Source organism: Nocardia neocaledoniensis, from assembly GCF_003182135.1.
GTDB lineage: Bacteria > Actinomycetota > Actinomycetes > Mycobacteriales > Mycobacteriaceae > Nocardia > Nocardia neocaledoniensis.
The window spans coordinates 168,373-223,734 of the sequence record NZ_QGTL01000011.1; the positions used below are offsets into that span (position 1 = coordinate 168,373).

The 55,362-nt window shown below is 70.4% G+C and carries 54 protein-coding genes and 1 other RNA gene (2 of these 55 cut by a window edge); 28 read left to right on the forward strand and 27 right to left on the reverse strand.

Features of this window, described 5'->3' with window-relative positions; translation table 11 throughout:
- A protein-coding gene (ald, locus tag DFR69_RS26005) for an alanine dehydrogenase (RefSeq protein ID WP_110040256.1) crosses the window boundary here: on the forward strand, positions 1-802 show its 3' portion. 302 nt of this gene lie to the left of the window's left edge; the window shows 802 of its 1,104 coding nt (coding positions 303-1,104); the start codon falls outside the window, past its left edge; it ends in the stop codon at positions 800-802.
- Positions 803-806: 4 nt separating this feature from the next.
- On the opposite strand, the gene sigJ is transcribed toward ald, so the two are convergent.
- Complete coding sequence (sigJ, locus tag DFR69_RS26010; protein ID WP_110040257.1) at positions 807-1,745, reverse strand: RNA polymerase sigma factor SigJ; 939 nt, start codon at positions 1,743-1,745, stop codon at positions 807-809.
- Between the two features lie 207 nt (positions 1,746-1,952).
- On the opposite strand from sigJ, the gene DFR69_RS26015 reads away from it, so the two are divergent.
- On the forward strand, positions 1,953-2,876 hold the full coding sequence (locus tag DFR69_RS26015) for a cobalamin biosynthesis protein (RefSeq protein WP_110040331.1): 924 nt from the start codon (positions 1,953-1,955) through the stop codon (positions 2,874-2,876).
- Between the two features lie 28 nt (positions 2,877-2,904).
- Here the strand turns inward: DFR69_RS26015 and DFR69_RS26020 are convergent, their stop codons facing one another.
- Positions 2,905-3,771, reverse strand: a complete 867-nt coding sequence (locus DFR69_RS26020; protein WP_110040332.1) for an SURF1 family cytochrome oxidase biogenesis protein — start codon at positions 3,769-3,771, stop codon at positions 2,905-2,907.
- A complete protein-coding gene (locus DFR69_RS26025) occupies positions 3,771-4,274 on the reverse strand; it encodes a low molecular weight protein-tyrosine-phosphatase (protein ID WP_110040258.1) in 504 nt (167 codons plus the stop codon). Before DFR69_RS26025 ends, DFR69_RS26020 begins: the two co-directional genes overlap by 1 nt.
- Positions 4,275-4,345: 71 nt before the next feature.
- Here DFR69_RS26025 and DFR69_RS26030 point away from each other — a divergent pair, with 71 nt between their 5' ends.
- The 5 genes from DFR69_RS26030 to DFR69_RS26050 all read left to right on the forward strand — a co-directional run bounded on the left by DFR69_RS26030 (position 4,346) and on the right by DFR69_RS26050 (position 9,582).
- Positions 4,346-5,506 carry an aminotransferase class I/II-fold pyridoxal phosphate-dependent enzyme gene (locus tag DFR69_RS26030; protein WP_482805364.1) on the forward strand — a complete coding sequence of 387 codons (1,161 nt, stop codon included), beginning with the start codon at positions 4,346-4,348 and terminating at the stop codon, positions 5,504-5,506.
- Positions 5,507-5,537: 31 nt separating this feature from the next.
- The gene (locus tag DFR69_RS26035) at positions 5,538-6,653 is read left to right on the forward strand and encodes a Nif3-like dinuclear metal center hexameric protein (RefSeq protein WP_110040260.1); all 1,116 of its coding nucleotides are present in this window, start codon (positions 5,538-5,540) and stop codon (positions 6,651-6,653) included.
- A gap of 143 nt (positions 6,654-6,796) precedes the next feature.
- The gene (locus DFR69_RS26040) at positions 6,797-7,534 is read left to right on the forward strand and encodes a zinc ribbon domain-containing protein (protein WP_110040261.1); all 738 of its coding nucleotides are present in this window, start codon (positions 6,797-6,799) and stop codon (positions 7,532-7,534) included.
- A gap of 16 nt (positions 7,535-7,550) precedes the next feature.
- Positions 7,551-8,756, forward strand: a complete 1,206-nt coding sequence (locus DFR69_RS26045) for a bifunctional RNase H/acid phosphatase (protein ID WP_110040262.1) — start codon at positions 7,551-7,553, stop codon at positions 8,754-8,756.
- A 136-nt stretch (positions 8,757-8,892) separates the two neighbouring features.
- The gene (locus tag DFR69_RS26050) at positions 8,893-9,582 is read left to right on the forward strand and encodes a S1 family peptidase (RefSeq protein ID WP_110040263.1); all 690 of its coding nucleotides are present in this window, start codon (positions 8,893-8,895) and stop codon (positions 9,580-9,582) included.
- A 68-nt stretch (positions 9,583-9,650) separates the two neighbouring features.
- Here DFR69_RS26050 and DFR69_RS26055 read toward each other — a convergent pair whose 3' ends face one another.
- Together DFR69_RS26055 and DFR69_RS26060 are read right to left on the reverse strand one after the other, a co-directional pair.
- Entirely contained in the window at positions 9,651-10,202 is a 552-nt protein-coding gene (locus DFR69_RS26055) for an NUDIX domain-containing protein (protein WP_110040264.1), read from the reverse strand.
- A gap of 55 nt (positions 10,203-10,257) precedes the next feature.
- Positions 10,258-11,145, reverse strand: a complete 888-nt coding sequence (locus DFR69_RS26060; RefSeq protein WP_110040265.1) for an alpha/beta hydrolase — start codon at positions 11,143-11,145, stop codon at positions 10,258-10,260.
- 36 nt (positions 11,146-11,181) lie between these two features.
- Here DFR69_RS26060 and rnpB point away from each other — a divergent pair.
- Positions 11,182-11,587, forward strand: an RNA gene (rnpB, locus tag DFR69_RS26065) — RNase P RNA component class A.
- A gap of 62 nt (positions 11,588-11,649) precedes the next feature.
- Here rnpB and DFR69_RS26070 read toward each other — a convergent pair.
- Positions 11,650-12,015 carry a hypothetical protein gene (locus DFR69_RS26070; RefSeq protein ID WP_110040266.1) on the reverse strand — a complete coding sequence of 122 codons (366 nt, stop codon included), beginning with the start codon at positions 12,013-12,015 and terminating at the stop codon, positions 11,650-11,652.
- Between the two features lie 404 nt (positions 12,016-12,419).
- Between DFR69_RS26070 and DFR69_RS26075 the strand changes: the two genes are divergently transcribed.
- Both DFR69_RS26075 and DFR69_RS26080 read left to right on the forward strand, forming a co-directional pair.
- Positions 12,420-12,752 (forward strand): hypothetical protein, encoded by a 333-nt coding sequence (locus DFR69_RS26075; RefSeq protein ID WP_110040267.1) that lies wholly within the window; start codon positions 12,420-12,422, stop codon positions 12,750-12,752.
- Positions 12,753-12,772: 20 nt separating this feature from the next.
- Complete coding sequence (locus tag DFR69_RS26080) at positions 12,773-14,203, forward strand: RNB domain-containing ribonuclease (RefSeq protein WP_110040268.1); 1,431 nt, start codon at positions 12,773-12,775, stop codon at positions 14,201-14,203.
- 155 nt (positions 14,204-14,358) lie between these two features.
- Here the strand turns inward: DFR69_RS26080 and DFR69_RS26085 are convergent, their stop codons facing one another.
- The 4 genes from DFR69_RS26085 to panB form a co-directional block, all read right to left on the reverse strand.
- Positions 14,359-15,210 (reverse strand): CHAD domain-containing protein, encoded by an 852-nt coding sequence (locus DFR69_RS26085; protein WP_110040269.1) that lies wholly within the window; start codon positions 15,208-15,210, stop codon positions 14,359-14,361.
- 4 nt (positions 15,211-15,214) lie between these two features.
- Positions 15,215-16,177: a prolyl aminopeptidase gene (gene pip, locus DFR69_RS26090; RefSeq protein WP_110040270.1), complete on the reverse strand. Its 963-nt coding sequence runs from the start codon at positions 16,175-16,177 to the stop codon at positions 15,215-15,217.
- A complete protein-coding gene (locus DFR69_RS26095) occupies positions 16,177-16,608 on the reverse strand; it encodes a hypothetical protein (protein WP_110040271.1) in 432 nt (143 codons plus the stop codon). The genes pip and DFR69_RS26095 overlap by 1 nt, the downstream gene beginning before the upstream one ends.
- A gap of 77 nt (positions 16,609-16,685) precedes the next feature.
- Positions 16,686-17,540 (reverse strand): 3-methyl-2-oxobutanoate hydroxymethyltransferase, encoded by an 855-nt coding sequence (gene panB / locus DFR69_RS26100; protein ID WP_110040333.1) that lies wholly within the window; start codon positions 17,538-17,540, stop codon positions 16,686-16,688.
- Positions 17,541-17,753: 213 nt separating this feature from the next.
- Between panB and DFR69_RS26105 the strand changes: the two genes are divergently transcribed.
- The 3 genes from DFR69_RS26105 to DFR69_RS26115 all read left to right on the forward strand — a co-directional run bounded on the left by DFR69_RS26105 (position 17,754) and on the right by DFR69_RS26115 (position 23,801).
- Entirely contained in the window at positions 17,754-19,286 is a 1,533-nt protein-coding gene (locus DFR69_RS26105; RefSeq protein ID WP_244198466.1) for an alpha/beta hydrolase, read from the forward strand.
- Between the two features lie 122 nt (positions 19,287-19,408).
- Positions 19,409-20,746 carry a glutamine synthetase family protein gene (locus tag DFR69_RS26110; RefSeq protein WP_110040273.1) on the forward strand — a complete coding sequence of 446 codons (1,338 nt, stop codon included), beginning with the start codon at positions 19,409-19,411 and terminating at the stop codon, positions 20,744-20,746.
- Between the two features lie 40 nt (positions 20,747-20,786).
- The gene (locus DFR69_RS26115; RefSeq protein ID WP_110040274.1) at positions 20,787-23,801 is read left to right on the forward strand and encodes a bifunctional [glutamine synthetase] adenylyltransferase/[glutamine synthetase]-adenylyl-L-tyrosine phosphorylase; all 3,015 of its coding nucleotides are present in this window, start codon (positions 20,787-20,789) and stop codon (positions 23,799-23,801) included.
- 72 nt (positions 23,802-23,873) lie between these two features.
- Here DFR69_RS26115 and DFR69_RS26120 read toward each other — a convergent pair whose 3' ends face one another.
- Complete coding sequence (locus tag DFR69_RS26120) at positions 23,874-24,077, reverse strand: cold-shock protein (protein ID WP_110040334.1); 204 nt, start codon at positions 24,075-24,077, stop codon at positions 23,874-23,876.
- A 180-nt stretch (positions 24,078-24,257) separates the two neighbouring features.
- Between DFR69_RS26120 and DFR69_RS26125 the strand changes: the two genes are divergently transcribed.
- The gene (locus tag DFR69_RS26125) at positions 24,258-25,277 is read left to right on the forward strand and encodes a hypothetical protein (RefSeq protein WP_110040275.1); all 1,020 of its coding nucleotides are present in this window, start codon (positions 24,258-24,260) and stop codon (positions 25,275-25,277) included.
- Positions 25,278-25,392: 115 nt separating this feature from the next.
- The gene (locus tag DFR69_RS26130) at positions 25,393-27,906 is read left to right on the forward strand and encodes a GmrSD restriction endonuclease domain-containing protein (protein ID WP_110040276.1); all 2,514 of its coding nucleotides are present in this window, start codon (positions 25,393-25,395) and stop codon (positions 27,904-27,906) included.
- Here DFR69_RS26130 and DFR69_RS26135 read toward each other — a convergent pair.
- Entirely contained in the window at positions 27,903-28,181 is a 279-nt protein-coding gene (locus DFR69_RS26135) for a hypothetical protein (protein ID WP_110040277.1), read from the reverse strand. The genes DFR69_RS26130 and DFR69_RS26135 overlap by 4 nt on opposite strands.
- A 93-nt stretch (positions 28,182-28,274) precedes the next feature.
- On the opposite strand from DFR69_RS26135, the gene DFR69_RS26140 reads away from it, so the two are divergent.
- Entirely contained in the window at positions 28,275-29,225 is a 951-nt protein-coding gene (locus tag DFR69_RS26140; protein ID WP_110040278.1) for an endonuclease/exonuclease/phosphatase family protein, read from the forward strand.
- Between the two features lie 81 nt (positions 29,226-29,306).
- Positions 29,307-30,755 carry a neutral zinc metallopeptidase gene (locus DFR69_RS26145; protein WP_110040279.1) on the forward strand — a complete coding sequence of 483 codons (1,449 nt, stop codon included), beginning with the start codon at positions 29,307-29,309 and terminating at the stop codon, positions 30,753-30,755.
- A 1-nt stretch (position 30,756) separates the two neighbouring features.
- Here the strand turns inward: DFR69_RS26145 and DFR69_RS26150 are convergent, their stop codons facing one another.
- Genes DFR69_RS26150 through DFR69_RS26160 form a run of 3 tightly spaced genes read right to left on the reverse strand, consistent with a single transcriptional unit; the run spans position 30,757 to position 33,494 of the window.
- Positions 30,757-31,215: a 6,7-dimethyl-8-ribityllumazine synthase gene (locus tag DFR69_RS26150; protein ID WP_110040280.1), complete on the reverse strand. Its 459-nt coding sequence runs from the start codon at positions 31,213-31,215 to the stop codon at positions 30,757-30,759.
- 24 nt (positions 31,216-31,239) lie between these two features.
- Positions 31,240-32,076: an alpha/beta hydrolase gene (locus tag DFR69_RS26155; RefSeq protein ID WP_110040281.1), complete on the reverse strand. Its 837-nt coding sequence runs from the start codon at positions 32,074-32,076 to the stop codon at positions 31,240-31,242.
- Positions 32,073-33,494 (reverse strand): M20/M25/M40 family metallo-hydrolase, encoded by a 1,422-nt coding sequence (locus tag DFR69_RS26160; RefSeq protein ID WP_110040282.1) that lies wholly within the window; start codon positions 33,492-33,494, stop codon positions 32,073-32,075. Before DFR69_RS26160 ends, DFR69_RS26155 begins: the two co-directional genes overlap by 4 nt.
- Before the next feature lie 119 nt (positions 33,495-33,613).
- Here DFR69_RS26160 and DFR69_RS26165 point away from each other — a divergent pair, with 119 nt between their 5' ends.
- Positions 33,614-34,360, forward strand: coding sequence for a DUF4191 domain-containing protein (locus DFR69_RS26165; RefSeq protein ID WP_110040283.1), 747 nt, complete (start codon positions 33,614-33,616; stop codon positions 34,358-34,360).
- A gap of 55 nt (positions 34,361-34,415) precedes the next feature.
- On the opposite strand, the gene DFR69_RS26170 is transcribed toward DFR69_RS26165, so the two are convergent.
- The gene (locus DFR69_RS26170; protein ID WP_110040335.1) at positions 34,416-34,799 is read right to left on the reverse strand and encodes a YrdB family protein; all 384 of its coding nucleotides are present in this window, start codon (positions 34,797-34,799) and stop codon (positions 34,416-34,418) included.
- Between the two features lie 39 nt (positions 34,800-34,838).
- The gene (locus DFR69_RS26175; protein WP_110040284.1) at positions 34,839-35,294 is read right to left on the reverse strand and encodes an RDD family protein; all 456 of its coding nucleotides are present in this window, start codon (positions 35,292-35,294) and stop codon (positions 34,839-34,841) included.
- 241 nt (positions 35,295-35,535) lie between these two features.
- Between DFR69_RS26175 and glnA the strand changes: the two genes are divergently transcribed.
- The 3 genes from glnA (at position 35,536) to DFR69_RS26195 (ending at position 38,729) form a co-directional block, all read left to right on the forward strand.
- A complete protein-coding gene (gene glnA, locus DFR69_RS26180; protein ID WP_110040285.1) occupies positions 35,536-36,972 on the forward strand; it encodes a type I glutamate--ammonia ligase in 1,437 nt (478 codons plus the stop codon).
- A gap of 305 nt (positions 36,973-37,277) precedes the next feature.
- Positions 37,278-37,946, forward strand: a complete 669-nt coding sequence (locus DFR69_RS26190; RefSeq protein WP_146229429.1) for a hypothetical protein — start codon at positions 37,278-37,280, stop codon at positions 37,944-37,946.
- A 126-nt stretch (positions 37,947-38,072) separates the two neighbouring features.
- Positions 38,073-38,729, forward strand: a complete 657-nt coding sequence (locus tag DFR69_RS26195; protein ID WP_146229430.1) for a DUF7691 family protein — start codon at positions 38,073-38,075, stop codon at positions 38,727-38,729.
- A 250-nt stretch (positions 38,730-38,979) separates the two neighbouring features.
- Here the strand turns inward: DFR69_RS26195 and DFR69_RS26200 are convergent, their stop codons facing one another.
- The gene (locus tag DFR69_RS26200) at positions 38,980-40,278 is read right to left on the reverse strand and encodes a lipase family protein (RefSeq protein WP_244198467.1); all 1,299 of its coding nucleotides are present in this window, start codon (positions 40,276-40,278) and stop codon (positions 38,980-38,982) included.
- Between the two features lie 313 nt (positions 40,279-40,591).
- Here DFR69_RS26200 and DFR69_RS26205 point away from each other — a divergent pair, with 313 nt between their 5' ends.
- Positions 40,592-41,818 carry a lipase family protein gene (locus DFR69_RS26205; protein ID WP_244198468.1) on the forward strand — a complete coding sequence of 409 codons (1,227 nt, stop codon included), beginning with the start codon at positions 40,592-40,594 and terminating at the stop codon, positions 41,816-41,818.
- A gap of 238 nt (positions 41,819-42,056) precedes the next feature.
- Positions 42,057-42,647, forward strand: coding sequence for a hypothetical protein (locus DFR69_RS26210; RefSeq protein ID WP_110040289.1), 591 nt, complete (start codon positions 42,057-42,059; stop codon positions 42,645-42,647).
- Between the two features lie 30 nt (positions 42,648-42,677).
- On the opposite strand, the gene DFR69_RS26215 is transcribed toward DFR69_RS26210, so the two are convergent.
- Together DFR69_RS26215 and DFR69_RS26220 are read right to left on the reverse strand one after the other, a co-directional pair.
- Positions 42,678-43,148, reverse strand: a complete 471-nt coding sequence (locus DFR69_RS26215; RefSeq protein WP_110040290.1) for a hypothetical protein — start codon at positions 43,146-43,148, stop codon at positions 42,678-42,680.
- 113 nt (positions 43,149-43,261) lie between these two features.
- The gene (locus DFR69_RS26220; RefSeq protein WP_110040291.1) at positions 43,262-43,888 is read right to left on the reverse strand and encodes a TetR/AcrR family transcriptional regulator; all 627 of its coding nucleotides are present in this window, start codon (positions 43,886-43,888) and stop codon (positions 43,262-43,264) included.
- A 148-nt stretch (positions 43,889-44,036) separates the two neighbouring features.
- Between DFR69_RS26220 and DFR69_RS26225 the strand changes: the two genes are divergently transcribed.
- Both DFR69_RS26225 and DFR69_RS26230 read left to right on the forward strand, forming a co-directional pair.
- A complete protein-coding gene (locus DFR69_RS26225; protein ID WP_110040292.1) occupies positions 44,037-44,825 on the forward strand; it encodes a thioesterase family protein in 789 nt (262 codons plus the stop codon).
- Positions 44,826-44,892: 67 nt separating this feature from the next.
- Positions 44,893-46,536: a CocE/NonD family hydrolase gene (locus DFR69_RS26230; protein ID WP_244198469.1), complete on the forward strand. Its 1,644-nt coding sequence runs from the start codon at positions 44,893-44,895 to the stop codon at positions 46,534-46,536.
- A 10-nt stretch (positions 46,537-46,546) separates the two neighbouring features.
- Here the strand turns inward: DFR69_RS26230 and DFR69_RS26235 are convergent, their stop codons facing one another.
- Positions 46,547-47,503 (reverse strand): NAD(P)H-dependent flavin oxidoreductase, encoded by a 957-nt coding sequence (locus DFR69_RS26235; RefSeq protein WP_110040294.1) that lies wholly within the window; start codon positions 47,501-47,503, stop codon positions 46,547-46,549.
- Between the two features lie 80 nt (positions 47,504-47,583).
- On the opposite strand from DFR69_RS26235, the gene DFR69_RS26240 reads away from it, so the two are divergent.
- Positions 47,584-47,880, forward strand: a complete 297-nt coding sequence (locus DFR69_RS26240) for a hypothetical protein (RefSeq protein ID WP_110040295.1) — start codon at positions 47,584-47,586, stop codon at positions 47,878-47,880.
- Here the strand turns inward: DFR69_RS26240 and DFR69_RS26245 are convergent.
- Positions 47,822-48,394 (reverse strand): TetR/AcrR family transcriptional regulator, encoded by a 573-nt coding sequence (locus DFR69_RS26245; RefSeq protein WP_110040296.1) that lies wholly within the window; start codon positions 48,392-48,394, stop codon positions 47,822-47,824. The genes DFR69_RS26240 and DFR69_RS26245 overlap by 59 nt on opposite strands.
- A gap of 99 nt (positions 48,395-48,493) precedes the next feature.
- Between DFR69_RS26245 and DFR69_RS26250 the strand changes: the two genes are divergently transcribed.
- Together DFR69_RS26250 and DFR69_RS26255 are read left to right on the forward strand one after the other, a co-directional pair.
- Positions 48,494-49,153 (forward strand): class I SAM-dependent methyltransferase, encoded by a 660-nt coding sequence (locus DFR69_RS26250; RefSeq protein WP_244198470.1) that lies wholly within the window; start codon positions 48,494-48,496, stop codon positions 49,151-49,153.
- Positions 49,154-49,225: 72 nt separating this feature from the next.
- Positions 49,226-49,867, forward strand: coding sequence for an HD domain-containing protein (locus tag DFR69_RS26255; RefSeq protein ID WP_110040298.1), 642 nt, complete (start codon positions 49,226-49,228; stop codon positions 49,865-49,867).
- Positions 49,868-50,007: 140 nt separating this feature from the next.
- On the opposite strand, the gene DFR69_RS26260 is transcribed toward DFR69_RS26255, so the two are convergent.
- From DFR69_RS26260 to DFR69_RS26280, 5 genes are all read right to left on the reverse strand, one after another.
- Positions 50,008-50,748 carry a copper homeostasis protein CutC gene (locus DFR69_RS26260; protein WP_110040299.1) on the reverse strand — a complete coding sequence of 247 codons (741 nt, stop codon included), beginning with the start codon at positions 50,746-50,748 and terminating at the stop codon, positions 50,008-50,010.
- Between the two features lies 1 nt (position 50,749).
- Entirely contained in the window at positions 50,750-51,529 is a 780-nt protein-coding gene (gene nagB / locus DFR69_RS26265; RefSeq protein WP_110040300.1) for a glucosamine-6-phosphate deaminase, read from the reverse strand.
- Positions 51,529-52,743, reverse strand: a complete 1,215-nt coding sequence (locus DFR69_RS26270; RefSeq protein ID WP_110040301.1) for an N-acetylglucosamine-6-phosphate deacetylase — start codon at positions 52,741-52,743, stop codon at positions 51,529-51,531. The genes nagB and DFR69_RS26270 overlap by 1 nt, the downstream gene beginning before the upstream one ends.
- Positions 52,744-53,125: 382 nt before the next feature.
- Positions 53,126-54,790, reverse strand: a complete 1,665-nt coding sequence (gene ptsP, locus DFR69_RS26275) for a phosphoenolpyruvate--protein phosphotransferase (RefSeq protein WP_110040337.1) — start codon at positions 54,788-54,790, stop codon at positions 53,126-53,128.
- 7 nt (positions 54,791-54,797) lie between these two features.
- Positions 54,798-55,362, reverse strand: the final stretch of a protein-coding gene (locus DFR69_RS26280; RefSeq protein WP_110040302.1) for a PTS transporter subunit EIIC. 782 nt of this gene lie beyond the right edge of the window; only the last 565 of its 1,347 coding nucleotides appear in the window; its start codon lies beyond the right edge, outside the window — the gene reads right to left on this strand; it ends in the stop codon at positions 54,798-54,800.

A 55,362-nucleotide genomic window follows, 5' to 3' on the forward strand; every position in this document is an offset into this window, starting at 1 on the left:
GTCGAAGGAGTGCACCGACGCCATCCTGGACTCCGGCATCACCGCGATCGCCTACGAGACCGTGCGCGCGGCGGACGGTTCGCTGCCGCTGCTCGCGCCGATGAGTGAGGTCGCGGGCAAGCTCGGCACCCAGGTCGGCGCCTATCACCTGATGGCGCCGATGGGCGGGGAGGGCGTGCTGCTCGGCGGCGTGCCCGGGGTGCGCCCGGCCGATGTGGTGGTGCTCGGCGGTGGGGTGGCCGGGACGAACGCGGCGACGGTCGCGGTCGGCATGGGGGCGCGGGTGAGCGTGCTCGACACCAATCTGGCGCGGTTGCGGGAACTCGACGCCCGCTTCGCAGGCCGGGTGGGCACCCTCGCCTCACACGCGCTCGAGATCGAGAAGGCCGTGCTCGCGGCGGATCTGGTGATCGGCTCGGTCCTCGTGCCGGGCGCCAAGGCGCCGAAGCTGGTCTCCGACGAACTCGTCGCCGGGATGCGGCCGGGGTCGGTGCTCGTCGACATCGCCGTCGACCAGGGTGGCTGCTTCGCCTCCACCCGGCCGACGACGCACGCCGATCCGACCTTCCCCGTGGCGAACTCGCTGTTCTACTGCGTGGCGAACATGCCGGGAGCGGTACCGCACACCTCCACCGTGGCCCTCACCAACGCGACCCTGCCCTTCGCGCGGGCCATCGCCGACAAGGGCTGGCGCGGCGCGTGCACCGCCGATCCCGGCCTGGCCGCCGGCCTCACCGCGCACGACGGCAAACTCCTGTCGACCGAAGTCGCCGCCGCGCACGGATATTCGCTCACCGTCTGAGCGGTCAGTCGTTCCCGCCGAGGAACCAGTCCGGCACCCCCTCGGTCGGCAGGTCGCGCAGCTTGTCGGGGTTGCGGACGACGTTGATCGCCACGATGCGGCCCGCGTCGACGACGAACGAGAAGACGCCGACATTGTGGCCGTCGAACACCACGAGCCCCGGCGCCCCGTTGACCAGGACCGCGCGGCCCCAGGCCTCGGCGGCCGACGGGCCGTGGTACCAGCCGAGCAGCGCCTTGGCAATGAGCTCGGCACCGCGCAGCGGCTGCCGGATGGCGGGCACCTTGCCGCCGCCGTCGGCGGTGAGCACGACGTTGGCGTCGAGCACGCCGAGCAGCGAGCTCAGATCACCCGAGCGCCAGGCCAGCGCGAAGGCCGAGACCACCTTCTCCTGCTCGTCGCGGGAGGCGGGGAAACGGGGTGTGCCGGACTCGACGTGCTTGCGGGCGCGCGAGGCCAGCTGCCGCACCGCGGCGGGGGTACGGCCGACCACCTCGGCCACCTCGGGTCCGGACATGCCGAACACGTCCTGCAGCACGAACGCCGTGCGTTCGGCGGGGGACAGCGACTCCAGGACCACCAGCAGCGCGGTGGTGACCCGCTCGTCCTGGGAGACGCGGTCGGCCGGGTCGTCCCAGGCGGTGACCTCCGGCTCCGGCAGCCACTCGCCGACGTACTGTTCGCGGCGGGCGCGGGCCGAGCCGAGGTGATCGAGGGCGAGGCGGCCGGTGACCGTGGACAGCCAGGCGCGCAGATTGTCGATCTCGGCGGCCTTGCCCGCCTCGTGGTGGCGTTGCAGCCGCAGCCACGCGTCCTGCACCACGTCCTCGGCGTCGCTGATGCTGCCCAGCGTCGAGTAGGCGAGCCGGCGCAGGTAGGGGCGATGTTCCTCGAAGCGACGGGCCAGTTCGGCCTGGTCGGAGTGCTGCGGTGCGTCGGTCATCGTGATCGCCGTTCGGTCGTCGGTGGCCCTGCTCGGGGGAGTGTAGAAGCGGGTTCGCAGAGATGACGAACCAGCGGGGCCGGGTGTGACATTCCCGCGCGGGGGCAGGGTTCGGCGGAATTCCGGGCCGTGACGTCTAGGCGTCTGGGGCGGGTCGGATGGCGGGTTCGTGGCGGCGGCCGGTGACTCTAGGGTTTACTCGTGCGGGTGCAGAGGGTGAATTCGACGGCGGTGGGTCTCGTTCTCGGGTTCGCGCTCGACCGGGTGTTCGCCGATCCGCGCCGGTTCCATCCGGTGGCCGGATTCGGCTCGGCGGCACTGGCATTGGAGCGGTCGACCTATGCCGACGACCGGCGTGCCGGGGTGCTGCACGAGGTGGTGGCGGTCGGGTCGGTGCTCGGCCTCGGCGCGCTGGCGGCCAGGGGTGGGGTGCTCGCCACGGCCCTGGCGACCTGGACCGCGCTGGGCGGCCGATCCCTCACCCGCGCGGGGCACGCGATGGCCGACCGGCTCGACGCCGACGACATCGCCGGTGCCCGCGAGCTGCTGCCCTCCCTGTGCGGCCGCGACCCCTCGGTGCTCGACGCCGACGGATTGGCCAGGGCCGCACTGGAATCCCTGGCCGAGAACACCTCCGACGCCACCGTCGCGCCGCTGCTGTGGGGCGCGGTCGCCGGGGTGCCCGGCCTGCTCGGCTACCGCGCCGTGAACACCCTCGACGCGATGATCGGCTACCGCAACGAGCGCTACCTGAACTTCGGCTGGGCCGCCGCCCGCACGGACGACCTCGCCAACCTGGCCCCGGCCCGCCTCACCGGAATCCTCACCGTCGCGCTGGCGCCGCTGGTGGGCGGCACACCGGCCGCGGCATGGCGGGCCTGGCGCCGCGACGCCGCCAAGCACCCCAGCCCCAACGCGGGCGTCGTCGAGGCCGCGATGGCCGGAGCGCTCGGCATCCGCCTCGGCGGCCGCACCCAGTACCGTCACGGCGCCGAACTCCGCCCGACCCTGGGCGACGGGCCCCCACCGACCACCGCCGACCTCCGCCGCGCGGTGCGCATGTCGGACGCGGTACAGGTCGGCGCGCTGGTCGTGTCGGCGGTCGTCGCGGGAGTGCTGCGGCGCGGCTAGCGGGGGAGTGGTCCCGCGACGGAGCGAGTCAGCGGTTGCGGCCGTAGCGGTCGGCCAGGCGTGCTTCCGTGGTGGACGGTGCGGGAATCTCGGGTGACGGGGTCGACTCCGGCGCGGCCGGGTTGGGGGACTCGGCGCGGTCGCGGCGGCGGGCGCGGAGTTCGGCGACGACGAAATAGCCGAGGCCGAGCGGGGCCATGATGCCGAAGGCCAGCCATTGGAGGCCGTAGGACAGGTAGGGGCCGGCGTCCAGCTGGGGGAGCGGGACGGGGGTGAACGCGCCGGGCTGGCCCTCGGCGAGTTGGAGATAGCCGCCCTTGTCGGTGCCGGTGGGGATGGGAGTGAGCGCGGTGCCGAGGACGGTGGACTCCTGGCCGGTGTCGACCGTGTACACCTGCCGGTAGCCGTCCTGGGTGCTCGGCGGCTTGTCGGCCACCACGCCCTCGGACGCGCGGACCCTGGCCTCCAACCGCTGGGCGCCCGCGGGCGGTGCCTCGATGGCCGGGGGGCGGGTGCCGTCGACGGCGGCGACCAGGCCGCGGTCGACCAGCAGCGTGCGTCCGTCGTCGAGCCGGAACGCGGCCAGGACCGCGTAGCCGGGCGCGCCGTCGAGGTGGCGCAGGCGCACGAGCACCGTCGAATCCGGCACGTAGGAGCCCGTGGCGGTGACCTTGCGCCACTCGGTGTGCGTGGCGGGATCGCCGTCGATGATGCCGGTGACGTCCACCGGATCGGCCCGCACCGAGTCGGCGATGAGCTGGTTGCGGTGCTCGGTGCTGGTGTTCTTGCCCAGCTGCCACGGCGCGAGCACAGTGAAGCACAGGTACGCGAACGCCGCGACGATCACCGCGAGGATGAGCCAGCTCGGGCGCAGCAGGAAGGTGAGCTTGCGGATCATCGGCCGGCGTCGGCGGTCGCGCGGGCGTCGAGCGCGGCGCGTACCCAGTCCAGGAGACCGGGGATGGCGGCCTCGATCTGATCGCGGACCAGGTCGAAATCGGCCTGGTCGCCGTAGTAGGGGTCGGGGACGTCGCGGCCGTCGGCGGCGGGATCGAAACTGCGCAGCAGTCTGCGCTGCTCGGTGGACACGCCGCGCTGGGCCAGCTCCCGATCGTGGCCGCTGTCGAGCACGACGATCAGGTCGGCGTCGCGGTGCTCGGGGCCGAAGGTCGCGGCGATGTGCTCGGTGGGGTAGCCCGCCCGGCGCAGCGTCGCCTCGGTCCGCGGATCGGCCGGATCGCCCACATGCCACGAGCCGGTGCCCGCGCTGGTGACCCGCACCCGATTGGCGAGACCGGCGCGGTACAGATGCGCCTCGAACATCTTCGCCGCCATCGGCGAGCGACAGATGTTGCCGGTGCACACGAAGCTCACATGAACTGGACCCACGGCTGCCATTGTCGCCCGTGCCGGCGGATCGCCGCCACGTAGGGTGTTCAGTTGTGTTCCAGGACTCCGTCGACCCCGCGATGCTGCGCCACCACGGCGACGTGGAGGCGCGGCCAGGAATGCTCGACTTCGCGGTGAACGTGCGCGGCGTCGCCCCGCCCGCCTGGTTGCGCGCGCGGCTGGCCGAGCGCCTCGACGATCTCGGCCGGTACCCGAGCGCGGAGGACGAGGCCGCCGCCCGCGCCGCCGTCGCCGCCCGCCACGGTCGCGCGCCCGAGGAAGTGCTGCTGCTGGCGGGCGCCGCCGAGGGCTTCGCGATGCTGCCGCGCCTGGCGCCGCGCCTCGCCGCCGTCGTCCACCCGTCGTTCACCGAGCCCGAGTTGGCTCTGCGTGAGGCGGGCGTGCCGGTGACCCGCGTGATCCTGGAACGGCCCTACACCCTCGACCCGACGTTGGTCCCCGAGGACGCGGACCTAGTCGTCCTCGGCAACCCGACCAACCCCACCTCGGTCCTGCACCCCGCCGCCACGATCGAGGCACTGCGCCGCCCCGGCCGTCTGGTCGTCGTCGACGAAGCGTTCGCCGACGCCGTCGCCGATCCCGGGATGTCGGCCGCGGCGCCCGGTCGTCCGGTCGGGTTCGAGCCGCCGATCGGCCGATCCGGGCTCGCCGATCCCGCCGCTGCGGGCGGCCCGGCAACGCACTCCGGTGCCGCTGGTGCCGTGTCCGCCGGGCCCCTGTTCTCGGCCGAGCCGGAGTCGCTGGCCGGCCTGTCCGCACCCGACGTACTCGTCCTGCGCAGCCTCACCAAGACGTGGGCGCTGGCCGGACTGCGCTGCGGGTACGCGCTCGGCGCGCCGGAGGTGCTGGCCCGGCTGAGCCAGGGCCGCCCGCACTGGCCGCTCGGCACGCTGCAGCTCGAGGCGATCATCGCGACCGCCGCGCCCGCGGCCGTCGTCGAGTCCCGGCGCGAGGCGGACCGGATCGCCGTCGAACGGGCCGCGATGATCGAGCGTCTCACCGCGCTCGGCGTCGACGTGCACACTCCGGCGACGGGTCCGTTCCTGCTGCTCGCCGTGCGCGACGGCGCGCTCGTCCGTAAGCACCTGGCCGACCGCGGCATCGCCGTCCGGCGCGCCGACACCTTCCCCGGCCTGGACCAGGACCATCTGCGGGTGGCGGTGCGCGGGCCCGCCGAGGTCGACAAGCTGATCGAGGGCCTGCGGGCCGCGCTGTGGTGAGACCAACCAACGAACGACGAAGGAGGCGGCGGTGCCTGACCTGGCCGAACTGATCGGGGTGCTCGACGCGGCGTACCCGCCGAAGCTGGCCGAACCGTGGGATTCGGTCGGGTTGGTGTGCGGTGACCCGGCGCAGGAGGTGACCAAGGTGGTCTTCGCCGTCGACGCCACCGCCGCCGTCGTCGACGAGGCGATCGAGTGGGGCGCCCAGGCGCTGGTCGTGCACCACCCGCTGCTGCTGCGCGGCGTCGACACCGTCGCCGCCGACACCCCCAAGGGCGCGCTGCTGCACAAGCTGATCCGGTCCGGCTGCGCGCTGTTCTCCGCGCACACCAACGCCGACTCCGCCGACCCCGGCGTCTCCGACGCGCTCGCCGCCGCCGTCGGCCTCACGGTGACCGGCCCACTGGACCCGAAACCGGTTGCCTCCGTGGATAAGTGGGTGATCCAGGTGCCCCGGACCCACACCGCCGCCCTGATGTCGGCGTTGTTCACCGCGGGCGCGGGCGCGATCGGTGACTACCGGGAAGCGGCCTGGTACACCGCCGGGACCGGGCAGTTCCGGCCGGTGCCCGGCGCGAACCCGGCGATCGGGGTGGTCGGCGAGGTGGAAACCGTCGAGGAGGACGCGGTCGAGGTCGTCGCGCCGCCGAGTTCGCGGCTCGCGGTCCTGGCGGCGCTGCGCGCGGCCCATCCCTACGAGGAACCGGCCTATCACGTCACCGAGCGCGCGTCCCTGCCGTCCTCGCTCGGCCTTGGCCGCGTCGGCGAACTCGCGCGGCCGGAGACCCTGCGCGAATTCACCGCCCGCGTCGGGGTCGGTCTGCCGCGCACCGTCTGGGGCGTGCGCGCCGCGGGCGACCCGGATCGCGTCATCGAGCGGGTGGCCGTCTGTGGCGGTGCGGGCGACTCCTACCTGAACGCGGCCGTCCGCGCCGGCGTCGACGCCTATCTCACCGCCGACCTGCGCCACCACCCCGTCGACGAGCATCTGCGCCGCGGCGGCCCCGCCCTCATCGACGCCGCCCACTGGGCCACCGAGTTCCCCTGGTGCGGCCAGGCCGAGCAGCTCGTGCGCGCCGCACTGCCCCGCCTGACCACGCGGGTGTCCACCCTGCGCACCGATCCGTGGACCGTCACCGGCTGACCGGCCTCCGCGCGAAGACCGTGGGGCCGGGCCGGGCCGCGACCACCCCGGGCCCGGGTCTTCGGGTCATGGCATGCGGGACCCGCGCGGCGCGGTACGGTTGATCAACCCATCCGTCCACAGTGTTCAGGAGTTCGTGCGCGTTGAATGTCGAACCGTCGGTCCAGTCCAAGCTGCTCCAGCTCGCCGCTGTCGATGCCGAGTTGACGCGGATCGCGCACCGCAGGAACGCGCTGCCCGAGCAGCAGGAGGTGACGCGCCTGGCGGCCGAACGCAACGGGTACAAGGACGCCGCCGTCGCCGTGGAGATCGGCATCGACGATCTGGATCGCGACATCCGCAAGCTCGAGGGTGAGGTCGAGGCCGTCCGCAAGCGCGAGGACCGCGACCGCGGCATGCTCACCGCGGGCACCGTCGCCGCCAAGCAGCTCGCCGAACTCCAGCACGAGCTGGGCAGCCTCGAACGGCGCCGCTCGGTGCTCGAGGACGAACTGCTGACCGTGATGGAACAGCGTGAGGCGATGGCCGCCGACCACGACCACGCGGGCGCCCGGCTCAGCAAGGCCGAACAGGACCTGGCCGATGCCGAACGCCTGCGCGACGAGGCGATGGCCGACCTCGATGTCGCCCAGCAGCGCTGCGACACCGATCGGGCGGGCCTGCTCGGCCTGTTCCCCGGCGAGTTGCTCGCGATCTACGACAAGCAGCGCGCCGCGCACGGTGTCGGCGCCGCCCTGCTGCAGGCCCGCCGCTGCGGCGCCTGCCGGATCGAGATCGACCGCGGCGAGATGCAGCGCATCGCCAAGGCCGCGCCCGACGCCGTCCTGCGCTGCCCCGAATGCGGCGCGATCATGGTGCGCACCAAGGAATCCGGGCTGTGATCGACGCGGTGCGCCGATGACCGAGGTGATCGTCGAGGCCGACGGCGGCTCGCGCGGTAACCCCGGCCCGGCCGGCTACGGCGCGGTCGTCTTCGACGCCGACCACGCGCGGGTGCTCGCCGAGCGCAAGGAATACCTGGGCGTCACCACCAACAATGTCGCCGAATACCGCGGCCTCATCGCCGGTTTGGCGGCCTCGGCCGAACTGGGCGCCACGGTCGTCGCGGTCCGGATGGACTCCAAGCTCGTCGTCGAGCAGATGTCGGGACGCTGGAAGGTCAAGCACCCGTCGATGATTCCGCTCGTCGAGCAGGCGCGGGCCCTCGTCGCCGGCTTCGACCGGGTGAGCTTCACCTGGATCCCGCGCGCCGAGAACTCCCATGCCGACCGGCTGGCCAACGAGGCCATGGACGACGGCGATCTCGTCGGCACCGTCCGCGAGGCCGTCGCCGCCGGGCACGCACCGGGCGACCAGGTGGTCGTGGCCGCCAGAGACAAGGCCGAGGTGGGTTCCGTGGCTGCGGAACAGATCGAGGGCGACCCGGCACTGGACGGCGGTGCCGCGCAGCGTGTTCCGTCCAACGCGCCCGGCTGGACCGGCGCGCTCGGCAGGCCGACGCGGCTGTTGCTGCTGCGCCACGGCCAGACCGAACTGTCGATCGAGCGCCGCTACTCGGGACGCGGCAACCCGCCGCTCACCGAGCTCGGCCGCCAGCAGGCCGAGCGGGCCGCGAAAATGCTTGCCGCCAAGGGCGATATCGCCGCGGTCGTCACCTCACCGCTGCAGCGCGCCCGTACCACTGCCGAGGCCGCCGCCGCGGCGCTCGACGTGCCGTTGCGCGTCCTGGACGGCCTCATCGAGACCGATTTCGGCGACTGGGAGGGTCTCACCTTCGCCGAGGCCGCCCAGCGTGATCCGCAGCTGCACACCGACTGGCTCGGCGACCCGTCGATTCCCGCGCCGGGCGGGGAGAGCTTCGATCAGGTGCGCGAGCGGGTGGAGAGCGTGCGGCGGGATCTGGTCGCGCTGTATCCGGGCCAGAACATCGTCGTGGTCAGCCACGTCACCCCCATCAAGACGTTGCTGCAGCTGGCGCTCGGTGTCGGCCCGTCGCTGCTGTACCGGCTGCACCTGGATCTGGCCTCGCTGTGCATCGCCGAGTTCTACCCCGACGGCGGCGCCTCGGTCCGCCTCGTCAACGACGTTTCGTATCTGAGCTAGGCGGGCGTCACCGGGGCGCGGTACGGTCGCCCAGGTTCACGGTTCGGCGTAACGACGACGCCCCGGCGCCCGAAAGGTTCTCGGGCGCGCGGAATGCCGCGGCCATCGAGAAAGGTACTTGATGAGGTTTCTACGGATGGCGGCGTTCGCGGCGGCCATCGCGGGGGCGCTCACCGCGTCCGCTGGGGCGGGCAGCGTGTCGGCCGAGCCGAGCGTGGTGCTCGGCGCGGCCTCGGGCATCGTCTTCGACAACAACTCCGGTTGCTCGCTGACCGCCATCGGCCACGACAGCGCGGGCAGGCTGGTCGGCCTGACCGCGGGCCACTGCGCGCCGACCGGCGCCAGGGTGGGGGCCGAGCAGGCACTGCAGGCGGGGGTGATCGGCACCGTCGCCTTCTCCGACGACGGCGAGTACCTGGACTTCGCGGTGCTGCAGCTGGACGCGGCGAAGGTCGTTCCGGTCCGCACCGTCGGCCAGACCACGGTCGCCGGCATCGGCGAGCCGCCCGCCGCGGGCGCCACGGTGTGCTCGGACGGGCGCACCAGCGGCCGCAGCTGCGGCGTGGTGTGGGGTGAGCTCGAAGGCACCTCGATCAACCAGTACTGCTCGCAGCCGGGCGATTCCGGTGGTCCGGTCGTCGTCGGGGATCGGCTGGTCGGCATGAATCAGGGCAGGCTCACCGGCCTCGGCCCCGTCGACTTCGACTTCCCGTGCACCAACGGCGCCAACCCGCTGCATTCGCCCGCCTACTTCCAGCCCATCGGGGTGATCCTCGAGGTGCTGAACCGCGCCGGCGGCGTCGGCGCCGGGTTCCAGCCCATCTGATCCACCGCTCGACTGCACAGGGGCGCGACACCGGCTCGGTGTCGCGCCCCTGTGCGTGCGCTCGGTGCTCACGACATGCTGAGGCCGCGTTCGTGCATGAGGAGCAGGCCGTAGCCGGCGACGGCGTGGGCGTCGATGATCTCGCCGCGCAGGATCATCGCCTCGAACCGGGCGCGGGAGAACCAGGCGGTGCGCATGTCCTGTTCCTCGGGCTCGCGATCCGGCTCGCCCGGGGTGAGGTCGGTGGCCAGGAAGCAGTGCCCGCGCTGGCTGGTGGCGGCGGGCGCGGTCGCGAGGACGCCCAGCGGGGTCATCCGTCCGGCCCGCAGCCCCGTCTCCTCGCGCAACTCGTTGTGCGCCAGTTCCACCGGCGAGGGCGACGTGCCCTGCGGTGGGGTGCCCGCCGGGAACTCCCAGTAGCGCTCGCCCAGCGGATACCGGAACTGCTCGACGAGGTGGAATCCCTCCCCGTCGAACGGGATCACCATCGCCCAGTCGACCTTGTCGACCACGGCGTAGATGCCGACGGAACCGTCGGTGCGGCGAATCGTGTCCTCCCGCAGCCGCATCCACGGATTGGTGTAGATCGTGCGCGAGCTGAGCTGTTCCATGGCTTCCATGGTGCCCCAATCACCTCCGGCGACAGGCCGGAACGAGCGGTGGGGCATCGGCTCGTCACGGGCGCAGCACGGAGACCAGGAAGTCGGTCTGGTCGCGCACGACCTGCTCGAACACGTCGTCGAAGTACACGTCGAAGTGGCCGACCGGGTACTGCTTGACCACGGCGTGCTTGGTGCGCTCGGCGGCCTTGCGGGTCGGCGCGGCGGGCGCCACCGAATCGTGCTCGGCGATCGCGTAGAACACCGGCACCTTCAGCGCCTTCGCCCGGCGGCCCGGCGAATCGAACAGCGTCGAGAACGCCACCCGCGCACCGACCTTCGGCCGATAGGTGTCGCTCTCCTCGGCGAGCCTGCCGAAACCCTCCGGCACGTCGGGCGCGCTCATCAGCGCCGCGGCCCGCTTGCGCCCGGCCAGCCGGATCCGCACCGGCTTGCGCCGCAGCGGGCCGAACAGCAGGTCGGTCGCGGCGATCGTGCTGACCTTGGTCAGGCTGATCGGCCCCTTCGCCATCGCCGAGGCCCAGCCGCTGGTGAACGGCACCTGCGCGACGACCGCGGCGAGATAGTCGTCGTCGGGCGCCACCGACAACACGTGCCCCCCGCCGAAGGACGTGCCCCACAACGCGATCCGCGTGGCGTCGAACCCGCGGATGCTGCGCGCGTACGCGATCGCCGCCTTCCAGTCCGCGCGCTGGCGAGCGATGTTGAGCACCTGCCGCGGTGCCCCCTCGCTGGCCCCGAAATGCCGGTAGTCGAACGCCAGCACCCCCATTCCCGCCGCGACGAACCGCCGCGCATACCGATCCAACCCCATCTCGCGGGTGGCCCCCAGCCCGTGCCCCATGATCACCAACGGTCGCGGCCGGGGAGCACCGTCGGGCAGATACAGCCACGCAGCGCACTGCTGCTCACCCGAGGGGAAACTGACGTCGACACGTTCCATGAGTGACAAAGGTACCGAGTATCCTGTACGAGCGGACGAGTCGGCCGGGCGACCGCGGTGACGGGAACGGGCACTATGGTGTCGCTGCCCGGTGCCGAGGAAAGTCCGGACTCCACAGAGCAGGGCGGTTGTTAACGGCAACCCGGGGCGACCCGCGGGACAGTGCCACAGAAAACAGACCGCCGCACAGCACGTGCGGTAAGGGTGAAACGGTGCGGTAAGAGCGCACCAGCGCCCCGGGTGACCGGGGCGGCTCGGTAAACCCCGCCCGGAGCAAGGTCGAAGGTCGCACCTCGCGGTGCGGCTGCGCAGGTGTTCGAGGGCTGCTCGCCCGAGCCTGCGGGTGGACCGCTCGAGGCACCCGGCGACGGTGTGTCCAGATGGATGGTCGCCCCCCGGTGCGAACCGGGGACAGGATCCGGCTTACAGGCCGGCTCGTCCGCGCACGAGCGACGAAAGCGGCGGTCCCCCAGGGGAACCGCCGCTTTCGTCGTGCCGCGGGGCTCAGCACATGAGCTTGACCGTCTCGTAGATCGTCTTCGCCTCGTCGTTGGTGGCGGTGGTCGCGCCGTTCTTGGAGTACGTGACGACCGCGGCCACGGTGTCGGCCTCGGACTTGCCGGCCTTGATGTCGCTGCAGGTCAGGTTCAAGACGTTGGCGACCGCCGCGTCGTCACGGCCCTCGGCCAGCTTCGGGAAGGCGTTGCGGTAACTCACCACGAACATGCCCGCCTTGGTGGCGTCCACCTTGGTGGCGGGCGCTGCGGTGGTCGAGGTGGCGGGGGAAGCCGAGGAATCGTCGCCGCAGCCGGCCAGAAGCAGGGCGAGGACGGTGGCGCTGGCCGCGATGGCGGCGGTTGTTCTACTCACGGAGCGGGATGCTAGCGCCCCAGAAAACAAGTCGCCCCCCGTGCGGTGAACGGGAGGCGACAGGTACTCGATCGAACCGGGTGCGTTACTGGGGGTTGATCATGAGCATCTGGGCCCAGTACGAGGCCGCGTCAGGGCCGAGAATCGGCAAGAGGTAATCGAAAATCAGCGACGACATGCGTTCGGAACTCCCATTTATCGACGTCGGTGCCGCACCGCCCGGCGTATGCCGGGAGTGCCGCCGCCACAGTAACAATTGCGGCCCGAGCCGTGTCGAGTCGGTGAATATGCGCGGGAAGTCGCCGGGAACGTGAGCGAGGTCATAGAGTGTTCGCCGTCGGCAGGGCTCGAGGCCACGGTTGCGGGCCCACACACATTCGATCCCGGAAGCAGGTCTTATTTACATGCGGGTAGTTCGTTCCATTGTCGCCGGTGCGCTGATCGCCGGAGCCGCCGCCGTGCTCTCCTCGCTGGGTGCCGGATCGGCGAACGCGGTCGCGGTGACCCCGCTCGCGGGTGGGGTCCAGGTCGACCTCAGCCCGGCCGATACCGCCTGGGTGCACCAGACCCGGTTCGGTCTGACCGTCGCCGGCTTGCCGCACCCGTCGGCTGCCTCGTTCGGTCAGGCGCTCGACGCGGCCGCGACCGTGTCCTCGTCGGTGCCCAACGGTCGGGTCACCTTCACCGTGTACGGCCCGTTCGATCAGCTCAACGGCACCATGCTGGCGCTGCAGTAGGCACTCGCTACCCTGCCAGGATGGAACTCCATCAGCGGATCGTCTCGGCGCCGGTCGACTTCGGCGCCATCCGTTCCGAATTCGGGCTGGCCTCGGACTATCCGGCCGAGGCCGTCTCGAATGCCCGCGACGCGGTCGACGCGTTCGCGGGCACCCGGGTCGACCGGACCGAGATCGAGTTCGTCACCATCGACCCGCCCAGCGCCATGGATCTGGACCAGGCGCTGCATCTCGAACGCACGTCGACCGGATTCACCCTGCACTACGCGATCGCCGATCTCGGCGCCGTGATCGTGCCCGGCAGCGCGCTCGCCCGCGAATCCGAGTCGCGCGGCCAGACCTTCTATCTGCCCGACGGCACCGTCCCACTGCACCCGACGGTGCTGTCCGAGGGCACCGCCAGCCTGCTGCCCGGCGTCGACCGGCCCGCCGCGCTGTGGACCATCGAGCTCGACGACACCGCGACCCCGCTGGCCTTCTCGGTGACGCGCGCGCTCGTGCGCTCCCGCGAACGCTTCGACTACGCCCAGGTGCAGGCCGCCGCCGACGCGGGCGCCCTGCACCCCTCGCTCGCCGCCCTGCCCGAGTTCGGCCGGCTGCGGATCGAGGCGGGTCTCGACCGTGGCGCGATCTCGCTGCGCCTGCCGTCCCAGGACGTGGTGCGCGACGGCGACAAGTGGCGCCTCGAACTCGAACCACGCACCGCCGCCGACGACTGGAACGAGCAGGTCTCGCTGCTCACCGGCATGTGCGCGGCACGGATCATGCTCGAGCACAAGGGAACTCCGCTCGGCCTGCTGCGCACCATGCCCTCGCCGCCGGAGTCCGCGATCGCCTCGATGCGGCGCACGGCCGCGGCGCTCGACGTCGACTGGCCCGCGGACATGCCGGTCGGGCGGATGCTGGCCGGGCTGGATCCCAACACCCCCGCCGCCCTCGTGCTGATGTCGGAGGCGACGAGCCTGCTGCGCGGCGCGAGCTACACGCTGCTCGGTGAGCTCACCGACCCGGCCGAGGACCAGCTGACCCACAGCGCCATCGGCGCCCCGTACGCGCATGTCACCGCGCCGCTGCGGCGCCTCGCCGACCGCTTCACCACCGAGATCTGCCTGGCCTACTGCGCGGGCACGGAGGTCCCCGGGTGGGTCACCGACGGCCTCGCCGCGGCCGCGGACACCTTGCGCCGCACGGACTCGGTGGCCGGCAAGGTCGACCGCGCCTGCGTCGACCTCACCGAGGCCACCGTCTTGACCCCGCGCGTCGGGACCGAGTTCAACGCCCTGGTTCTGCGGGAGGCCAACGGCTCGCGCGAGGCGGAGATCTTCGTCGTCGACCCGCCGATCCTGGCCAGGTGCACCGGCAAACCCCCCGAGGGCGAACACGTCTCCGTCCGCCTCGTCACAGCCGACAGCGCTTCCCGCACCATCGAATTCGCCTACCCGACGGACTGACCGCCCACTCGGCGCCGGACACCTTTCGGCCACGTCGCGCGCACCACGGCGAGGGGCGATGACCTGCTGACCGTTTCGCCGGACGCGAGCGGCTCCGGAGATGCGCCACCGCACGTCGAGGCGCGGCGGACCCGGTGCGCTCGGCCGGACTCCGATCAATCGCCGGTGGAGACCAGGGCGGCGGCCCCGGGATAGCGGGCCAGGGCTCGGCCCGCCGCGGCCTCCTCGGTGTCGGCCAGGAGTTCGTACAGGGTGGCGGTGGACCCGTGGGCGCCGGCGGCGACCGCCATGATGTGCTCGCGGGATTCGACGGCGTCGCGGTGGTCACCGAGGATCGACTGCAGGCGCTTGGCACGGGTGCCGAGCTCGGTGGCGTCGTCGCCGAGGACCTCGCCCGCCGCCTCGCAGGAATACCGTAACCGCTTGGCGCCCTTGCGGATGTCGTGCAGCAGCTCGACCCGGTCCGCCGGTGCGGCGGTGGGTTCGGCGAAGATCATCTTGCGCAGCCGCTTGCGGTCGCGGCGCAGCACGTGCTCGAACACCGGGCGGGCCTTCTCGCGCGCGAGGTCGGGATCGAGCGGGGCGGCGGTCCGCCAGGTCGCGAGCGTCTCGGCGAGGTGGCGGTAGCGCATGCTGTCGAGCTCGGTGAGCACGGCCTCGTGCGCCCGGGAGTAGGCGTTGCGGGACGCGCCGACGAGCGCCGCGGTCACTTCCTCTGGCACTTCCTCGTGCGCGGCGAGCAGGTCGGCGAACCGATCGGCGCGCACCTCCGCGTCGCGCGCCACTCCGAGCAGGTCGGCCAGCCACTTCAGCTCGGTGACGGTCGCCGCCGCCTGATCGGCGTCGAAGGCGTCGCGATAGGACCGCAGCACACTGCGCAGACGGCGCGTGGCCACCCGCATCTGGTGCACCGAGTCGTCGGCGTCGGCGCGTACGTCGGGTTCGGCGGCCAGCAGCCGATCGATGTCCTCGCGCAGTGCCGCGAGGACGGCTTTTCCGGCCTTCATGACCTCAGCCCCGCTTTCCGAACAGATCCGTCGCCTCGACCAGGTGGTGGGTGATGCCCGGTTCGTGGGCGGTGTGGCCCGCGTCCTCCACGATGTGCAGCGTCGAGCCGGGCCACGCGGTGTGCAGGTCCCACGCGCTCACCGCCGGGCAGACGATGTCGTGGCGACCCTGCACGATGACGCCGGGCAGGTGCGCGATCCGATCCATGTCACGCAGCAACTGTCCCTCGTCGAGAAATCCGCCGTGCCGGAAATAGTGGTTTTCGATCCGCGCGAAGGCCAGCGCGAAGCGCGCCTCACCGGTCTCGGCGATCCGGTCCGGCGCGGGCAGCAGGGAACTGGTCGCGCCCTCCCACGTCGACCAGGCCACGGCCGCGTCCAGTGCCACCCGCTCGTCGGGGGAGTGCAGCAACCGGTGATACACCTCGACCAGATCGCTGTCGCGCTCCTCGGCGGGCACCGGCGCCAGGAACTTCGCCCACTCGGCCGGGTACACGTTGCCCGCCGCGCCGTTGTAGTACCAGTCGATCTCCTTGCGGCGCAACAGGAAGATCCCGCGCAGCACCAGTTCGGTGACCCGCTCGGGGTGGGCCTGGGCATAGGCCAGGCCGAGGGTGGAACCCCACGAGCCGCCGAACACCTGCCACCGCTCGATCCCGAGATGTTCGCGCAGCAGTTCCATGTCGGCGATCAGGTGCGGTGTCGTGTTGAACTCGAGGCTCGCGCCGTCGGCGATGTGCGGCACCGACTTTCCGCAGCCGCGCTGATCGAACAGCACGATCCGGTACACGTCGGGGTCGAAGAATCGCCGTTGCAGCGGGCCGGTGCCGCCGCCGGGTCCGCCGTGCACGAAGACCACCGGCTTGCCCTCGGGGTTTCCGCTGCTCTCCCAGTACACCGACTGGCCGTCGCCGACGTCGAGCAGCCCGTGCGCGTACGGCTCGATCTCGGGGTAGAGCTCGCGCATCACAGCACCAGTCCCGAAGCGAGATCGGGCAATTCGAGCGCGGTGAGCGCCTCGGTGCGCACGTCGGCGCACGACTTCGTGGTGACCCGGTCGATCACCGTCTTGTCGGCGAGCACCTGCTGACCGAGCCCGGCGTTGCGCACCGTCCAGTCGAGCACCATCGCGTTGAGCGAGAGCCGGCCCAGCGTCGGCCCCTGCACCCGGAAGTTGGACAGCTCCGGCCGCAGCATGTCGCACAGCTGGGCCGCTGTGGCGTCGCTGATCGCCGCGTCACCGGTCGCGGCGCCGGGCGTGCTGCTCGGCGCCGCGGTGGTGCTGCTCGCCTCATCCGAGGGCGTGACTTCCACACTGCCGCAGGCGGTCAGGCTCGCGACGGCGAGCGCGCCCGCCAGCGCCAGCCCGGTGCGGATCTTCCAACGGCGATGCGGCATCGAAACCTCTACTCGTGTCGACGGATGTCGTCATCGAGTCTGCCACCTGCCGGCGCGGTGAGGCGCCGGCGCTCGCCTCAGAAGCTGTGCTCGGGACCGGGGAAGGTGCCCCGGCGGACCTCGTCGGCGTAGGCCGCGGCGGCCGCGCGCAGTTCGTCGCCGACCTTGCCGAAGCGCTTGACGAACTTGGCGGTCTTGCCGCTGGTGTAGCCCGCCATGTCCTGCCAGACCAGCACCTGCGCGTCGCAGTCGGCGCCCGCGCCGATGCCGACGGTCGGGATCGTGAGCTTGCGGGTGACCTGGCCCGCCAGCTCGGCCGGGACCATCTCCATGACGACGGAGAACGCGCCGGCTTCCTGTACGGCGAGCGCGTCGGCGATGAGCTGCTCGGCGCCGTCGCCACGGCCCTGTACCCGGAACCCGCCCAGGGTGTTCACGCTCTGCGGGGTGAACCCGATGTGCGCCATCACCGGAATGCCGGCGGCGGTGATCAGCGCGATCTGCTCGGCGACGCGTTCGCCGCCCTCGAGCTTCACCGCGTGCGCGCCGCCCTCCTTCATGAACCGGGTGGCGGTCGCCAGCGCCTGCTGCGGCGAGGACTCGTAGGTGCCGAAGGGCAGGTCGGCGACGACGAGCGCGTGCGGCGCGCCGCGGACGACGCCGCGCACCAGCGGGATGAGCTCGTCGACGGTGATCGGCACGGTGGTGTCGTAGCCGTACACCACGTTGGCGGCGGAGTCGCCCACCAGCAGGACCGGAATGCCCGCTTCCTCGAACAGGCGCGCGGAGGAGTAGTCGTAGGCCGTCAGCATCGACCAGCGCTCGCCCTCGGCCTTCATCTGCTGCAGATGCTGGACGCGGGTCTTGCGGCGGGGCTTGGTCTCGGCGGGAGCGGCACCGTAGGCAGGGGTCTGCTCAGCGGAATCGGACATCATCGTCCCTCTTTCGTCTGGTTCCTCGAGGCCCGAATCGGGTCCCCGGGTTTTTCTGACGAAACCAGTGTGCCACCTCGGGCCGAGCCGATTTAAGGGCCGCACCCGGTGTGATCGGTCACAGCGCCGGTTCGGCTACCGTGAAACCAGCCCAGTCGAGCGGATCGGGCGCATCGTGTTGTGCGCCGTGCGGCGCGGAAAGGTGGGCCCACTGTGCAGCGAGGCCGGCTCGTCGTGCTCTTCGGCGCCCTGTGCGCGCTGACCGTTTCCGGGTGCGCGGTCACCGACGACAGCGCCTCCCGCGCGGAGCTGCCGCCGCCGCCCGCCGGCCTGGAGAAGTTCTACGAACAACCCCTCGAATGGGGTTCGTGCGAGGGATTCGGTGGTCCCGAGGACCGGCTGCCGCCCAGAACCGAATGCGCCAGAGTCACCGTGCCGATCGATTACGCGCAGCCGGACGGCGCGACCGCACAGATCGCGCTGTCACGGATCCCGGCCTCCGGCGAGAAGATCGGCTCGCTGCTGCTCAACCCCGGCGGCCCCGGCGTCTCCGGGCTCTCCACGGTCGCCGTCGGCAACCGCACCGCGCTGGCCGAGAAGTTCGACCGCGTCGGTTTCGACCCGCGCGGCGTCGGCTCCTCACTGCCCGCGATCGTCTGCCTGACCCCGGAGCAGGCCGACGCCGAACGCGCCGAACCGCCGATCGACAACACCCCGGAGGGCATCGCCGCCGCCGAGGCCGACAACCGTGAGTACGCCGACCGGTGCGCCCAGCGCAGTGGCCTCGACCTGCTCGGCCACGTCGGTACCAGGGAGGTCGTCCAGGACATGGACGTGCTGCGCGCGGTGCTCGGCGACGCGAAGCTGAGCTACCTCGGCTACTCCTACGGCACCCGGCTCGGCTCGGCCTACGCCGAGAAGTATCCGCAGCACGTGCGCGCCCTCGTCCTCGACGGCGCCGTCGACTCCTCCCAGGACCCGGTGCAGGAGTCGCTGCGCCAGGCGGCCGGGTTCCAGGGCGTGTTCAACGCCTACGCCGCCGACTGCGCGCAGAACCCCGAGTGCCCGCTCGGCACCGATCCGGCCCAGGCGGTGGCCAGGTTCCGCGCGCTGGTGGCGCCGCTGGCCGACACTCCGGCCGCGACCGCCGACCCGCGCGGCCTCAGCTACGGCGACGCGATCACCGGCGTCCAGCAGGCCCTCTACACCGACGACCTGTGGAACGTACTGTCCCAGGGCCTCACCGAACTGCGCGACGGCCACGGCGACACGCTGCTGCAACTGGCCGACCAGTACGACGGGCGCCGCGCCGACGGCAGCTACGCCAACATCCAGGACGCCTTCAACGCCATCCGCTGCGTCGACGACCCGCGCGTCACCGATCGCGCGATCGTCGGCCGCCAGGACACCGAATACCGCAGGGCCGCCCCGTTCCTCGACGACGGCAGAGGCACCGGCGCCGCCCCGCTGGAACTGTGCGCCTCCTGGCCGGTACCCAACACCAGCACGCCGCACCGGGTGTCGGCGCCGGGCCTGCCGACCACCGTCGTCGTCTCGACCACCGAGGACCCGGCCACGCCGTACCAGGCCGGTGTCGACCTGGCCGATCAGCTCGGCGCCGCCCTGATCACCTTCCGCGGCAACCGGCACACCGCGGCCCTGGTCGCGGGCGATCGTTGCCTCGATTCGGCCGTGATCGACTACCTGGTCGAGCTCGCCGCGCCCGAGCCCGGGCTCACCTGCTGAGACCGGCGTACCGATCACTTCGCGCCGTCAGCGCTGGTGAGATGTGCGCGGAAGATGACCTGATCGCAAACCCGAGCAGCGATGTAACACGGATTTAACGCCGGGTGCTTACGCTCGCCCCTATGGATCGCCAGAAGGAATTCGTGCTGCGGACGCTCGAAGAGCGGGACATCCGCTTCGTACGGCTCTGGTTCACCGATGTGCTCGGCTACCTCAAGTCGGTGGCCATCGCACCCGCCGAGCTCGAAGGCGCCTTCGAAGAGGGCATCGGCTTCGACGGCTCGGCCATCGAGGGCTTCGCGCGCGTGTCCGAGGCGGACATGGTCGCCCGGCCCGATCCGTCGACCTTCCAGGTGCTGCCCTGGGCCAGCTCGAAGGGTCACCAGCACTCCGCGCGCATGTTCTGCGACATCACCATGCCCGACGGCTCCCCGTCCTGGGCCGACCCGCGCCACGTGCTGCGCCGTCAGCTGAACAAGGCCGCCGACGTCGGCTTCAGCTGCTACGTGCACCCCGAGATCGAGTTCTTCCTGCTGGAGAACGGCCTCAAGGACGGCAAGCCGGTCCCCGCCGACAACGGCGGCTTCTTCGACCAGGCCGTGCACGACGCCGCCCCGAACTTCCGGCGCCACGCCATCGACGCGCTGGAGTCGATGGGCATCTCGGTCGAGTTCAGCCACCACGAGGGCGCGCCCGGCCAGCAGGAGATCGACCTGCGCTACGCCGACGCCCTGTCGATGGCCGACAACGTGATGACCTTCCGCTACCTCATCAAGGAGGTCGCGATCGACGAGGGCGTGCGCGCGACGTTCATGCCCAAGCCGTTCTCGCAGTACCCGGGCTCGGCCATGCACACCCACATGAGCCTGTTCGAGGGCGAGAACAACGCCTTCGCCGACCTGGACGACCCGGACAACCTGTCGCAGACCGCCCGCTCGTTCATCGCGGGCATCCTCGAGCACGCGCCCGAGATCAGCGCCATCACCAACCAGTGGGTCAACTCCTACAAGCGCCTGATCCACGGCGGCGAGGCGCCGACGGCGGCCTCGTGGGGCCGGTCGAACCGGTCCGCGCTGGTCCGGGTGCCGATGTACACCCCGAACAAGACCTCCTCGCGCCGCGTCGAGATCCGCAGCCCCGATTCGGCCTGCAACCCGTACCTGACCTTCGCGGTGCTGCTCGCGGCCGGGCTGCGCGGCATCGAGAAGGGCTACGAGCTGCCGCCCGAGGCCGAGGACGACGTGTGGTCGCTGACCGACGCCGAGCGCCGCGCCATGGGCTTCCGCTCGCTGCCCGGCACCCTCGACGAGGCGCTGCAGGCGATGGAGCGTTCGGAGCTGGTCGCCGAGACCCTCGGCGAGCACGTCTTCGACTTCTTCCTGCGCAACAAGCGCCGCGAATGGGCCGATTACCGCAGCAAGGTCACCCCGTGGGAGCTCGAGGAATACCTCAGCCTGTGACGGTGACGTGGCGGTGACCCCGACGAGGTATTTTTAGGGCATGGTCCGGCCACCGACTGCCCGTTCCGCTGTTCCCGGCGTCGGCAGGCTCGGCCTGCTGGAGCCCACCGCGGCGGATTCCCTGCGCCAGCTCGGCTGGGACAACGTCGACGGCGTGCCCGTGCTCTGGGCCCTGTCGCGTTCGCCCGACGCCGATCTCGCGTTGGCCACCCTCCTGCGGCTACGGGAATCGCTCGGTGACGGCTGGGCCGAACTGGATTCGGCGATCCGCTCCGAGACGACCCTGCGCGGCAGGCTGTTCGGGCTGCTCGGTTCCTCGACGGCGTTCGGCGATCACCTCGTCGCGACGCCCGAAGCGTGGAAGATCTTGCGCCGCAAGCATCTTCCCGAGCGCGAGGAGGTCGTCGCCGATCTGCTCGACGCGGTCGACGCGCGTCCGGAGACCGGACCCAACGCCGGACCCATGCTGTTCCGGGCCGAGATCGCGGGCCCGGAGGCGATCGCGTTGCTGCGCGGCAGGTATCGCGATCAGCTGATGCTGCTGGCCGCGATCGACCTGGCCGCCACCGTCGAGAACGAGCCGGTGCCGCCCTACCAGGTGGTCGGCAGGCAGCTGTCGGATCTCGCCGACGCCGCGCTCACCGCGGCGCTGTCGGTCGCGGTCGCGCGGGTCTGCAAGAACGGGCCGGTGCCGGTGCGGCTGGCGGTCCTCGCGATGGGCAAATGCGGTGCGCGCGAACTGAACTACGTCAGCGATGTCGACGTGGTGTTCGTCGCCGAACCGGCCGACGCGACCGCCACCCGGCTGGCCGCGGAGATGATGAGCGTGGGCAGCTCGGCCTTCTTCGACGTCGACGCCGCCCTGCGTCCCGAGGGCAAGGCGGGCGCGCTGGTGCGCACCCTCGACTCCCATCTCGCGTACTACAAGCGCTGGGCCCGCACCTGGGAGTTCCAGGCGCTGTTGAAGAACCGGCCGATGACCGGCGATCTGGAGCTGGGACAGCAGTACCGCGACGCGTTGATGCCGATGGTGTGGACCGCCTCCGAGCGCCCCGACTTCGTCGCCGACGTGCAGGCCATGCGCCGCCGGGTGGAGGACCTGGTCCCCGCCGACCTGCGCGAGCGTGAGCTCAAGCTCGGCGCGGGCAGCCTGCGCGATGTCGAATTCGCCGTGCAGCTCCTGCAATTGGTGCACGGCCGGGTCGACGAGGCCCTGCACGTCACCAACACCGTCGAGGCGCTGACCGCGCTCGCGGCGGGCGGCTACGTCGGCCGTGAGGACGCCGCGAACCTCACCGCCTCCTACGAGTTCCTGCGCCTGCTCGAGCACCGGCTGCAGCTGCAGCGCCTCAAGCGCACCCACACCCTGCCCGCCGGTGACGACGAGGAGGGGATGCGCTGGCTGGCGCGCGCCGCGCACATCCGGCCCGACGGTCGCCAGGACGCGGTCGGCGTGCTGGAGACCGAGATCCGCCGTAATTCGATGCGGGTGCGGCGGTTGCACGCGAAGCTGTTCTACCGGCCGCTGCTCGACTCGGTCGCCCGGCTCGACTCCGACGCGCTGCGCCTGAGCCCCGACGCCGCCGTCCGTCAGCTCGCCGCCCTCGGCTACGCCGCCCCCGCGAACGCGCTCGGGCACCTCAAGGCGCTCACCGGCGGTGTCTCCCGCAAGGGCCGCATCCAGGCCCTGCTGTTGCCGACCCTGCTCGAATGGCTCGGCGACACACCGAATCCCGACGCGGGCCTGCTCGCCTACCGCCGCATCTCCGAGGGCCTCGACGACCAGATCTGGTTCCTGCGCGAACTGCGCGACGAGGGCGCCATCGCCCAGCGCCTGATGATCGTGCTCGGCTCCTCGGAGTACCTGCCCGATCTGCTGATCAACGCGCCGGAGACCATCCGGATGTACGCCGACGGGCCGGGTGGTCCACAGCTGCTCGGCCCGCAACCCGTCGACGTCGCCCGCGGCATCCAGACCGCGGCGGCCCGCTACGACGACCCGGCGCGCGCCGTCGCGGCGGCCAGGTCGCTGCGCAGGCACGAACTGGCGCGGGTGGCCTCGGCGGATCTGCTCGGCATGCTCGACGTGCCGCAGGTGTGCGCCGCGCTGTCGTCGGTGTGGGTGGCGGTGCTCGAGGCCGCGCTCAGCGCCGTCATCCGGGCCTCGGAGGCCGAACGCGGTGGGCCCGCCCCCGCTGACATGGCGGTGATCGGTATGGGCCGCCTCGGCGGCATGGAACTCGGTTACGGCTCCGACGCCGACGTGCTGTTCGTGTGCGATCCCCGCCCGGGGGAGGACGAGACGACTGCGGTCAAGTGGGCCAACGGCGTGGCCGAGAAGGTCCAGCGCCTGCTCGGGGCGCCGAGCACCGACCCGCCGCTCCAGGTCGACGCCGGCCTGCGCCCGGAGGGCCGCAACGGTGCCCTGGTCCGCACGCTGGCGGCCTATCAGGCCTACTACGGCCAGTGGGCCCAGCCGTGGGAGGTGCAGGCGCTGCTGCGCGCGCACCAGGTGGCAGGCGATCAGGACCTGGGGGTGCGGTTCCTGCACGTCATCGACCCGATCCGGTACCCGGCCGGCGGGGTGTCGGCCGAGGCGGTCCGCGAGATCCGCCGGATCAAGGCCCGCGTCGACTCCGAGCGACTGCCGCGCGGCGCCAACCCGGCCACGCACACCAAACTCGGCCGAGGCGGCCTGGCCGACATCGAGTGGACGGTCCAACTACTGCAGCTGCGGCACGCCCACGAGGTGCCCGCGCTGCACAACACCTCGACCCTGCAGGCGCTCGACGTCATCGAGTCCGAAGGCATCCTGGAGCCCGAAGACGTTGCGCTGCTGCGGGAATCGTGGCTCGCGGCGACGGCGGCGCGGAACGCGCTCGTCCTGGTCAAAGGCAAGCCGACCGACCAGCTGCCCGGTCCGGGCAAGCTGCTGTCGGCGGTGGCCAAGGTCGCCGGGTGGCCCAATGACGACGGCAGCGAGTTCCTCGACAACTACATGCGGATCACGCGGCGCGCGAAGGCGGTCGTCGAGCGGGTGTTCGGGGGCGAGTGAGCATGAGAAAGGCCCCGCACCATCGGTGCGGGGCCTTTCCGGATTCACGCTCGAATCGGATTCACAGTCGAATCAGATGGAGCGGACATCCTGAGCCTGGGGGCCCTTCTGGCCCTGGCCGACCTCGAACTCCACGCGCTGACCCTCTTCGAGGGACTTGAAGCCCGAGCCGCTGATGGCCGAGTAATGCACGAAGACGTCGGGGCCGCCTCCGTCTTGGGCGATGAAGCCGAAGCCCTTCTCGCCGTTGAACCACTTAACAGTGCCTTGAGTCATGGTGTTTCTAAGTCTTTTCCGTAGGTGAGCCATGGCGATCTCTGTGATCAGCCCAGTCTCAGCAGCCCAGTATGCCATACTCACCGGCAAACTGTGCAATGCGACCTTCGACACCGCGATCTGGGCGGAGTCTGTCCGCGTGTCGCGGCTGTCGCCCGCCGGATGTGACACGCTGGGCGCATGGGTGCGACCAACGACCAGCCTGCCGGACACCACGACCTCGCCCTGCGGGTGCTCGACGCGCACGTGGCCTTCACCAAGGACCAGCTGCTGCGGCCCGTGGGGTTCCTGGAACTCGCCACCGAGGAGGTCGACGGCCTGCTCGCCGAGGCGCAGGAACTGACCCTGGCCGAGGCGGTCACGCGCGAGCAGATCAAGGGCGTGGCGCACAAGTACGCCGTGCAGATCCCGGTCGAGGGCGCCATCCCCGAACTGGTCGGCGAGATCGCCGCCCGGCTCTACCACCACCAGGCCCAGGACGAGATCCCGGTGGGCGAGGTCGTCGACGACCGGCGCTTCGACGAGCTGGTCTCGGCCGTGGCCGACATGGAGGTGACCCACCGGCTCGTGCGCCTGGTGCTGAGCAGCCCCGTCACCGTCGACGCCTGTGTCGAAGCCGTGCAGCGCGCGGTCGTGGCCGCCGTCGACGAGAACAGGCACGCCGACGGCCACGGCCTGGCCGGATCGCTGCGTGGCGCGCTGGCCCGGCTGGCCGAGCCCGCGCTGCCGGCCATCGAGAACGGCGTCGGCCGGATCACCCGCACCGGGGCGCGCTTCGTACTGCGCGGCAACCGCGACGAGGCCGACGAGGTGCTGCTCGACACCGCACGCGAGACCTGGCGCAAACACACCGACCACGCCATCGGTTCGTTCCGCGATCTCGTCTCGGCCAACGACGTGGAGGACGCCGTCGTCCTCACCTTCGAGTTCTGGCGCACCTTCCGCGACACCGACTACTTCCACGCCCTGCTCGACGAGGGCATCGATCACGTCTTCGACAAGTACGGCGACACCCCGCTGGCCGAGCTGCTCACCGAGCTGGGCATCAGCCGCGCCGATCTCATCGAGGAGGCCCTGCGGTTCGGGCCGTCGGTGCTCGGAAAGCTCGATGAGCGTGGCTATCTCGACACCGTGATCCGCCGCAGGCTGGCGCCGTTCTACGCCTCGGACGCGTTCCGCGCGGCGGTGACCGGCGAGTAGCCCCGCGACCGCGCCGTCGCGAGTTCTGTTCGGCCGCTGGCGCGTCGGGGTATGTCGGTACGATCCGTGCAACGATGGAGCGCTTGCGCTACCGGATCGCGATCGAAAGGCTGCCGTGACACGTCTGTCCTCCCTGCTCGACCAGATCGACTCCGGAGCGGTGCTGCTGCCCGAATTCCAGCGCGGTTACGTGTGGAACAGGGACCAGGTGCGCGGGCTCATGCGGTCGCTGTACCTCGGGTATCCGGTCGGCGGATTGCTGGTGTGGGAGACCGGATCCGAGGACATCGCGGTGCGCGGCGCGGGCGGGGGATCGGGGCTGCGGCAGCTGCTGCTCGACGGCCAGCAGCGCATCACCACCCTCTACGGCATCATCCGCGGCCGGGCGCCGTCGTTCTTCGAAGGCGACGCGGTGGCCTTCACCGGGCTCCACTTCGATGTGGACCGTGAGGTTTTCGAGTTCCAGGTGCCCGGTCGCGACACCGCGCCGACCTGGATCGATGTCACCGAGCTGTTCGCACAGGGACCGGTGCACTACCTGCCCCGGTTCACCGAGGTCGAGCCGGAGACGCTGGCCGCCTACCTGGACCGGCTGAACAAGCTGCGCGAGATCACCCACCGCGAATTCAACGTCGAGACCATCACCGGTTCCGACCGCACGGTCGACGAGGTGGTCGACATCTTCAACCGGGTGAACTCCGGCGGCACCAAGCTGTCCAAGGGCGACCTGGCCCTGGCGACGCTGTGCGCGCAGTGGCCGCAGGCGCGCGGCAATCTGCGCGACCATCTGATCCGCTGGGACAAGGAGGGCTACACCTTCACCCTGGACTGGCTGCTGCGCAACGTGATCGCCGTCGGCAACGGCCGCGCCCACTTCGACGCGCTCGGCGATCTGTCGCCCGCGGAGTTCGAGCAGGCCCTGGCCGCCACGGCGACCCAGGTCGACACCTTCCTCGACACCGTGGCGGGCCGGCTCGGCCTCGATCACGATCGAGTCCTGATGGGGCGCTACGCGGTTCCGGTGATCACCCGGCTGCTGTTCCTCAACGGCGGCCGCTTCGACGACGACCTGCACCGCGACCGGGTGCTGTACTGGTACATCCATTCCGCGCTGTGGGGGCGGTTCAGCGGTTCCACCGAGACCTTCCTGCAGCAGGACTACGAGACCCTCGAACGCGGCGGCATCAACGCCCTCATCGCCTCGCTGGAACGCCTGCGCGGCGGCTCGCTCGACCTGTGCGCCGACGATTTCGGCGGCGCCACCCGCGGCTCGCGGTTCTACCCGCTGCTCTACCTGCTCACCAGGGTCGACGGCTCCCGCGACCTGGGCACCGGCTCCGAGCTGGGCATCGAGCAGCTCGGCGAGCGCAGCCCGGTGCAGGTGCACTACCTGTTCCCGAAGACGACGCTGCGCGACGCGGGGTACGAGCGCAACGAGATCAACGCCATCGCCAACTTCTGCTTCCTGAGCCCCGGCTCCGAGGCCGAGCTGGGCGAGCGCGAGCCGGCCGACTACCTCGCCGAGGTGGAGCGCCGCCATCCGGGAGTGCTGGCCTCGCAGTGGATTCCGACCGATCCGGCGCTGTGGCGGGTGGAGAACTACCGCGAGTTCCTGCGCGCCCGCAGGCTGCTGCTCTCCGCCGCCGCCGACGCCTTCCTGGAGAAGCTGCGCACCGGCAAGCTGCACCGGCCGACCCTGCACACCGTCGGCGTGGCCGGGGTGAGCTTCGGCGATCCCGCGGTGGACCTGGTGAACGCGCTCGTCGAGGATCTGGTCGCCGACGGTTTCGGGTTCCCGCTGCTCGACAGCGAGGTCTCCGATCCGGTCACCGGCCGCGAACTCGCCGTCGCCGAGGCGTTCTGGCCCGAGGGCCTGCAGCCGGGCGTCGGCATGCCGGTGGTGCTGGTGCTCGAACCGGCCAACGCCGATCTGAACCGGTTGTCCCAGCTCGGCTACGCCGTCTTCACCTCCGTCGACGCCCTGCGCGGCTACGTCGACAATCTGCGCGTGGAGGCCTCCGGCGACACCGGCCTCTACGGCCCGGCCGCCGACGTCGCGGCGCTGGCCGAGCGCCTGCCCGCCACCTGGGTCGGCAACTCCGAGCAGGTCTGGTTCCAGTTCGCCTGGAATCTGCTCGAACGCGACCGCGCCGACGGCCCCGACGCGGTCCTGGAAGCCGAGCAGGTCTCGCTGCGCTACATCGCGCTGTGGGCGCTGACCCGCACCTTCTACATCCACGCCTTCGACCAGGGCAATCCGGGGGAGTGGCGCTACTACCTGGGCGACACCATCGGACCGGCGCCGCTGGTCCCGCGCGACTGGCTGGCGCGGCGCGCGATCGCCTCGGGCGCGCTCGCCCCCGGCGCCACACCCGGCGACGAGGACATCGCCATCGCCCTGGTGCACGGTGTCATCGAGGTGGTCGACGATGTCGCCACCGCACTGGCCCACCTGCTCGGCGGGCCCGGCCTGTTCGCCTCGCTGTGGGCCTCGGCGGGTGCCGCAGAGCACTACGGCTATCCGCTGTCCACCGAGCAGATCAACGACCTGATCAACCAGGTCGTCAACGATCCGGCGTCGCGGAAGATCCAGGCCTACAACTGGATCGAGGCCGGACTGCCGCTCTAGGCCGCTGTCGCGCGCCGGAACGTGTCGACGAAGTCGCGCAGCGCGGCGCGGTCCTCGGCATCGACCGGGCGGTGCCCGCGCGCGGCCTCGACGGTGACGGTGGTGCCGGCGCGCAGGTCCAGTTCGGTCCAGCAGACGGGCAGCACCGGCAGCTGCACGGTGCGCTCGGCGACGGTGAGGGTGAGCGCGGAGGTGTAGCGCGCGGCGACGGTCATCAGCGCCTCGACCGCGTCCTCGGTGAGCGGGCCCGCCGCCGTGAATTCCTCGAGGTACATGCCGCCTCCCTTCTGTGCGCCCAGTGTAGGCCCACAGAGATCTCTCGAGGCCGCCATAAGCGGGCCATAACAACGGCTGCTTAGGGTGAGCCCATGATGCGTGAATGGATGGAACGGGCCCTGCTCGTCCTGGGGTGGGGAGCGCTGGTCACGGCCGTGGCCGGGATCGTCTTGCATGTCGGGAACTGGTCGCAGAAGTCGATGGTGCTGCTGGCCTCGGACGCGATGTGGCTGATGCTCGGCGCGGTCGTCGGGTTGATCCTGCTGCTGATCGCGCGCGGCTGGCGCAGTGCCGTCGCCGGCGCGGTGGTGCTGGCGGGCGTGCTGTGGCTGGTCGCGCCGTCCTACATTCCGGAGAGCCGCGCGGCCGCGGGCCCGGAGCTGGTGGTGTTGCAGTCGAATCTGCTGTTCGGGCAGGCCGACCCCGCCGCGGTCGTCGCGGCCGTGCGGGACAACGACGTCGACGTGCTCACCACCGAGGAGCTCACCGACGACGCGATCGAGCGGCTGCGCGCCGCCGGGCTGGACGAACTGCTGCCCTACACCTACCTGGAACCCGCGCGCTCCGGTGGCGGCGGCACCGGCATCTACAGCCGATACCCGTTGCGCGACACCGTGAAATACGACGGCTTCATCATGAGCAACATCTCCGCCACGATGGAACACCCCCAGCGCGGGCCGATCTCGGTGTTCGCCTTCCACCCGATTCCCCCGAACCTGGACTTCGCCGCGTGGTCGGCCGAGATGCGCCGGGTCGACGAGATCCTCGCCGCCGCTGCCTCGCCCGCGATCGTCGGCGCGGACTTCAATGCGACGCACGATCATTCGGCCTACCGCGCCCTGCTCGACGGCCCGTTCGCCTCCGCCGCCGACCAGACCGGCGACGGCATCCTGCTCACCTTCCCCGCCGATCGGCGCTGGGGACCGGTGATCGGCATCGATCACGTTCTCGTCGCAGGTGGAGTGGCACAACAGGTTCGCACGCTCACCATCCCCGGCACCGATCACCGCGCGGTGCTGGCTTCGGTGCGGATGGACAGCTGACCGAAGTCGTCTACCATGTGAGCCGCTCGACAGCGGACCGCAAGGCGTCCGCGTCGGCTATTCCCCGGGGAGGAACAGCGAATGATCAGACGTCGATTCGGCACGGCCGTGGCCGCGGCGGTGGTGAGCGTCGGGATGCTCGTCTCGGGCTGCTCGGCCGAGACCGTAGCCAGTGACAAGGCGGTGCCCACGATGGACAACCCGTGGGAGGTGGCGGGCGCGGCGTCCAGCACCGGACCCAGCGGCCCGCGGCCCGGTGTGCCCGACACCGACAAGAAGGCCGAGAACGGCGACAACGGCGCGATCGACAAGCTCGCGCTCAATGCCATCGCCGATATCGAAGAGTATTGGCAGACCGAGTATTCCAAGACCTTCCGCGGCAGCTTCAAGCCCGCGTCGAAGTACATCTCCTGGTCGGCCAAGGCGCCCGAATCCGAGGCGGTGCAGTTCTGCAAGAGCAGCACCTACAAGCTGGTCAACGCCGCGTACTGCCCGCTCGATCACACCATCGGCTGGGACCGCACGGTCCTGTTGCCACTGCTGGTGAACAAGTACAAGGAGATGGCGGTGGTGATGGTGCTGGCCCACGAGTACGGCCACGCCATCCAGTCCCAGGCCGATCTGCTGCGCGGCTTCCTCACCGACGCCCTGGTGAAGGAGCAGCAGGCCGACTGCCTGGCCGGGGTCTTCCTGCGCCACGTCGCCGAGGGCAACTCCAAGCACTTCACGCTCAACACCACCGACGGCCTCAACGGCGTCCTCGGCGCCACCGTCGCCGTGCGTGACCGCGACCCGAACGACCCCGACGCCGTGCACGGTTCGGCCTTCGAGCGGGTCACCGCGGTGCAGATGGGGTACACCGAGGGCGCGGGCTCCTGCAAGGGCATCAACGAGGAGGAGATCGAGAAGCGTCGCGGCGGCCTGCCGGTCACTTTCGAAGAGGGTGAGCGCGACCAGCAGCTGCCGGTGAACCAGGAGAACCTGAGTTCGCTGGCCACCCAGCTCGGCAAATCCATGCCGGTGCAGAACGCGCCGAAGTTCGACTACAGCGGCGTCACCCGCAATTGCGCGTCGACGACCACCACGGAGCCGGTCTCGTACTGCCCCGGCAGCAACACCATCGGCACCGACCTGCCCGCGATGGCCAAGCGCGCCGGTGAGGGGGCGAGCGGCAAGGAGGAGCCGCTGTCGGCGGTCGTCACCGGCGACTACAACGCGGCGGTGGTCTTCGTGTCCCGCTACGCGCTCGCGGTGCAGCAGGACCGCAAGCTGTCGCTGACCGGCGCCGAGTCGGCGGGCCTGCGCACTGCCTGTCTGTCCGGGGCGCTGACCACGAAACTCAGTGAGCCGAGCAGTGATCCGCGTCTGTCGGCCGGTGACCTCGACGAGGCCGTGTCCGGTCTGCTCGCCGACGGCCTCGCGGCCGCCGACGTCAACGGCAAGGTGGTCGCCAGCGGCTACCAGCGCCTCGAGGCGTTCCGCACGGGTGTCCTCGACGGGGAGCAGGCCTGCCTGACCCAGTTCAAGTAATTCAGGGCGCCGCGGGCAGTGATCGCAGGGAGCTGAGGGTGTTCGCCACCGCGCGGGCGGCCTCGGCTCCCTTCGTCACGAAGTGGTTGGTGTAGTAGTCCACGTGCTCGCTGTGCTCGTGGAAGTGGTGCGGGGTGAGCACCACGGAGAAGACCGGCACATCGTTGTCGAGCTGGACGCGCATCAGCCCGTCGATCACCGCGGTGGCGACGAAGTCGTGGCGGTAGATGCCGCCGTCGACGACGAGCGCGGCGGCCACGATCGCGTCGTAGCGGCCGGTGCGGGCCAGGCGCTGGGCGTGCAGCGGGATCTCGAAGGCGCCGGGCACGTCGAAGACCTCGATCGCGGCGGGGTCGAGCCCGAGGTCGGCGAATTCGGCCTGGAAGCCCTCGTGCGCCTTGTTGACGATCGAGCTGTGCCAGCTGGCGCGGATGAATGCGACGGACGTCGTGGTTGCCATGCGCGGAGTCTACTAGGTCACAAGTTACTCGCCAGTAATGTGCCCGGAGAGCCAGTCGACGAGGTCGCCGAGCACCTGATCGCGCTCGGGTTCGTTGAACACCTCGTGGTACAGCCCGGGATAGCGGATGACGGTCACGTCCGACGAGCCGGTGCCCCGCTCGAGCAGGTCGGCGCTCGTCGGCGCGGCGATCGAGTCCGCGGTGCCGTGCAGCACCAGCAGGGGCGCGGTGAGGGTGGCGAGCCGCTTCTTCACCAGATCGGTGTGCTGCAGGATCTCCACCGCGGTGCGCGCGGGCAGGCGGCCGCGGTACACCAGCGGGTCGTCGTCGTAGGCGCGGACCACCTCGGGATCGCGACTGATCGCCGACGAGTCCAGGGTCAGCACACCGAGATTCGGGGCGAACCGGGTGAGCAGCGGCGCGGCCAGGCGCTGCAGTGGATTGCCCACCGCGATGTCCAGCGGCGGCGCGGACAGCACCGCCCCGGCCACCTCCACCGGGCCGCGGGTGACCAGGTGCAGGACCACCAGGCTGCCCATCGAATGCCCGAGCAGGAAGCACGGCACCCCGCGGTGCGCGGTGCCCGCGAACGCCAGCATCGTCGCCACGTTGTCCGCCGCGGCGTCCAGCGAGACGATATTGGCCGCCGCGCCGTCGGATCGGCCGTGCCCGAGGTGATCGAGGGCGTACACCGCGAACCCGGCCGCGGCCAGGTCGTCACCGACGTGCTCGTAGCGGCCCGAGTGTTCGGCGACCCCGTGCACCAGCACGACCAGCGCCTTGGGGGCCGATTCCGGGAGCCAAGCGCGCCAGGCGATCCGGCCTTCGGCACTGACGAATTCGCCCGTGTCGGTCGTCATCGGCGCGCTCCTTCTCCCTGGGCGGACGCCGCCGCGAGCCGTGCGATCAGGCGCCGATTGAATTCGATCAGTCGAGCGTAGTTGAGCCGGGAGATCCGTTCGTCGGTTCCGTGGATCCGTGCCAGATCCGCCGCCGTCAGCACGATCGGCGCGAAATTGCAGCGCGTCTCGGCCAGGCCGTCGTAGTGGCGGGAGTCGGTCGCGCCGGGCACGAGGCCGGTGGTGGTGACGATTCCGGGGACCAGGTCGGTGGCGAGCTCGGCGATCAGCTCGTACGCGGGGCCCGGACCGGTGACCCGCGAGGGCTCGGAGGCGGCCCCGACGAGATCGATCGCCACGCCGATGTCGCGGATCACCTTGCGGCAGTGCGCGAGCACGGCCGACACCGAATCACCCGGCAGGATGCGGAAGTTCACCAGCGCCTCGGCACTCTGCGGCAACACGTTGGCCTTCACTCCACCGCGGATCACGGTGGGCGCGGTGGTCGTGCGGACCATGGCCTCGGTGCTCGGGGCCGCCGCCAGGATCCGTGCGACCAGCGGCGCGGCCAGCGTGGCCAGCCCGCGCGTATCGGTGAGTTCGAGCAGCTTGCGGTGCGGTTCGGGCAGGGCCACCCGCATCCGGGCGAGCATGTCGGCGATCACCGGGGTGAGCCGCAGCGGCATCGGACGGTCCTGCACTCGGGCCACGGCACGCGCGAGCCGCCCGACCGCGGTCTGCCTGCCCGGCATCGAGGAGTGCCCGCCGGTCTCGGTGACCGACAGCCGCACGGTCGCGTACCCCTTCTCGCCGAGCATGATGCTCGCGACCGGCCGGTCGATGCCGTCGGCGACCCCGTCGGTGATCACCCCGCCCTCGTCGAGCAGCAGCTCGGCGCGCACGTTCTCGGCGCGCAGGTACTCGGCCATCCGCACCGCGCCGCCGTCGCCGAAGACCTCCTCGTCGTGCCCGAACGCCAGGAAGACGGTGTGCCGCGGCCGGATGCCCGCGCCCAGCGCCCACTCCACGGCCTCGAGCACGGCCAGCACCCGGCTCTTGTCGTCGATGGCGCCGCGACCCCAGATGAATTCCTCGTCGACCACCCCGGCGAACGGGGGATGGGTCCAGCGCTGCGCGTCGTCGACCGGGACCACGTCCTGGTGGGCGAGCAGGATCGCCGAGACGTGCCCCGGCTCGGTGCCGTGCCAGCGGTAGAGCCTGCTGTGGCCGAAGGTGGTCAGCGTCAGTTCGGCGTGCACGCGCGGGAACGCGGCCTCGAGGTGGCGGGCCAGCCGGAGGAACTCCGCGTCGGCGGTGTCGGCGGGGTCCTCGGTCGAGACCGTCGCGCAGCGCAGCGCCGCGGCCAGACGCTCGGCGACCTCGTCGGTGACGCCGGCGGTGACGGGGGAGCTGCTCGGGTTCTCGATGATCGGGTGCACCTTGGCATTCTCGCCGGTGCCCGGCCCGTTCGCCGCCGAAGACGGCCGAATCGCGGGATTCGGGTCGCAGGCGTCATGCGGTCAGACGGGGCGGCGGCGCGCCCTCTAAGCTGAGATACATGGCAGGAGGCAAGGGCGGCAAGCCGTCGAAGGAAGCCAAGGCCGCGGCTAAAGCGGCACGTAAGCAGGCATCACGCGAGCGACGTCAGCAGTTGTGGCAGGCGTTCAACATGCAGCGCAAGGAAGACAAGGCGCTGCTGCCGCTGATGATCGGCGCGCTCGTCGGCACCACGGTCGTGTTCTTCCTCATCGGTCTGATCTTCGACATGCAGTGGTTCCTGCTGCCGCTGGGTCTGCTGCTCGGTGTGCTGTTCGCGTTCATCATCTTCGGACGCCGCGTGCAGAAGAACGTCTACCGCAAGGCCGAGGGCCAGGCGGGCGCGGCGGCGTGGGTGCTCGACAACCTGCAGGGCAAGTGGCGCGTGGCCAACGGCGTCGCGGCCACCACCCAGCTCGACGCGGTGCACCGCGTCATCGGCCTGCCCGGCGTCATCTTCGTCGCCGAGGGTTCCCCGCAGCGGGTGAAGTCCCTCATCCAGCAGGAGAAGAAGCGCACCGCCCGCCTGATCGGTGACACCCCCATCTACGAGGTGATCGTCGGCAACGACGAGGGCCAGACCCCGCTCAAGGATCTGCAGAAGTTCCTCACCAAGCTGCCGCGCAACATCGACGTCAAGCGGATCGACCAGATCGAGGGCAGGCTCTCGGCGCTGTCCTCGCGCAGCGGCGGTCCCGCCATGCCGAAGGGCCCGATGCCCCCCGGCGCCAAGATGAAGGGCATGCAGCGCGCCATCCGCCGCCGCTGACCCCCGGCTTCCGACGAGCCCGGTACCTGATCGCAGGTACCGGGCTCGTGTCGTCTCAGGAGTTCGCGGACCGCCCGGTGAGCAGCCACAGAACCCGGTCGTACGCCAGCAGGTGATAGCCGACCAGGACGATCACCGAGGCCAGCGCGAGCCGGGGCAACCCGGCGGCCCACAGGGCGACCGCGCCGCCGAAGAGCACGACGAACTCGACCAGCAGACGCGCCTGACCGGGGACCGGCACCGATGCCTCGCCGTTACGGCTCGGATCGCCGGGAACGGCGAAGGTGCCCCACAGCACCGCGGCCGCGATCGGCAGCACGACGACGAGCAGATAGCGCCAGGGCGAGTCGAACGCCCGCCAGCCGTACACCCCGAAGGAGACGACGGCGATCAGTTCGAGCAGAAAGCGGACGGCCAGCAGGGCCGGATTCAGTGACACGGCCACAGCGTAAGGCCGTGGCGGCCGCGCCGCGCCCGGTCAGCGGGCGTTGACCAGGGCGGTGCCGGTGGCCTGGTCGTGCATGCCGCGACCGTCGGCGTCGGTGAACAGGGCGGGCACCACGAACACCAGCAGGACCTGCCTGGCCAGCGCGCGCACGAAGCCAACGGCCACCGGGGCGTCGATGCGGACCACGCGCAGCCGCAGGAAGTACTGGCCGGGGGTGAAGCCGAACAGCGTCACCGCGGCCACACCGATCACGAACCACACCAGCAGCGGCATCGACGAGGAGGCGAAGCTGCGGGTGATCACCGCCGCGACACCGACCGCGATGAACCAGTCCACGAACAGGGCGACGACGCGGCGCCAGGTCGGGGCGAGGGAGCCGGCGCCCTCCCTGGGCAGCCCGTAGAGCTCGCCGGGGTAACCGGATGTTTCCTCGTCACCCGGTTCGGCGGGGTTGCCGGAGAGCCAGGTGCCGGTGATGCGTGCCATGGCTCCCAGGATAGAGGCGGCCCAGGACGCGCATTGGTGGAGGTCACGTCGCTGCGCCTGGTCGCGGATGGCAGGATGAGCAGGCAGGTCGCGGCCGGATGGCAGACATCACCCGGAATCCGGCACGCGTAACACTGGCGAAACACAGCCTTGACTGTAGGGAAACACCGCGTCCATACCGTCAGGTCGCGACGAACCCATGCATCGTGAACGGCTGGGAACCGATCCGTAAGGAGAACAAGTGACGTTCAGCACGGCCGAAGAGGTCATTCAGTACATCAAGGAACAGGACATCGAGTACGTCGATATCCGCTTCTCCGACCTTCCCGGCGTTCAGCAGCACTTCTCGATCCCGGCCAAGGCGTTCACCGCCGACCTGGCCGAAGAGGGTCTGGCGTTCGACGGCTCCTCGGTGCGTGGCTTCCAGTCGATCGACGAGTCGGACATGCTGCTGCTCCCCGACTTCAGCACCGCTCGCATCGACCCGTTCCGTGCCGCGAAGACGCTCAACCTGAACTTCTTCGTGCACGACCCGTTCACCCGCGAGGCCTACTCCCGCGACCCGCGCAACATCGCGCGCAAGGCGGAGGAGTACCTGCGTTCGACCGGCATCGCCGACACCGCTTACTTCGGTGCCGAGGCCGAGTTCTACATCTTCGACGGCATCCGCTACGGCTCGGGCATGAACGGCTCGTTCTACGAGATCGAGTCCGTCTCCGGCTCGTGGAACACCGGCAAGGAGTTCAACCCGGACGGTTCGCGCAACCTGGGCTACAAGGTCCGCAACAAGGGTGGCTACTTCCCCGTCGCCCCGTACGACCACTACGTCGACCTGCGCGACAAGATCTCGACCAACCTGCAGAACGCGGGCTTCGAGCTCGAGCGCGGCCACCACGAGGTCGGCACCGCCGGTCAGGCCGAGATCAACTACAAGTTCGGCACCCTGCTGTCCGCCGCGGACGACCTGCAGCTGTTCAAGTACATCGTGAAGAACACCGCGTGGCAGGAAGGCAAGTCCGTCACCTTCATGCCGAAGCCGCTCTTCGGCGACAACGGCTCGGGCATGCACGTGCACCAGTCGCTGTGGAAGGACGGCAAGCCGCTGTTCCACGACGAGGCCGGCTACGGTGGTCTCTCGGATCTGGCGCGTCACTACATCGGCGGCATCCTGCACCACGCCCCGTCGCTGCTGGCGTTCACCAACCCGACCATCAACTCCTACCACCGTCTGGTGCCGGGCTACGAGGCCCCCATCAACCTGGTGTACTCGCAGCGCAACCGCTCCGCCGCGGTTCGCATCCCGGTCACCGGCAACAACCCGAAGGCCAAGCGCATCGAGTTCCGCGCGCCGGACTCCTCGGGCAACCCGTACCTGGCCTTCGCCGCCATGATGATGGCCGGCCTGGACGGCATCAAGAACAAGATCGAGCCGATGGCCCCGGTCGACAAGGACCTCTACGAGCTCCCGCCGGAGGAGGCCAAGAACATCCCGCAGGCCCCCACCAGCCTGGCCGCGGTCATCGACCGCCTGGAGAACGATCACGACTACCTCACCGAAGGCAACGTCTTCACCGAGGACCTGATCGAGACCTGGATCCAGCTCAAGCGCGACAACGAGATCGCCCCGGTGAACCTGCGTCCGCACCCGTACGAGTTCGAGCTGTACTACGACGTGTAAGCCTGACCTGCGGGAACGGGCCTGATTGGCCCGTTCCGTCCGCAGTGGGTACGCAGTAAGCGGTTTCGAGTCCACCCGCTCCGTGATCACAGACGCGATCATGCGGCGGGTGGACTCGTCTGTATCCGGCCACAAGTGACCGAAGGTGTCGAGCGTCGTCTTGGCAGTCGCGTGCCGCAGTCGGGCGTGCAAGACCTTGATATTCGCGCCGCCGGCGATCAGCAGCGAGGCCAGGTAGTGCCGGAGGTCGAAGCCCCATAGTGCCGATTTCAGTGCGGGTACCAGCGCCTGGCAAGGTCTTGTGAATGGGTACCTGGACCGACCAATTCCTCGCCCCATACGAGGCAAGCCTTCCGAAGGCGGCAGACTTCGCCGAGTTGGCGGCGAGCATGATTCGGTATCAGGTGGCGTGCGCGCCCTGGACACTGGTCGCCGGAGACCTGTCCGCCAATGCCGAACTACCCTATGTCGGGATTCTCGGCGATATACGACGGAGTGTCCGCGACGGTTCGCTGACCGTGGGCGGCGAACGAACCACCGACACCACCGAACGTGCCGAGTGGGAAGAAGACCAGGTGCCACCATGGGGCCAAGCCTTGGAGTCGGGCCGGGTGCTGGCTACAGGGAGCGACCCGGAGGATATCGCGGTCGCACTCTCCGCCGCCCCGTACAGTCGAGAGGACCTCGCCATCGTCTTCGACCAGCTCGACTTCAGCAATCCCGAAGTGCTGAAATACTTCTGGATGGAGGACAGCCGAATCCAGCTGACCTGTTTCGCGCTAGCCCGCCCACAATCCCGGCCGTTGTTCGCCGATACGCTCGCTGATCCCGACGACGGCCCTGTGCACCCGGTGCAGGCTTTCGTATCGGTCGGTTACAAGCTCGGCGGCGGCCGCTATCCGTGTCCGGCGATCGCGGATGCCGTAGTGCGAGTTCTGGGTCCAGGCCTGGTGGTGGGTCAGACAATCGGTTGAACGGCCCGGCAATTCCTTCGGTGCGCGAGGCGCCGACACTTGCCCGCGCGGGCGAACGTCCGCTCATACCGATGAGCGAGCATCCCAGCGCCCGTTCTTGTCGGTGCGCCTTGCGACCATGGGCGCATGGGTAGTCACTGCATCGAGTTGCGTAGCGCAAGGCTCGACAACGTTCTTTCGTTCATCGGCGCAACATCATTGACCGCGAATCAGGTGCGTGCCCTCGACACGATGAAGGATCGAGCAACCGCCTATCAGGACACACTCGATCACCAAGACATCTTCTGGGATCTGTCCATACCCGACGCGCTCGATCACCTGGTCCGTGGTCGGGCCGATACGCCAGGAGAATGCGCAGGCTGCGCGTATCACGCCGCGCTGCAGATCATCATCGCCAGCGTTGGTTCCGATCCCGCTGAGGTCGGGTACTTTCGCAACCCCATCTCGTACTTCTTCGAGCTGGACAAGGAACTTCAACGCTGTGGCGTGCCCCAGGAACTGTGTTCGTTCGGGTTCCTGTTTGCCGGGCCGCCGGCCGAAATCCCCTTCCGGATACCGGGTTCGCTGGAGGGACACCCCGAGGTCGGCCACCTGGCACGGTCACGAGCGAAAGCTGTCGCCGAGGCCTATCGGGCGGTCATCGACAAGATCGATCAAGACTTCGTCGACGATCTCACCACCCTGGTGGAGAAGCTGGAATTCGAGCACGAGACCTGGCTGCGCGAGCAGGAACGAGGTCCCAGTTGGTCTGTCGCGGACACCCTCTTCTTTTCGACCGATTGACCACGTCGATCCCGGGACAAGCGCACTCTTCTGGCGCATACCGCGCTGACCGGAACAGTCAGTGGCCTTGTCGATCGAGCCCTACGGCAGCCACTGAAGCGCACGCTACGGTTCACCAGGCTTGGCTGATCGAGGAGCGACCGATCATCCAAATCGTCGTGATGGGCTGACGTCCGCGGCAGTACCCGAGTCCGCCCGTTCCGTGATCACGGAACGGGCGGACTCATCTGTCTGCGGCCGGGAGGTCGCGTCAGGGAGTATCGAGCGCCATGGACTGCACCGTGCGTGTCGAGCAGCCGTCCGGCGCGGCCTGTCCGGCGAGGCGTTCATCGATCCAGCGCAGGACTGCGGTCGTCGCCGCCATCTGGAGGCTGACGTGTTCGCTCAGCTGGTCTCGCGTGTAGGTGATCGGCGCTCCCGCCGCGCACCATTGTGCCACCGCCTTGTCGGGTGCCGCGATGGTGACGATCTCGTCGTGTACGGCGTTGTAGAGGTACATCGGTGGGGTCGAGGCACCGGGGCTGAAGTCCAGCGCGGCCAAGGATCCCTGTACCTCCTCCAGCAGTCGCGAGAAGGGGATCGTGAGGTGGTCGTCCATGCGTACGAAGGCGTGCTGAGCGACGTTCGGCGTGACGCACTTGCTGTCACCCGCGGCCATCAGGGCGCGCCCGGCCGGCGTCAGATACTTGTCGAACGCGGCCGCCAGCAGCGGATCGGCGCGCATCATGCCGGGCAGCAGCGACGGCAGGAAGCCGGAGAACGGACCGCCGTCGAGCGTCGCCAGGTAGGGGGCGATGGGTGCCGTCCAGCCACCCATGGCGACTCCCACCAGCCGTAGTTCGGGCGCGTAGGTCGGTTGCGTCTGCGCGACCCAGCTGGTGCCGTACGACCCACCGGAATAGCCCATCGCCGCGACGGGAGTGTCGGTGCCGGACAGGCCGAGCGGTGCGAAAGCCTCGGCCGCGCGCACCCCGTCGAGCGCGGCGTAACCCGGCTGGCGCGGGGTGAACATCGCCCCCTTCGGCCCCTCCCAGTCCGGGACGGAAATCGCGTGACCTGATGTCAACATCTGGTCGATCTGCATGAAATCCAGTGAGGCATCGTACTTGTCCGGCGCTCCCTGCCTGAGTACGTACGACGGCGCGCATTGCGGCGCCGACGCATCTGTGGCGGGCTGATAGCTGATCAATCCTTTGACCTGTCCGGTGCGCGGACGCAGCACGGTCGTCACGGTCGCCATGGGTCGGCCGTCGGTATCGGTGGTGCGATACAGCAACTGCCACGCATCGGCGTCCTGCGCCTGTGGACCCAGCGAGGCCACTTCGACCGGGCGCGAATTCAGGATGGTGCCAGGCACTTCCGTCTCCCAGCCCGACGGCGGGGTGTAGAACGGGTCGTGCTGCGGAGTTGTCAGCGGAGCCGCGTTCCCGATCGCCATGGGCGTGCTGGTGCAGCAAAACACGGCCGAAACCGCGATCAGAACCGAGCGCAACTGACCGCGCTTCCTGGGTGAACACGTTGCAGTTTTGTTTGGCATGACGCCGCCCATCTGTCGGCTCCCTCCTTGGGTGGGGCGCCCTCCCGCGTATCCCCCTGAAGGCAGCCACAGTACATACCCGGTTCCGGGTGGAGGCCCGAAACTGGCGACAAAGGTCGCGTCTCTCGTGTGAATGCTGCTGCCCTAGCTGCGGTTCGGCATCGGGTCTGGTTCTCGGTTCGCCACCGCGAACTCTGAGCTCTCCGGTTCGGTGATCGTTCCCTCGGCGCGATTCGGATGACCCTTCCCTGTTCGGGCACGCCGTCCCTCTCGGGCCAGTACGCTCTCCGGCGCGGACTGGAACATGTTCTCGGGGGGAGTGGATATGCGGATGCCAGGAGAGGTCACGATCGGTGCCATGGCGGTCGCCTCGGTTCTCGCGTTGGTGACGATGTGTGCGGGGTGGGCCACGGCGGTGCCTGCGCCGGAACAGGATTCGTTCTACGTCGAGCCGGCTGGGCTCGCGGGCTTGGCCAACGGGGCGGTGCTCGGGTCGCGGCCGGTCGAGCCGGAGTCGTACGGACTGCCGTTGCCCGCCGATGCTTGGCAGGTGCGGTACAAGACGGTCGACAATCACGGCGAACCGCGCGCCTACGTCGCGACAGTTCTGGTGCCGCACGGAGAGTGGAACGGTGCCGGGCCACGGCCGTTGCTGTCGTATCAGGTCGCCGAGGACGGTGTCGGCGCGAGATGCGCACCCTCGTACGCGCTGCGTGGCGGGGTCGATGGCGTTCCGAGCAATGCGTACTCCGAGACGGGGATGATCAGGTTCGCCCTGGAGCAGGGGTGGGCGCTGGTTGTTCCGGACTATCAGGGGCCGGACTCCGATCTGTTCGGTGCCGAGGGTTACGCCCACGGCGTGCTCGACGGCATTCGCGCCGCCAGGGCGTTCGGGCCCGCGGCGATCGACCCCGCGGCGCCGATCGGCATGTGGGGCTACTCCGGTGGAGCGCAGGCGACCGCTGTCGCGGCGCAGTCGCAGGCCGCGTACGCGCCCGAGTTGCCGTTGGCCGGTGTGGCGCTCGGTGGAACAGTCGCCGATCTGGAGTCCACGATGTCCGGCTTCAGCGGTGGGATCGCGGGTGGGGCGGCGGTGGTCGGCCTGGTCGGGTTGAACCGGTCCTACCCTGATGCGGACGTGGCCCAGTACCTCAACGAGTCGGGCCGCGCGAAATTGGCTGCGAGCCAGAATGATTGCCTGCTCGACGCTGCGCTGAGGTACCCCTTCCTCGATGCGGCGGAGTTGGAGGCCTGGCCCGGCTCGATCACGAACAATCCTGCACTGAGCGAGGTCGTGCGCGGGGCCAGTCCCTTGTTCCGCCCCGGCGCACCCACCGTGCCGGTGCTGATCCACCACGCGATCGCCGACGAGTTCGCGCCCATCGACTCGGCGCGGGCGCTCGCCGGAAAGTACTGCGCCGCTGGGATTCCCGTGCGGTACGTCGAGAACCCGATCGGTGAGCACGGGACCGAAGCCATGTTCGGCCTGCCGGCAGTACTGAGCTATCTGGCCGACCGATTCAGCGCGAAACCGGCGCCGAACGACTGCTGAGTGGTGGGGTCCCCAGCCGAGGTCGCACCGCGAGGTCGAGTCCGCCCGCGCCGATGAATCCGTGTCGCCGGCGACCAGGGCGGTCGGGGTGTGACCGGGGCCGCAAGCAGCGTGGCTGATCATGTGGCACCATGATTACGAAACTGAGAGTTCCGATAATGGAGGCCCTGATGTTCGACCCCCGGCTGCCCGAATGTGGGCAGCTCCGTCCTGTCGCCGTGGTGACGAAGTGGCTGCGATGACCACGCTGACCGGCCCGCCGGTGCCCGCCGAGCGGCTCCGCATCGCCTGGCGGAGCATGCACACGCCGGTGGCGGGAGTTCCGCGCTGGGCCACGATCGCTGCCCTGGCTGTGCCGCTGACAGCCCTCCCGTCCAGCCTCTGGCGGATAGGCGTCGCCTTTCTCGACGACGAGACCGCGACCAAGCGCGGGGATCTTCCGTCGTGGATTCCCGGCGAGCTGTACGTGATCGCCCTGTCGATCGTGTCGGAACTGTTGGCGTTCACCGCGATCGGGCTGATCGCTGTCTGGGGCGAGCGGTTCCCGCGCTGGTTTCCGTGGCTGCGCGGGCGAAGGATCCCGACGCCGGTGGCGGTGGTCCCGGCCGCGCTCGGTGCCGCGACGCTGACGATCATGTGGACCGCCGCGTTCCTCACCGACTTCGCCGGCGTCACCCTGCGCGGCGATCCGACTCCCGCGGACTCACCCGCCCGAGCGGGCGGCTGGGAAACGGCGATCTATTACGTCAGTTATGCCCCGCTCCTGCTGTGGGGCCCGCTGCTCGCCACCGTCACCGTCGCCTACTACCGACGCCGCCGGAACGCGTGACGGCGCTGCGGAAGAACGGAATTCGCGCGGCTATGGGGCGGCGAGTTTGGCGTGGATGGCGGCGATGAAGGCGGTGGGCTCAGGGTGCGGTCCGGGTCCGAGATTGAAATGGCTTCGGTCCGCCCAGGATCCGAGCATCGTGGCGTCGTCACGATCGGCCGGTTGGAAGGTGGCCCGCTCGAGGGTGAACACGCGGACGTCGTCGGAATTCTCGGGCAGGACCACCGCGACGAAATGCGCTTCGGCGGGCGCGGCCGGGGTGGGGAGTTGCACGAGCAGCAGGCGGAGACCCTCGGCGTCGACACGGTGCCCGGTGATGCCCGCGCTCGGCAGCCGGTCTTCGGCGGGAAGTCGTTCGCCGATGCTGTCCCACAGGCCTTTCAGCTGTTCGGTGTAGCCGAGCGGCGGCTCTTCGGTGACCATGCGCGTACCCAGCCGCTGCGCGAGGTTCGGCAGCACCTGATGCGCGAAGTGATAGTGATGGGTCCTCGGCTCGGCCACGACGATTCCCTCCCGTTGCGGACGAGGATTCCCCCATCCGTGCCGGAGAACCTACTCCTAGGGTCCGACACCCCGAAATCCGCACCGAGGTCGCCACATCGAGACGATCTCGGTTAGCTCCGGACGAACAGGCGCATCGCCTCGTCGACGACCGCGTCGCGGGTGCGGCCCTCGGGATCGGTGTCCGGGCGGAGCCAGATCGAGGCGTGGTTGAGGATGCCGTGCAGGCAGTGCAGCGCCACCGCCGGGTCGGGGCAATCGAATTCGCCCTCCGCGACGCCCTCGTCGACGACCTCGCGGAAGATCCGGTCGTGCCGCCTGCGCATGGCCTTGATCGACTCGGTGTGCTCGGCCGGCCACGGCGCGGGGAACGAGAAGAGCGTGCCCACTTCGGGATACAGCACCGTCAGCACGCGCAGTTGCGCGGCGACCAGCGAGCGGAGCCGCTCGGTCGCCGGCTGCCCGGCCGCGGCGTCGAGCGCGTCGCCGAGGTGGGTCAGTACGTCGGCGGTCAGCTTCTCCAGCGCCGCGGCGACGAGCGCGTCCTTGCTGGAGAAGTAGTGGTAGAGGGTGGCTTTCGCGATGTCGGAGCGTTCGGCGACGTCCTCGAATCGCATGCCCTGGTAGCCGCTGCTCACCAGGATCTGCAGCGCCGCGTCGATCATCTCCGCCTTGCGGCGATCGCGTCGTCTCGCGGCGCGACCACCGGCCGCCACGCTCTCGTCCGCGATCGAAGTCATCGGCCGATCATATCCGGGGCGGTCGCCGGCCGGTCCGCGATGAGCCCCGTGAATCGACCCATCGGTCGCGACCGGGACCTTGTGAAATCAACCACAAGGATGCTCAGTCGACTGGTGGGATGAAAACTCGACCCGTAGGTTGAGAAATGTGACGGACACGACCGCGACCAGCTACTTCCGGAGAATCGGCACCCACCGCTTCGTGCCGACCGCCCACGCGGGTGGCGCCTGGAACGACGACGAGCAGCACTTCAGTCCCGTCGCGGGCCTGATCGTCCACGAGATCCAGCGCGCCCGGCCCGCGGACTCCACGCTGGTGCTGAGCCGGATCAGTTTCGACATCCTGGGCGTGATCGGTTTCGAGGAGTTCGACATCGAGGTCCGCACCGTTCGGCCGGGGCGCACGATCGAACTCGTCGAGGCCACCGTCACCATCGCCGGGCGCAGCGTCGTGAGCGCCCGCGCCTGGATGCTGAGCACCCAGAACACCGACAGTGTCGCGGGCGGGGAACCCGACCGGCTGCCCGCGCCGGAGACACTGTCGCCGTGGCCGCTCACCTCGGTGTGGTCGGGCGGATACATCGCCTCGGTCGATTTCCGTCCCGTCGACCGCCCGCAGCCGGGCCGGACCACCGCCTGGATCCAGTCGCCCCTCGACCTCGTGGCGGGTGAGACAGCCGGCCCACCGGCGTCGTACATCGCGCTGGTCGACACCGCGAACGGCATCGCCGTCCGGCAGGAGCCGACGAAGTGGATGTTCCCCAACCTCGACCTCACCATCCACCTGTACCGCCAGCCGGAGGGCACCTGGACCGGCCTCGACACCAGCGTCACTTTCGGCACCGCCGGGCAGGGACTGACCAGCACGGTCCTGCACGACATCCACGGGCCGGTGGGTGTGGCCGAGCAGATTCTCACCGTCCGCCCCCAGCCCTGACGCGACACGCCCCGGCCCCTGGATCTCGGGGCTGGACGCGGGGGCGGCGGACGGCGATAGTCCACTGGTGCGATGGGGTGTGATGGCGGCGCGAGTCGTCGCCGGTGTGGCGTTGGTGCTGGGTACGGCGTCGCCGGTGTCGGCGGAGCCGGTGAACGCGGCGTTCACGTGGACACAGGAGTACGTGACCGCGGCGGACGGCACGCGCTTGCACATGGACATCCTGCGACCGGCGGGACTGGCCGACGACGCGCGGACCCCGGTCCTGCTGACCGCGAGCCCGTACCGCTCGCACACCGCCTACCTCACCCAACCGCGTCCCGAGGGCGGCCCCTCGACCGACAACCTGCCCGTGGAGTGGGCGTTGCGGGCGGGCTATACCTACGTGATCGCCGACCTGCGCGGCTTCGGCGGGTCGAACGGCTGCCCCGACTTCGGCGGCCCCGGCGAGCAGGCCGACGTCGCGACCGCGGTCGAATGGGCCGCGAGCAGGCCGTGGTCCACCGGGCGGGTCGGCGTGGTCGGCACCTCGTACGAGGGCTGGACCGGCATGCTCGCCCTTGCCGCGAAGCCGAAGGGCTTGGCCGCCGTCGCGGCGTTCGAACCGGTCGTCGATCCGTACACCTACCTGTACATGCAGGGCATCTCGTGGAAGTTCGGCGGAAAGCCGCTGACCGAGGACGGTCTGCGTCCCGCCGATTTCGCCGGCCCCGAACACCTCGCCATCGCCCATACCCCGGGCCGCTGGGACGACTCACCCGAATACCAGGCCAACGCCGTCCAGATGACCCAGGCGTGCATGGACAGCTACCTCGCCCTCACCACCGACCATGATCCCGCCAACCCGGGCTGGCGCGATCGCGACGTCGTCGAGGACCTGCGCGGCAACACGATTCCGCTGTTCCTCGGTCAGAGCTTCCTCGACTCCAACACCAGAGCCGACCGGGTCATCGACGCCTGGCAGGCGATGGGGCCGGGCGAGCACCGCGGCTGGTTCGGGCAGTGGGGTCACTCGGACTGCCGCAGCCGCTGCGGCACACCGCACTTCAACGACGAACTGGCCGCGTTCCTGGACCGGCACGTCGCCGGCGCCGACGTGGAGGTGCCGGGGCCGCCGGTCACGGTCGGGCAGTTCGAGGGCGGCTGGCGCAGCGAGGAGGTCTGGCCGCCGGCCGACACCCGGCGCGTCGGCGTCGAGCTGCGCACCGGCGAATACCGGGATCGCGGGCTGTTGCCCGGCCCCGATCGCGAGATCTGGTCCGTCTCGGCGCCCGTCGCCGACACCCTGCACCTGGCCGGCCGCGCCACCGCGACCATGGAACTGGCCGGACCGCCGAATGCCACTGTCGCCCTGGAGCTCTACGACATCGCCCCCGACGGCCGCGCGACCGTCATCACCCGGGGCATCGCCCCCGTGACCCCGCGCGCGGAGATCCGGATGCTCTGGCAGGACGCCCGCCTGACCGCCGGTCATCGTCTCGGCATCCGCATCACCGATGTCGTCGACGACGTCTGGTCCCACGCGCCGGCGAATGCCACGGTCACCGTGCGCGCGGCGCGGTTGGAGCTGCCGATCCTGACGACTCCGCGCGACACCGATCTCACCGGGGGAGTGCCGATCTGGCAAGCCAGGTGGCGCACCGAGGAGACGATCCAGCTCGAGCAGGCCTGGCTGAACGACCCGGTGCGGACGGTCGGCACGATCGGGTAGTTCGGTGCAGTCAGCGTCGCAGCAGTTCCGCCGCGTTCGCGCACATCCGGTCGATGACGGCCGCGGCGGGCTCGATGTGGGTGATCAGACCGACGCCCTGGCCCGCGTCGACCGGCGCGATGGTGACGTCGTCGGTGTCCATGGCCGCGCGCAGCATCTCGGCACTGGGCCGCGCCTCGTCGAATTCCGGCCGTGACCACGGATCGGTGACGTCGTTGCGCAGCACCCGCGCCGGGTAGATCGGCGGCCACGGCAGGTCGAGCACCTCGTCGAACACGGTGGTCACGACGGTGTGCGTCGAGTCGGCCGCGAGCATCGCCCGCCGCGCGTTCTCCGGCAGCAGCGACTCCTCGGCCGCGGCCAGACAGGTCCCCAGCCACGCGCCCGCGGCGCCCGCCGCCAGCACGGCGGCCAGCGTGCGCCCCGAGCCGATCCCGCCTGCCGCGAGGACCGGCACCGTCGCGGTCTCGAGCACGGCGTCGAGCAGCGGCAGCAGCGCGAGCCGGTCGGCGCCGTGCCCGCCGCCCTCGCTGCCGCGCACGACCAGCACGTCGATGCCCGCCTCCTGCGCTCGATGCGCGCCCGGCACGTCATAGACCTGGGTGACCGCGAGGATTCCGGCGTCCTGAACCGCCGGCACCCACGAGAAGTCGCTGCCGAAACTCACCGAGAGCAGGCGCGGCTCGGCGGCGATCGCGGTTTCCAGCAGCCCGGTTTCCCGGTCGCGCACCCAGTCGACCAGGCCGATCCCGACCGTCGCGCCGCCGGCCGCGGCCAGTTCGCGTTCCAGCGCGGCCACCGAGCCCGCACTGCCCATCCCGATCATGCCGAGTCCGCCCGCCGCGCTCACCGCGGCCGCGAGCCGTCCGCCCGCCGCGCCGCCCATCGGCGCGTTCACCACCGGGACCCGCAGTCCGAGGGAACGCGACCACGGTGTCATCAGCGTGTCGTCCGGTGTGCTGGTCATGGGCTCGGCACCTCTCGTCGCGGCTCGGCCCAACCATCATGCCAAGTGGCGGAGCCGTGGCGCGGCGTAGTGTTCTCCGGATGACGATCAGGGACCGGCTCGAGCAGGTGATCACCACGCCGCCGCCGGTGTTCGGGGAACCACTGGAGACCGCCGACGGCAGCACGGTGATCACGGTCGCCCGCGGCGGCCGGTTCGGCCGCCCGGCCCGCCCGATCGGGATCTTCGTCGTCCACGACGGCCGCGCCGACTGGGTGCCCGCGGTCGACTCGAATCGCATCGCTCAGCTGGGCGAGTGGATAGGCCTGCTCACCGGCGTCATCGCGGCGCTGGCGATTCTGCGCCGCCCGCCGTGGCCGGATCTGCGCCGCCGCTGATCCCGTGCAAGGCCAGCGCTTCGAAGCGCCGCCACGCCTGCTCGGGTGGCGTGCGCGCGGCCGGATCGACCACCGTGCCGAGGAATCCGAGCACGCCCCACGACAGCAAGGTCACCGCGTCCGTTGTCGCGCCCTCGACCAGTTCGCCGATCAGCTCGGCCACCGCCCGCCGGTACGAGTGCAGCACCGTCGTGGTCGCCTTCGGGCCGATGAGCGGCCGGTACACCTCGGGATACCGGCCTGCGAGGTGGAACATCACCCGCAGCGGCGCCAGCGGTGATCCGGGTGTGGCAGTGGCGGTGATCTCGCGCCGCAGGAACTCGGTACAGCTGAGCAGCAGCAGCTCGTCCTTGTCGCGATAGTGCGCGTAGAACGTGGAGCGGCCGACATCGGCGCGATCGATGATGTCGCTGACCGTCACGCGGTCGTAGCCGCGTTCGATCATCAACTCGATCAGCGCCCGGTGCAGGTTGTCCCTGGTACGGCGCACGCGGCGGTCGGTGTGCTCGGCCATCGTTCCTCCGGGACGAAGGGGGCAGATCTGTCCGGAAACGGACAGATCCGGTGGTTCTGGTCCTGGTCGGGGGCATGAGCCCCGGCCGACCATGGAGCCATGCCACAGAATCAGCTTCGCACCCCGATGTTCGTCGACGACAGCGACACCGGCTTGGTCATCGCCGGCCTGCGCCGCTACAACCTGTTCACCGCCGCGTTCTTCCTCGGCAGGCAGCGCAGCCTGCACGCCGAATTCGTCCGGACCGTCGGTGCCGGACCGGGGCAGCGGGCCCTCGATATCGGCTGCGGCCCCGGCAAACTCGTCCGCGCGCTGGGCACGGCGGTGGGGGAGCGCGGAGCGGCCGTCGGAGTCGACCCGTCGGAGATCGCGATCGCCGACAACCGCCGTCGCGACCTCGCGCCGAACCACCGCTACGAACGGGGCCCCGCGCAGGATCTCCCGTTCGCCGACGCCGAATTCGATGTCGTCACATGCACTTTCGTCATGCACCACATTCCCGCCGCGGCGCGGTCGGCGGCGCTCGGCGAGATGTGGCGTGTCCTGCGGCCGGGCGGCACGCTGCTGCTGGCCGATGCCTCGCCGGGGCCCGTTATGCGGCGCGTCCTGCGGCCGCTGCTCGGCGGTGATCCGTTCGCGGAGGTCGACATCCGGCGCTACACCGACGGAGTGAAAGCGACCGGATTCACCGGGCTCGAATACCGCCAGAGCAGGTACCAGACCGGGATTCTCACCGCGGCCAAGCCCGCGTCGGTCTGATCCGCGCTGCTTGTCGGTGCCCTCGGCTAGGGTCGGTCCCGACACGATCGATATCGAGCACGGGGGTGTGGGATGAAGTTCGATCAGCGGGAAACCGACGCGCAGGTCTTCGCCATCGCGGCGCACGGCGAGCAGCGCTACGGCGATCGGCCGTACGTCATGCACCTGGCGGCGGTGCGCGCCGTGCTCGACGACTTCGGGTACGACGGCGCGCTGGCGGCCGCCGCCTGGCTGCACGACGTCATCGAGGACACGCCCGTCACCGCCGAGGAGATCGAATCGCGTTTCGGCCGTGAGGTTCTCGATCTCGTCTGGGCGGTGACGGGCGTCGGCCCCGACCGCAAGGCCCGAAACCTGAACGCGTACGGCAAGATCGCCGCGCACCCGCCCGCCGTCATCCTGAAGCTGGCCGACCGCACCGCCAATGCCGAGGCCAGCCCGCCGGAGAGCAGCTGGATGGGCATGTACCGCACCGAACATCCCGCGTTCAAAGCACACCTCGGCGGATTGCTCGCCGACGATCCGACCGTCGCCCGCATGTGGGAACGCCTCGAACGTCGCCTCGATCTGTCGGTCGCTCCCCCGGACGAGCGGTGGACCGAGATCGACCGCCTGGTCGCCGAGGGCAAGCACGCAGAAGCGGTCGCTGCCGTTCAGGCGGCGTTCACCTGCACTCCGGGCGAAGCGGAACTGATTCTCGCGGAACGGGCTTAGTCACTCAGGAGCACATGGCCTGTGGGTCAGCGCGGATGTGCGCTCTCGCCGCCGTCACCGAACGAGTCGGCTCGTCCACGCGGTCTCTACCACGCCGCGAACCGGGCCGAGAGCCGCGCAGTCCCTGCGCGGCCGGTAGTTCAGGAGACGGGGCGCGTCAGGTCCAGCTGCCGTAGCTGTGCGGCGACGGCGAACGCCACGTCTTCGTCGAGCTGATCGTGTCCGGTGGTCCCGCCGCCACCCGGTCCGCCGTCGTCGGCGACGACCCTGCGCGCCGACAGGTGCACGGCGTCGACTCCGGCACCGTGCAGGGCGGGCAGGTCGGCGACGGTGACCCCACCACCGGCCATGATCTGGATCCGGCCCGCGGCGTGGTCGACCATCGCGGCCAGGTCCGCGATGCCCTCGGCGCAACGGGTCGCGCCACCGGAGGTGAGTACCCGCGTGATGCCCAGCTCCACCAGTGTGTCCACGGCGGCCGCCCGGTCGCTGATCACATCGATCGCACGATGAAAGGTCAGCTCGATGTCCTCCACCGGAACGCCCTCGAGTACTCGCCGCAGCGTGTCGACGTCGACTCGACGCTGCGGGGTGAGCGCTCCGAGGACGAGCCCCGCGACACCCGCCGACACCGCCGCACGCGCATCGGCGTTCATCACCGCGACCTCCGCGGGATCGCGATACTCGAAACCCCCTGCCCGGCACCGGATCAGCGCGTGCACCGGCATCCCGGTCGCGACCACCGCGGCGATCGTCCCGATGCTCGCGGTCAGACCCCCCGTCCCGCCCAGCGCCGCGCACAGTTCCACCCGATCCGCGCCGACCCGGCGGGCGCCGAGCGCGCCCGCCACATCCTGGACCGCGAATTCGAGGGCGGTCATCTCAGAACGACTGCCAGGCGGGCTTGTTCGCCAGTGCGTACTTGTAGTAGTCGGCCAGCTTCAGCTTGCTCGCCGCCGCTTCGTCGATCACCACGGTGACGTGGCGATGCCACTGCATCACCGAGGCGGGGCAGAACGCCGACAGCGGCCCTTCCGCCGCCGCCGCGATCGCGTCCGCTTTGCCCGCGCCCAGCGCGATCATCACCAGATGGCCGGCCTCGCCGATGGTCCCGAGGCCCTGGGTGAGCACGTGGTGCGGCACGTCCTCCGGGCCGTCGAAGAAGCGGGCGTTGTCCTTGCGGGTCTGCTCGGTCAGCGTTTTGACCCTGGTGCGCGAGGTCAGCGCGGAGCCGGGCTCGTTGAAACCGATGTGCCCGTCGGTGCCGATGCCGAGCAACTGCACATCCACCCCGCCGGCCGCGGCGATGGCGGCGTCGTAGCGCCTGCCCTCGCCGGCGATGTCGCCCGCCTCGCCGTTCGGGCTCAGCACCCGGGCCGGATCGAGGTTCACGTGATCGACGAACTCGGAACGGATCACCGAGAAATACGACTGCGGATGCTCTTTCGGCAGCCCGACGTACTCGTCGAGCAGGAACGCGCTCGCCGTCGAGAAGTCGAGCTTCCCGTCCCGGTACCGGCGCGCCAGCTCCTGATAGCTGCCCAGCGGCGAGGAACCGGTGGCCAGGCCGAGGATCGCGTTGCCGCGTTCCACATAGCCACCGACGATGTCGGCGACGGTCGAGGCCACCTCGTGTTCGTCCGCCCGGATCACGATTTCCATCAGCTTCCCTCCGTTCCGGCGACGAACACCCGCCGCGGTTGCAATGACTGGTCGGTGACGAGCAGGTCGGCGCGGGCGCCGACGGTGAGCGTGCCACGGTCGCGGAGACCGAGCACGTGAGCGGGCGTGCGGGTCGCGGCGGTGACGGCGTCGGCGAGCGGCACTCCGGCGCGGAACACCGTCCACCGCAGCACATCGAGCAGCCGGGCGGTCCCGCCCGCGATGGCGCCCGGCCGTCCGTCGTCGGTGGCGAGCCGGGCGACACCTTCGCGCACTCGCACATCCAGCGCGCCGAGTTGGTACTCCCCGTCACCGAGCCCGGCGGCGGCCATCGCGTCGGAGACCAGCGCGATCTGGTCGGGACCCACGGTGTCGAACACCATCGCCACGGTCTCCGGCGCCAGATGCACACCGTCGGCGATCAATTCGAGCACCATGTCCCCGCGCCCCGCCGCGGCGAGACAGGCGGCGACGGGACCGGGGGAGCGGTGGTGCAGTTCCGGCATGCCGTTGAACAGGTGCGTCGCGGTGATCGGGCCGCCCGTCGCGTCGGCGATGCGCGCGGAGGTGGTCGCCGCGTCGGTGTCGGTGTGCCCGAGGCTGGGCAGCACGCCGTGGCGGCGCATGGCGGCGAGCAGTTCCGCGTAGTGCGCGGTCTCCGGCGCGAGCGTCATCGACCGCACGGTGCCCCGCGCCGCCTCGCATACCCGCTCGAAGAGGGCGGGGTCGCCGGGGACGATCGCGGCGGGATCCTGTGCGCCACAGCGGGTCGCGTTGAGGAAGGGACCCTCGAGGTGGATGCCGAGCAGCGTGCCGTCCTCCACCAGATCGGCGAGCAACCCGGCCTGCCGAACCAGTACTTCGGGCTGGGCCGACACCAGGCTCCCGAACAATCCGGTGGTGCCCTGCGCGCGGTGCTCGGCCGCCGCGACCCGCGCGCCCGCCGCATCGGCGTTCGGGAACCCGAAGCCGCCACCGCCGTGGCAATGCACGTCGATCAGCCCCGGCAGGATCAGTTCGTCCGTGGCCGCCGGAAGCCGTTCCGCCGCAGGATGTTCCGCCGCCGCACCCACCCAGCTGATCCGGCCGTCCACGAACTCGACCACGCCGTCGGCGATCCCCGCACCGGCCAGCCGCCCGCGAACCACACCGTCCGCACTCACCACGACACCTTCCACGCGACCGCACCGGTGACGATCACTCCGCACCACCATCGAATTCGGCCGCGACCGCCGAGCGCATCGTGGCTCGAAACCGGGCCGCGACCGCCGAATGCCTCGTGGCTCGAAACCGGGCCGCGACCGCCGAATGCCTCGTGGCTCGAAACCGGGCCGCGACCGCCGAATGCATCGTGGGTCGGGACCTGGTCGCGACCGCCGAGCGGATCGTGGGTCGAAACCAAGCCGCGACCGCCGAGCGCGCCGTCGGTCGGGTCCAGGCCGCGACCGCCGGACGCGCCGTCGGTAGGGTCCAGGCCACGACCGGCCCCACGCCTCGGTGCGGTGCGCCGTCGGTGGACGCCCGAACCGGCGACGCGGCCCGAACAGCGAACGCGGGCCGGGACCGTGGCCCGGCCCGCACGCAGCGACGTGCGGCTCATGCCCGCCCGACGATCGCAGCGACCGCTTCCCGCGCGAGCTGCGGATTCCGCGCGGCACACGCCGCGTCGGCCGCGTCCCGGCAGATCTCCACATCCACGGCCGACAATGCCGCGCGTACCGCGGGCAACGCGGGCACCGACATCGACAGGCTCGTCACCCCGAGTCCCACCAGCACCGGCGCCAGCGCCGGATCCGACGCGGCCTCACCACAGACGCCGACCGACTTCCCGGCCGCCGAGCCCGCCGCGCCGACCATGGCGATCAGGTCCAGCACCGCGGGCTGCCACGGATCGAGGAGGTGCGCGAGTCCGCCGGCCATCCGGTCGACGGCGCAGGTGTACTGGCTCAGGTCGTTGGTGCCGATGCTGACGAAGTCCAGGTGCACCAGCAGATCCGCCGCCCGCAGCGCCGCCGCCGGGATCTCGATCATCGCCCCGACCTTGCGGATACCGGATTCCCGTGCGAGCGCGGCGAATCCGGCGGCCTCGTCGGCGGTCGCGACCATCGGCGCCATCACCCACAGGTCGGCGCCGGTCGCCTCGCCCGCCCTGGCCAGCGCGGTGAGCTGGGTGGCGAGAGTGTCGGGGAACACCGTGCCGATCCGCAGTCCGCGCACGCCGAGAGCGGGGTTCTCCTCGGTGCCGAGGTCGAGGAACGGCAGCGGCTTGTCCGACCCGGCATCGAGCGTGCGGACCACGACCCGGCGCCCGGCGAACTGTTCCAGCACCGCGGTGTAGGAAGCGATCTGTTCATCGAGGCTCGGCGCGCTCGCCTTGCCGAGGTACATGAACTCGGTGCGGAACAGGCCGACACCTTCGCTGTCGACGGGCCCGGCCTTCTCGGCGTCGTCGACGGTGCCGATGTTCACCAGCAGCTGCACCGGCGTGCCGTCGGCGGTCTTGCCCGGCCCGCTGGCCGAGGCCAGCCGTTCCCGGTCCGCGGCCGCCTGGTCGAGCGCGGCCTGCTGCCGCATCGGGCTCGGATCGATGACGACCGTCCCCGTGCCGCCGTCGAGCAGGATCGGCGTGTCCTCGACCAGCCGATCGGTGTCAGGGCAGTTCACCACCGCGGGCAACGCCAGCGACTTCGCCAGGATGGCGGTGTGGCTGGTCGGGCCGCCCTCGGTGGTCAGCAGGCCGACCACGTCGCTGTCGCCGAGCATGGCGGTGTCGGCGGGCGCGAGGTCACGCGCGACCAGGATGAACGGGTGTCCCGGCTCCGGGATGCCCGGCATCGGCTCACCGAGCAGCACCGCGACGGTGCGGCCGCCGATATCGCGCAGGTCGGTGGCCCGCTCGGCCATGTACCCGCCGAGCGCCTCCAGCTTGGCGCAGAATCCCTCGATGGCCAGGTGCACCGCGTGCGCGGTCGGCATGCCGTCGGCCAGTTGTTTCTCGGCGGCGGCGACGATGCCCGGGTCGCGGGCCATCGTCGCCGACATGGACAGGATCTCCGCGGCCACCCCGCTCACCCGGCTCGCCCTGGCCTGCATCTCGTCGGCCACCCCGCTGAGGGCCTCCTTGACCCTGGCCAGTTCCTCGGGAACCGAGCCACCGACGGGGTCCTGTGCCGAGGTCGCCAGCTGCGACCCGAACCGCAACCACGGCGCGACGACCACGCCGGGGCTGACTCCGAGACCGCGGATCACCTGTTCACCCATCAGGCGGTCACTCACCTTCCAGTTTCTTGTCCGGCTTCGCCTCGGCCTCCGTGACCGTCGGCTCCTCGGTCCGAGTATCGCCGGTCACGGCGGGCGCGGGGTCGGCTTCGACCGTCGCGTCGCCGTTCGCGCCGACCTCGACATCGGTTTCGGCCTCGCGACCGGGCGTGCGCAGGTTCCACTTCTTGATCACGAAGCTGAACAGCAGGTAGTAGATCACCGCGTAGCCGAGCCCGATCGGGATCAGCAGCCACGCGTCGGTCGCCTTGCCGAAGTTGAGCAGGTAGTCGATCGCGCCCGCCGAGAACGTGAAGCCGTCGTGGATCCCCAGCGCGTTGACCAGCGCCATCGAAGTGCCCGTCAGGATCGCGTGCACCACGTACAGCGGCCACGCCACGAACATGAACGAGAACTCGAGCGGCTCGGTGATACCGGTGACGAACGCGGTCAGACCGGTGGAGAGCATGATGCCGCCGACCAGCTTCTTCTGCGAGGGGCGCGCGTTGCGCCAGATCGCCAGCGCCGCGGCGGGCAGCGCGAACATCATGATCGGGAAGAAGCCGGTCATGAAG

Excerpts from the sequence above, each read along its gene's own strand:
- panB (WP_110040333.1), bottom strand. The coding sequence starts at position 17,540 with ATGTCCGATTCCGCTGAGCAGACCCCTGCCTACGGTGCCGCTCCCGCC.
- DFR69_RS26145 (WP_110040279.1), top strand. The coding sequence starts at position 29,307 with ATGATCAGACGTCGATTCGGCACGGCCGTGGCCGCGGCGGTGGTGAGC.
- DFR69_RS26155 (WP_110040281.1), bottom strand. The coding sequence starts at position 32,076 with ATGACGACCGACACGGGCGAATTCGTCAGTGCCGAAGGCCGGATCGCC.
- DFR69_RS26060 (WP_110040265.1), bottom strand. The coding sequence starts at position 11,145 with ATGGAACGTGTCGACGTCAGTTTCCCCTCGGGTGAGCAGCAGTGCGCT.
- DFR69_RS26030 (WP_482805364.1), top strand. The coding sequence starts at position 4,346 with ATGCTGCGCCACCACGGCGACGTGGAGGCGCGGCCAGGAATGCTCGAC.
- DFR69_RS26240 (WP_110040295.1), top strand. The coding sequence starts at position 47,584 with ATGACGATCAGGGACCGGCTCGAGCAGGTGATCACCACGCCGCCGCCG.
- DFR69_RS26205 (WP_244198468.1), top strand. The coding sequence starts at position 40,592 with ATGCGGATGCCAGGAGAGGTCACGATCGGTGCCATGGCGGTCGCCTCG.
- DFR69_RS26075 (WP_110040267.1), top strand. The coding sequence starts at position 12,420 with ATGCGGGTAGTTCGTTCCATTGTCGCCGGTGCGCTGATCGCCGGAGCC.
- DFR69_RS26135 (WP_110040277.1), bottom strand. The coding sequence starts at position 28,181 with ATGTACCTCGAGGAATTCACGGCGGCGGGCCCGCTCACCGAGGACGCG.
- DFR69_RS26025 (WP_110040258.1), bottom strand. The coding sequence starts at position 4,274 with ATGGCAGCCGTGGGTCCAGTTCATGTGAGCTTCGTGTGCACCGGCAAC.
- sigJ (WP_110040257.1), bottom strand. The coding sequence starts at position 1,745 with ATGACCGACGCACCGCAGCACTCCGACCAGGCCGAACTGGCCCGTCGC.
- DFR69_RS26125 (WP_110040275.1), top strand. The coding sequence starts at position 24,258 with ATGGGTGCGACCAACGACCAGCCTGCCGGACACCACGACCTCGCCCTG.
- DFR69_RS26220 (WP_110040291.1), bottom strand. The coding sequence starts at position 43,888 with ATGACTTCGATCGCGGACGAGAGCGTGGCGGCCGGTGGTCGCGCCGCG.
- DFR69_RS26255 (WP_110040298.1), top strand. The coding sequence starts at position 49,226 with ATGAAGTTCGATCAGCGGGAAACCGACGCGCAGGTCTTCGCCATCGCG.
- nagB (WP_110040300.1), bottom strand. The coding sequence starts at position 51,529 with ATGGAAATCGTGATCCGGGCGGACGAACACGAGGTGGCCTCGACCGTC.
- DFR69_RS26140 (WP_110040278.1), top strand. The coding sequence starts at position 28,275 with ATGATGCGTGAATGGATGGAACGGGCCCTGCTCGTCCTGGGGTGGGGA.
- DFR69_RS26195 (WP_146229430.1), top strand. The coding sequence starts at position 38,073 with ATGGGTAGTCACTGCATCGAGTTGCGTAGCGCAAGGCTCGACAACGTT.
- DFR69_RS26175 (WP_110040284.1), bottom strand. The coding sequence starts at position 35,294 with ATGGCACGCATCACCGGCACCTGGCTCTCCGGCAACCCCGCCGAACCG.
- DFR69_RS26095 (WP_110040271.1), bottom strand. The coding sequence starts at position 16,608 with ATGCCGCATCGCCGTTGGAAGATCCGCACCGGGCTGGCGCTGGCGGGC.
- DFR69_RS26055 (WP_110040264.1), bottom strand. The coding sequence starts at position 10,202 with ATGGAAGCCATGGAACAGCTCAGCTCGCGCACGATCTACACCAATCCG.
- DFR69_RS26045 (WP_110040262.1), top strand. The coding sequence starts at position 7,551 with ATGACCGAGGTGATCGTCGAGGCCGACGGCGGCTCGCGCGGTAACCCC.
- DFR69_RS26235 (WP_110040294.1), bottom strand. The coding sequence starts at position 47,503 with ATGACCAGCACACCGGACGACACGCTGATGACACCGTGGTCGCGTTCC.
- DFR69_RS26210 (WP_110040289.1), top strand. The coding sequence starts at position 42,057 with ATGACCACGCTGACCGGCCCGCCGGTGCCCGCCGAGCGGCTCCGCATC.
- DFR69_RS26260 (WP_110040299.1), bottom strand. The coding sequence starts at position 50,748 with ATGACCGCCCTCGAATTCGCGGTCCAGGATGTGGCGGGCGCGCTCGGC.
- ptsP (WP_110040337.1), bottom strand. The coding sequence starts at position 54,790 with ATGGGTGAACAGGTGATCCGCGGTCTCGGAGTCAGCCCCGGCGTGGTC.
- DFR69_RS26270 (WP_110040301.1), bottom strand. The coding sequence starts at position 52,743 with ATGGTGGTGCGGAGTGATCGTCACCGGTGCGGTCGCGTGGAAGGTGTC.
- DFR69_RS26085 (WP_110040269.1), bottom strand. The coding sequence starts at position 15,210 with ATGAAGGCCGGAAAAGCCGTCCTCGCGGCACTGCGCGAGGACATCGAT.
- DFR69_RS26200 (WP_244198467.1), bottom strand. The coding sequence starts at position 40,278 with ATGGGCGGCGTCATGCCAAACAAAACTGCAACGTGTTCACCCAGGAAG.
- DFR69_RS26150 (WP_110040280.1), bottom strand. The coding sequence starts at position 31,215 with ATGGCAACCACGACGTCCGTCGCATTCATCCGCGCCAGCTGGCACAGC.
- DFR69_RS26245 (WP_110040296.1), bottom strand. The coding sequence starts at position 48,394 with ATGGCCGAGCACACCGACCGCCGCGTGCGCCGTACCAGGGACAACCTG.
- DFR69_RS26115 (WP_110040274.1), top strand. The coding sequence starts at position 20,787 with ATGGTCCGGCCACCGACTGCCCGTTCCGCTGTTCCCGGCGTCGGCAGG.
- pip (WP_110040270.1), bottom strand. The coding sequence starts at position 16,177 with ATGCGCGAGCTCTACCCCGAGATCGAGCCGTACGCGCACGGGCTGCTC.
- DFR69_RS26080 (WP_110040268.1), top strand. The coding sequence starts at position 12,773 with ATGGAACTCCATCAGCGGATCGTCTCGGCGCCGGTCGACTTCGGCGCC.
- DFR69_RS26250 (WP_244198470.1), top strand. The coding sequence starts at position 48,494 with ATGCCACAGAATCAGCTTCGCACCCCGATGTTCGTCGACGACAGCGAC.
- DFR69_RS26165 (WP_110040283.1), top strand. The coding sequence starts at position 33,614 with ATGGCAGGAGGCAAGGGCGGCAAGCCGTCGAAGGAAGCCAAGGCCGCG.
- DFR69_RS26120 (WP_110040334.1), bottom strand. The coding sequence starts at position 24,077 with ATGACTCAAGGCACTGTTAAGTGGTTCAACGGCGAGAAGGGCTTCGGC.
- DFR69_RS26110 (WP_110040273.1), top strand. The coding sequence starts at position 19,409 with ATGGATCGCCAGAAGGAATTCGTGCTGCGGACGCTCGAAGAGCGGGAC.
- DFR69_RS26190 (WP_146229429.1), top strand. The coding sequence starts at position 37,278 with ATGGGTACCTGGACCGACCAATTCCTCGCCCCATACGAGGCAAGCCTT.
- DFR69_RS26050 (WP_110040263.1), top strand. The coding sequence starts at position 8,893 with ATGGCGGCGTTCGCGGCGGCCATCGCGGGGGCGCTCACCGCGTCCGCT.